Genomic DNA, 40408 nt, shown 5'->3' with positions numbered 1-40408 from the left:
AGGGCGACCACCACGGGCCGTCACCCCGGCTCTCACCGGCATCTAACCACGGGCACCTTCTCAAGTCCCGTAGAGAGGAGGGTCCACCAGTGACCACCGTGACCACCGCGCCGAAGAGAGGAACAACGCCATGCCACGGGTAGCCGTGATCGGCGGGCGGCTGCACGCCGTCAAGTACGCCCGCGAACTGGACGTCGACGTCGTGCTCGTCCACGAGCCGGACAAGTACGAGCCGGAGTTCGCCGACCACTGTGAGCGGATCGTGCACGCGCCGGTGACCGACGCGGCCGCCGTGCTCGAGGCGTTGACGCCGCTCCACCGCGACCGACCGTTCGACCGGGTGCTGTGCACCACGGACCTCGGCACCGTTCCCGCCGCCGAGGTGGCCGCCGCGCTTGGCGTCCCGCACACGCCGGTGTCCGCTGCCCGCACCATCAAGAACAAGGCCGAGGTCCGCCGGATCCTGGCCGAGCAGGGCATCGATCCGGTACGAGCCCGGCTGGTGCGCAGCCGCACGGACGCCGCCGAGTTCGCCGCCGAGCTCGGACGCATCGTGCTCAAGCCCGTGGACGGCTCCGGCAGCGCCGACGTGCACATCGTCTCCGGTGCGCACGAGGCCGAGCTGGCGTGGAAGGCGATGGAGTCGGCCGGTTACCGCGAGGCGGTCGCCGAGGAGTTCCTCGAAGGTCCGCTGGCCACGGTCGAGGCGTTCTCGGTGGACGGCCGGCATCTGACCCTGGGCCTGACCGACGAGACCATCAACGACCATCTCGTCGAGGTGGGGATCACCGCCCCGCCCCGGGTGATCGGGCCGTACGAGGCGACACTGCGGGACCTGACCGTGCGGCTACTGGACGCGATCGGGGTGACAGACGGGCCCTCGCACACCGAATACGTGATCACCGACGCGGGTCCGCGGTTGATGGAGACGCACAACCGGATGGCCGGCCTCGGCATCCCCGAGGTGGTACGCCGGGCGTACGGCCTCGACGCCAACCGACTGTTCCTCGGGGCAGCGCTGGGACTCACCGAGTTCCCGACCGAACCGCCGGCGTTGCAGGGCGGGGCCGCGCTGCGGGTGTTCGCCCCGCCGCCCGGCACCCTCACCGCGCTTGGCGGGCTGGACGAGCTGACCCGGATGGGTGCCGTGGTGCGCCGGGTGCCGCCGGGCACTCGGGCGTTCGGCTTCCCGGGTCTGTTCGAGGAGCTGGCCGAGGCCGAGATCGGCGTCCTGTTGCCGCTGAACCCGGGCGACCCGGTGGTGCCGATCCGCACCGGCTGGGACATCCGCATGGGCATGGTCATCGCTTCCGGGGCCGACGCGAGTCAGGCCATCGAGCGATGCGAGCAGGTCCTCGACACCGTGGAGTGGCACACCGCATGACAGTGACCAGCACCCGCGACGAGGAGCAGAAGGCGTCCAAGAAGCTCTGGAGCAACCAGGGCTTCCGCCGCCTCTTCGCCGCGGCGACGTTCAGCCACATGGGCTCGGAGATCACCTTCGTGGCCATGCCGCTGGTGGCGGTGATCGTCCTCGACGCCTCCGCGGCCGAGGTCGGTGCTCTGTGGATGCTCAAGTTCGTCGCGTTCCTCACCGTCGGCCTGCCCGCCGGCGCCCTCCTCGACCGCACCCGCAAACGCTGGGTGATGGTGTCGGCGGACGTGGGCCGGGCGATCGCGCTCGGTTCAGTCCCGCTCACCTGGGCCTTCGGCGTGCTGACCATCGAGCAGCTGTACGTCGTGGCGCTGCTGGTCGGCGTCGGCGACGTGTTCTTCGACGTCGCGTCGCGCAGCTACCTGCCGTCGCTGGTAGGCCGGGACAATCTGCTACCAGCCAACTCGAGGCTGAGCAGCGTGGAGGCCACCAGTTCGTTGGCCGGTCCCAGCGTCGCCGGCTACGTCGTGCAGTTCCTGTCCGCGCCGATTGCCCTGCTCATCGACGCGGTGAGCTTCGCATGGTCGGCTCTGTTCCTCTCCGGGGTGAAGCACCGGGAGCCGCGCCCGGAGCGGCCCGAGAATTCCCGACTGTTCCCCGAGATCGGCGAGGGGATCAAGTTCGTGTGGCGGCATCCGCTGCTGCGGCCGATCGTCACCGCCGGGGCGCTGACCAATCTCTTCCTGACCTTCGCCATCGTGGGTGCGCCGTTGCTGCTCGTCCGGGAGCTCGAGCTGGGCGCCGGTTCGGTGGGCATCTTCTTCACCTTCGGCGGCCTCGGAGTGCTGCTCGGCGTCTCCACCGCCACGAAGGTGTGCGACCGGTTGGGCGCGGGTCAGTCCCTGTGGATCCTCGGCCTGATCGGGATCCCGTTCGGCTTCCTCGTGCCGATGATGGACGTCGGCCCCTGGCAGTGGATCGGCTCGGCCGCCTGGGCGGTCATCATCTTCCGGGTCGGCCACAACAACGTCGTCCTGGTCAGCTTCCGTCAGCGGGTGACGCCGAACCACCTGCTCAGCAGGATGAACGCGACCATGCGGTTCGTCATGAACGGCATGGAGGCGATCGCCGCCGCCCTGGCCGGCGTCCTGATCACCTTCCTCGGTGTCCGGACGGTGATGTGGATTGCCGCCGTCGGGCTCGCGGTGGCGTGGCTGCCCATCGTGTTCTCGCCCCTGCGCTCCATGAGGACCTTCGACAGCACCTATGAGGGCGCGCCCGCGCCGGAGGAGACGCAACGAGCATGACCGACACCGCTACCAGGACCGACCGGGTCACGGATGACTATCTCCAGCGGTGCCTCGGGGGCGACCGGGGCCTGCTGGAGGCGATCGCGAAGGCGCCGTTCGGTGCTGCCTTCCTCGCCGCCAACGAGGGTCACCTGCTTCCGCGCCCGTTGTTTGTCGACGAGGACGTCATCGGCGGGTTCAGCGCCGACCTGGGGGGCTTCTTCGACCTGTTGACCTCGGTGCCGCAGCGCATTTTCGACGGTGACGTGGCCGCGTACTGCGCGACGCTGGGCATGGAGCCGCAACGGGCGGCGATCCTCAGCCGCTACCCGGGCAAGCCCACCAAGTACGGCCGGGCCGACGCCTACCACGACGGCGAGCGGTTACGCCTGCTCGAGGTCAACGTCGGCAGCGCGCAGGGCGGCATCGACTATTCCGAGATCGGTCGCATGCTGCTGAAGGTCGACGCGTTCGCCGACTTCGCTGCCGAGCACGGCCTGGTTCATGTGCACATGGGTGAGAACATCGCCAACCTGTACCGGGAGGCCGCCCAGGGAGTCACCGGGGGAGCGGACCCGGTGCTCGGCCTGGTCGAGTCCGACTCCGGCTTCGGCTCGTACGTCACTCAGGCGCAGTCGTACGTGGAGATGATGGCTGCCCAGGGCCTCGAGGTGGTGATGGGCACGATCGGTGAGATCACCGAGCGCGACGGCCGCCTGTGGCTGCACGGCAAGCGGATCGACCTGATCCAGCGCCATTTCACCGAGAACGAAATGGTGACCGAGCCCGGTGTGGCCGAGACCGCTGAGCGGGTGTTCCGCGCTCACGACGAGGGCCGGGTCGTTCTGTGGACGTCGTTGCGCAGCTCGCTTTACCACAACAAGGCGGCGCTGACCTTGATGTCGGACTCCCGCCTCCGGTCGGCGTTCAGCCCGGACGAGGCCGCCCTGATCGACCGGGTGCTGCCCTGGACGCGGTTGCTGGCGAACACCACCACGGACGCCGACTCACAGACCGTCGACCTGATCGACTACTGCCGCGAGCACCGGGACGACCTGATCATCAAGCAGCAGCGCAGTTTCCGAGCCATGGGGATCGTGCCGGGCTGGGACACGTCTGACGCCGATTGGGCCGCGGCGCTTGCTGAGGGCGTCACCGAGGGCGCGTTGGTGCAGCGTCGGGTGATCCGCCGGTCCGAGCGGGTCGTGCACCCCGAAACCGGTGTGGTCGACGAGTACGCCGCCACCTGGGGCGTCTTCTTCACGCCGCACGGCTACGCCGGTTCCAGCCTGCGGGCCATGCCGATCGACGACGAGATTCCGCGCTACCGCCCCGGTCGGCGCAACGCTGCGGTGTTCCAGTTCCCGACGAGCCCCCCGGCGGCCCAGCCGTGACCGGCACACCGCGGGACCCGGTCACCGCCGAGTACCTCCGGCGCTGCGCGAACGGCGACCGGGGTCTCCTCGACGCGATGGCGGCGGCAAAGCTGCCTCCCGCACTGGTCGAATCCATGCGGGGGCGGTTCCTGCCGCGGCCGATGTTCATGAGCGATGTGGCGATCCACGGTTTCGCCCAGCGGATGAGCGCACTGTTCGACCTGCTGGTGTCGCTACCGGACCGGTTCTTCGGCGGCGACCGGGAACGTTACGGCCGCGCGGTCGGCATGGACGCCGCGCGTGCCGGCTACCTCGCCCGGTTCACCGATCGGCCGCAACAGTACGGGCGGGCCGACCTCTATCACGACGGGCAAGCGTTCCGGCTGCTGGAGTTCAACATCGGCAGCGCACTCGGCGGGATGGACCGGGCGCAGATCTCTGCCGCCCTGCTCGAGGTGCCCGCGTTCAAGGACTTCGCCGCCGAGTACGGCCTGGACTTCGTGGACACCGGTGCCCGCGTGGACCGGGCTCTGCGCGCCGCGGCACGGCCGGTATGCGGTACGGCTGCGCCGGTTGTCGCCTTTGTGGACGGCAATGGGGCGATGGCGCCGTACCTGCACCTGGCGACGTCGTTCCAGGAAATGCTGGCCCGGTTCGGGGTGGAGGTCGTGCTCGGGGAGTTGTCCGACATTGGCTTTGCGGGCGGCCGGGTCACCCTGCACGACCGGCCGGTGGATGTCGTCCTGCGCTATTTCAGCGTGGGTGACTTCCTCGACGACCCGGATGGTCTGCGCGTGGTGGAGGACCTGCTGCGTGCCGACGCTGACGGGTCCGTGGCGCTGTACACCTCGCTGTCGGGCGAGCTCTTCAACAACAAGACGTCGCTGGCGCTGCTCGCTGATCTGGCCGCTCGGGGTGAGTTGACCCCTCAGGAGGCCGGTCTGGTGGGCGAGGTGCTGCCCTGGACCCGCACGATGACCCCCGAGTTGATCGACGAGTGCGCGGGGCGCCGCGGCGAGCTGATGCTGAAGCCGGGCGCCGACTTCGGCGGGGCGGGCATCACGGCGGGCTGGCTGGTGGACGACGAGCATTGGCGACAGGCGTTGCGAGTCGGTGCTGAGCAGGGCGCCATCGTGCAACACCGGGTCGTTCCCCGGCCCGAGCCGGTGATCGACCCGGCAACGGGCGAGCACCAGGAGTGGAACGCGGTGTGGGACTGCTTCCTGACGCCGGAGGGCTACGCGGGATCACACATCCGTGCCCTGCCTGCCGGGCAGGGCGCGGTTATCGGCATGGGCGTGACCATGGCGGCACAGACTTCCGGGATCTTCTACTACCCCGGCTGACGCCGCGCAGCTCCGATGCGGACGGTTCTGGCGTCCTAACGGATGAATTGGTGGAAGGCGCAACAATGTATCGGAGGTGACCGATCTCTCTTTGCGGAAAACAGAAGTGCCGGCTGACCACTGGAAACGGCGCGAGCTGCTGCCTGATCGGACATCTCGCCCGCAATAGAGCCCGTCAGGGCTGTGCAGATTTCGCTTCGAATGGCATGCTGTTGGTCGAGGGTCGGTCATATGACCGAGCCGCACGAGGGGGACTGGAAGAAATGCAGGTCGTTGGCGTGCGTGCCTATGGCGCGACGTTTGTCGGACAGGCAGTCCAGGGTGCGTCGGCCATTCTGCCGCCGGCGCCGACCGCCGAGTCGGTGGGCGTTTCGGGCTGTTCTGCTGCCCACTCCGCCCGCCTGGACAGCTGTGGTGCCGAGGCGGCGGGAAAGCACCCCGTGCACTGCTGAACGCACCGGTCGTCGCCCTGCTCGCCAGGGCCGGGCGATGGTCGGAACGTCCTGGCGTGCGCGACGCGAGTGGTCCATGCCGAGACGGTCACCGATATCACGGGTCAGTGTGGCCGCCCGGCCGCGCCGATACCGCAGACGGCCATTAACTGCCCATTACCGGTATGGCGATACCGCCATGCCCGAAATATATCCAGGACATTTTCGCCGCGCAGAGAAGGGAAATGACGTTGCGCGAGCTCAGAATTGCCGATTACCGGATAGCTGACGACACGGATGCCTACGTGATCGCGGAAATCGGTCACAATCACGAGGGCAGCCTCGACAAGGCTGAAGAGCTGTTCCGGCAGGCCGCGGCCGCCGGCGCGCACGCTGCGAAACTGCAGAAGCGGGACAACCGTTCGCTGTTCACGAAGGCGATGTACAACGAGCCCTACACCGGCCGCAACAGCTACGGCCCGACCTATGGTGCGCACCGCGAGGCGCTGGAGTTCGGTCGCACCGAGTACGCCCACCTGGTCGCCCTCGCAGCCGATCTGGGCATCCACTTCCTCTCCACCGCGTTCGACCAGCGCAGCGTGGACTTCCTGGTCGACCTGGACCTGCCCGCCATCAAGATCGCGTCGGCGGACGTCACCAACACCCCGCTGTTGGCGTACGCCGCGAAGTCCGGCAAGCCGCTGATCCTCAGCACGGGCGGCGCGACGATGGAGGAGGTGCGGCGGGCCTGCGACACGATCCTGCCGATCCAGCCCGACCTCGCCCTGCTGCAGTGCACGGCGGTCTACCCGGCCTCCCCGTCCGACCTGCACCTGAAGGTGATCGGCACCTACCGCGAGGAGTACCCGGACACGGTGATCGGCTTCTCCGGCCACGACCTCGGCCCGGAGCTCAGCTGGATCGCGTACGCCCAGGGCGCCCGGGTGATCGAGAAGCACTTCACGCTGGACCACTCGCGGCCCGGCAGCGACCACCACTTCTCGCTCGACGGCCCGCAGCTCGCCGAGCTGACCGAGGGTCTGCGGCGGACCCGCGAGGCGCTGGGCGAGCCGGCCAAGCAGCGCAGCGAGACCGAGGCCAAGGCTGTCCGCAAGATGGGCAAGAAGCTGGTCGCCGCGCGGGACCTCCCGGCGGGGCATGTGCTCACCGAGCAGGACGTGCTGTGCAAGTCGCCGGGTGACGGCATGAAGCCGTACCAGCTCGACGAGGTCATCGGCCGGGCGCTGCGCATCGGCATCGGCGAGGACACCGGTTTCGAGCCGGCGATGCTGGCCGAGCCGGTGCGTGCGGGTGCCGCGGCGGGAGCGGACCACGGTGCGGATTGATCTTTCCGGGGAGGTGGCCGTCGTCACGGGTGTCGGCGGCCGCCTCGGCGGGATCTGGGCCACCGCACTGCTCGATGCGGGGGCGGCCGTGGTCGGCCTCGACCTCGGCGACGAGACGCCGGTCGCGGTCAAGGAACACGATGGCGCCGGCCGGTACGTAGGCCTGCGCGGTGACGTGACGGACCGAGACAGCCTCGAGGCTGCGCTGGCGGAGACGGTCCGCCGGTGCGGCACCCCGACGATCCTGGTCAACAACGCCGGCATCGACAAACCACCGTCCGCCGTCGGGGGAAGCTGGCTGTTCGCGGACGTGCCGGAGCAGTTGTCCGGCGCGGTGCTCGACGTCAACGCCCTCGGTGTGCTGCGGGTCTGTCAGGTCTTCGGCACCGCCATGGCCGCGGCCGGTCGTGGCTCGGTCGTCAACATCGGCTCGCTGTACGGCGGCGTCGCGCCCGACCCCCGCTACTACGACCACATCGACCTCGACCCACCGTTCCTCAAGCCACCCGCGTACGGCATGTCGAAGGCCGCGGTGGCTGCACTGACCCGCTATCTCGCCGCGATGTGGGGTCCGGCAGGAGTGCGGGTCAACACGCTGTCGCCGGGCGGCGTCCTGGGCGACCAGGATCCGGCATTCCGGGCGAAGTTCACCGCCCGGGTGCCGCTGCAGCGGATGGCGACCGAGGCCGATCTGACCGGCCCCCTGCTTTTCCTCGCGTCCGGCATGAGCCGGTACGTCACCGGCGGCGAGCTGCTCGTGGACGGCGGCTATGTCGCCTGGTGACACCCCTGACGGTGCTTCGAACTCCGGAGGAAACATGACAACGCCGCTGCGCTGGGTTCCGGTCGCGGAGATCCGCCGGGCCCTCGACGGCATCGACGACCCGGTCACCCGGACCCGCGCGTTCGCAGGCCTGACCCGGATCAACATCCTCTACATGGTGACCCGGGCCGGCTCCGGGCACCTCGGCTCCAGCATGAGCGCCGCCGACGTGGTGAGCTGGCTCTACCTGAACGAGCTGCGGGAGCCCGGCACGGACACCGGCGACCTCTACTTCTCGTCCAAGGGCCACGACGCCCCCGGCCTGTACGCCGCCCTGATCGGCATCGGCCTGCTGGACGAGGACCTGGTGCACCGGCTGCGCCGGATCGATGGGCTGCCCGGCCACCCGGACGTGCACACCCCGCACATGCCGTTCAACACCGGCTCGCTCGGCATGGGCATCGCCAAGGCCAAGGGCGTGATCCTGGCCGACCGGCTGCTCGGCACCCGGCGCCGGGTGTTCGTGCTGACCGGCGACGGCGAGCTGCAGGAGGGCCAGAACTGGGAGTCGCTGGCCTCGGCCGCGCACCGGGACATGGGCGAGCTGACGGTCGTGGTCGACCACAACAAGATCCAGTCCGACACCTGGGTGGCCGACGTCAACGACCTCGGCGACCTGGCGGCGAAGTTCGCGAGCTTCGGCTGGGCCGTGCTGCGCTGCGACGGCAACGACGTCGCGGCTCTGCAGGAGACCTGCCGGGAGCGGGCGGAGTCCTACCCGGACCGACCCGCCGTGATCATCGCCGACACGGTGAAGGGCGCCGGCTGCCGCACCTTCGCCGCGACCTCGATGGGCGCCGACGAGTGGCGTTACCTCTTTCACAGCGGGGCGCCGTCGCCCGCGGACTACGCCAGCGCCCACGCCGAGCTGGTCACCGCGGCCGAGGAAATCCTGCAAGCCGCGGGCCTGGCGCCACTCACCCTCACCGAGGCCGCCCCGGCCGACCCGAAGCCGGCTTCGACCGGACCCCGACTGCCCGAAGTGTACGGCGAAGCGCTCGTCGCCAAGGCCGCCACGGACGACCGGATCGTCGCGTTCGACGCCGACCTGGTCCTCGACACCGGGCTGATCCCGTTCTCGCAGGCGTACCCGGACCGGTTCGTGGAGTGCGGCATCGCCGAGCAGGACATGGTGTCGATGGCCGGTGGGCTCGCCTACCGGGGTCTGCTGCCGTTCGTGCACTCGTTCTCGTGCTTCCTGCACGCCCGGCCCAACGAGCAGATCTACAACAACGCCACCGAGGGCCGCAAGGTCGTCTACGTGGGCTCCCTCGCCGGGCTGCTTCCGGCCGCGCCGGGGCATTCCCACCAGGCCGTCCGGGACGTCAGCGCGCTCGGGGCCGTACCCGACCTGGTCGTGCTGGAACCGGCCAACGCGGCCGAGACCCGCGCCGCGGTGGACTTCTGCGTGGCGACACCGCTCAGCGTCTACCTGCGACTGGTCACCGCGCCTGTCCCGGCATCGGTGGACGCCCTGGGCGCCGAGCCGCTCGAACTCGGCCGCGGCCGGGTGCTGCGCGCCGGTGGGCCGGTCGTGGCGATCGGCTCCGGACCGACCGTCCTGGGTGAGCTGCTGGGCGCCGCCGAGCTGCTGGCCGCGGACGGCGTCGACCTCACCGTGGTCGAGCTGCCCTGGCTCAACCGGGTGGACCCGCAGTGGCTCACCGACCTGGCCGAGCGCGCCGAGCAGCTGATCGTCGTGGAGAACCACTTTGTCCGCGGCGGCCAGGCCGACGTGCTCGCCCGCACGCTCGCCGAGCTGCGGCTGACCGACCCGCCCGCGTTCCGGGGCATCGGCATCACCGAGGTGCCCCGCTGTGGCACCCCCGCCGAGGCGCTGCACGCACACGGCCTGAGCGCGGCGCAGCTGGCCGACGCCGTACGCGCGGAAGTGGCCGGGAAGTCCGAGCCCGGACCGTTCGACGTGACCTTGCGGCACTGATCCCCTTCTTTGATTTAGGAGACCCCTCATGGAGACCATCCACAACGAGCTGCGCCGCCCGCCGCAGGAGATCGTCGACCAGTTCCGCGAGGTGCTGGCCGAATACAGCCCGAGCTGCCTGGTCACCGATGCCCGCCGCCGGGTCGGCGCCATCGGCGGCTTCCAGACGGTCCGGCATGAGCACAAGGTGGCCGGGCCCGCGCTGACCGTCAACCTGTCCATCGACGACCTGGTCGACACCATGCCGGTGCTCGCCACGGCCCAGCCCGGCGACATCATCGTGGTGGCCGCGCACGGCTCGCCGCTGACCGCCATGTGGGGCGGTCTGATGTCGACGCTGTCGCTGAAGGCCGGGGTTGCCGCCGGCATCATCGACGGCTTCGTCCGCGACGTCGACGAGATCCGCGACCTGAACTTCCCACTCTGGTACCGCGGCACCGTTCCGCGCCCGTCGCCCACGGCGGTGCACAACCGCACCGAGCCGGTGCAGGTCAACGTGCCGATCGTGGTTGGCGGCCAGGTGATCAACCCGGGCGACATCATCGTCGCGGACGAGAACGGCCTCGCCGTGGTGCCGCCGGCGCTGGCGGAGGACGTCCTCGAGGGCACCCGGCATCAGATCGGCAAGGAGCGGATCGTTCGCGAGAAGATCCAGTCCGGGGCGTCCGTGAGCGACCTGCTCACCGAGTTCGGGCACCTGTGAGCCGACCCGTGCGTCTCTATCTGACCGGTGCCGACGGCATGCTCGGCACCGCCCTCACCGCCGCCCTGGCCGAGCACCCGGAAACCGCGGACTGGGAGGTCCGCGGTGTCTCGGTGCGCGACTTCGACATCGCGGACGCCGCGGCCGTCCGCGCCTCTGTGGACGCCTTCAAGCCCGACGTCGTGGTCCACACCGCAGCGCACGCCATCGTGGACGACCTGGAGCTCGACCCTAAACTCGCGTTGCGGGTCAACATCGCCGGCGTTCGCAACATCGTCGAGGCCTGCGCGCGCAACGGCAGCCGCCTCGTCTACATCTCCAGCGACTACGTCTTCGACGGCAAGGACACCCCACCCGGTGGTTACCGCGAAGACGACCTACCCAACCCACAAAGCGTGTACGGCCTCACCAAAGTCGCCGGTGAACGGCTGGCCGCCCTGCTCGACGACCACCTGACAGTCCGCACCTCGTGGCTGTTCGGCGGCGTCGACGAACGCCTGGACCAGGTGCTCTCGATCATCGGCCACGCCCGCCGCGGCGAGGTCTCCCGGCTGATCGACGACCAGTTCAGCGCGCCGACGTACACCGTCGATCTGGCGCGTGCATTGGCGTTCCTGCTGGCCCGGGGCGAGGGCGTCACCGGCACGATCCATGTGACAAACCAGGGCTCGGCGAGCTGGCACCAGGTCGGCGAGTACCTCACCGCCCGCCTGCCGGGTGCGCCCACCCCGAAGGCGGTGCCCCTCGCCGAATGGGGTTTTCTCGGCGGGCGGCCGGTGGACTCCACCCTCAACACCGACCGGCTGCGTGAGCTGGGCTGGACCCTGCCGCACTGGCAGGACGCGGTGGACCGGTTCCACCGCTCGGTCCTGCAAGGGGATCGGCGGTGACCGCGCCCGGTGCCGTGCGCTGGCAGACGTGGTCGGGCACGGTCCGGTGCACCCCGGCCAGCCTGGTCACACCGACCTCGGAGGACGAGATCGTGCGGGCGATCCGGGCCGCCGGCGAGCGTGGGCTCCCCGTCCGCGCCGCCGGCTCCGGCCACTCCTTCAACGCCCTGGCCTGCACCGAGGGCATCCTGCTCGACCTCTCCCGATACCGCGGCGTCCACTCGGTGGACGCCGCGGCCGGCGAGGTCACCGTCCGCGGCGGCACGACCGTCGGTGAACTCGCCGAAACGCTGGACCGGCACGGCCTCGCCCTCGCCAACATCGGCACGCTGGCCGAACAGACCGTGGCCGGCGCGGTCTCCACCGGCAACCACGGCTCCGGGCTCGCCCACGCGCCGCTGTCCTCGCAGATCATCCGGCTCCGGCTGATCACGGCCGCCGGCGCGGTGCGTACGCTCGACGCGGAGTCCTCACCCGACGAGTTCCGCTGCGCCCGGACCGCGCTCGGCACCCTCGGGATCCTCAGCACCGTCACGCTGCGCTGCGTACCCCAGTTCCGGTTGCGGGTGAGTCAGCGCACCGAACCGCTGGACGCCGTTCTGGACGGGTTCACCGCGTGGGCCGCCGAGGCCGATCACGTCGCCTTCAGTTGGCTGCCGTGGCAGGACCGGGCCGGGCTGCGCGCCCTGCACGTCACGCCCGCCCTACCCAGCCGCGACGCGGTCCGCCGCCGGTACGCGACCACGATCGACGAGGTGCGCTGCGGCCTCATCGGCCTCGCGGGTCGCGCCGACGCCCGGGCCGTGCCGTGGCTCAAGGGGCGCAGTCTGCTGCCCGCCCGACCGCCGGCGGAATACGTCGACGCCAGCCACCGGGTGTTCACGTTCCCGCAGCCGGTCAAGTTCCTCGCCCTGGAACACGCCCTGCCACTCGACACCACTGCCGACGCGCTGCGCGCCCTGCGCCGCACCCTGCGCCGGACCGGTGCCTACTCGCCCTACTCGGTGTTGGTCCGGGTCGGCGCCGGCGACGATGCACCACTCAGCCCCGCGTACGGGCGCCGCACCGGCTACGTCAACCTGACCGTTCCGCGTACGGCCGGACAGGTCGAGCTGTTACGCGCCATCGAACCGGTCCTGCGCGACCACGGCGGACGCCCGCACTGGGGCAAGGCGCACACGGCCACCGCGGAGGTCCTCGCGCCGCGCTACCCCGAGTGGGAGTTGTTCCAGCAGGTCCGTGCAGCTCTCGACCCGACCGGAATGTTCGCCAGCGACTACACCGACCGCGTCCTCGGCCCGGTCCGCATCCCGGCGGAGTTGTCCACGCTGACCCTCGCCGCGCCCATCCGGGATGGTGGCTGAACCGATGGCGTTGCGCCTGCTGCTGTTCGACTTCGATGGCCTGATCTGTGACACCGAGCGAGCTGCCCACCGTTCCTGGGACGAGGTGTATCAAGGGCTCCTGGGCCACGGTCTACCCGCCGAGGTGTGGGCCGCGATGGCCGGCCGCTCGGACGGTGAGCAGGTGGCCGTCGCCGACCTGGCTACGCGGCTCGGCCGGCCGGTAGCCGAGTCGCTGCGGGTCGCTCGCCTGCGCCGCAAGCGCGAGCTGTGTGCCACCGAACCAGCCCGTCCCGGTGTGGAGGCGTTGCTGGCGGCCGGCCATGCCGCCGGGCTGCAGCTCGGGCTGGTGTCCAGCTCGCGGCGGGACTGGGTGGGTCCCCACCTGGACCGACTCGGCCTGCGGCACTGGTTCGACTCGGTGGTCACCGGCGACGACACGCCCCGGCACAAGCCCGCCCCGGATCTGTACGAGCTGGCCCTGCTGCGTCACGAGGTGGCGGCCGCAGACACCGTGGCCTTCGAAGATTCTGAGTCCGGTGTCCGTGCCGCGACCACCGCCGGCATCTACTGCGTAGCCGTCCGCAACGCGGTGGGTACGCACGCCGACCTCTCCCGCGCGGATGAGATCCGCGCCAGCCTGCGGGATTTCCCGCTCGACGCCCGCCTGGGCAGATTCGCAGGAACGGTGATCTGATGAACGTCCCCGCCGCGGTGCCCACCGTTGCCCCCGCAGGTCCCGCCATGCTCGGCGGACCCGACCGCGAGCACCTCGACCCTCCGGCGGCGACCGCAGCACTGGACTCGCTCGCCAGCCCGGCCGCCGAACATCCGGAGTGGATCTGGCGCAGCGGGGAGCTGGTGCCCTGGGAGCAGGCTCGCATCCATGTCAACGCTGTGGGGCACGCGTCCACCGCCGCGATCTTCGAGGGGATCAAGGCGTACCGCGCGGACGACGGGGAGCGGCTGCTGCTGTTTCGACTGGACGAGCATCTGCGTCGGCTGTTCGACTCTGCCCGGATCTGCCGGCTCGCACTGCCGTACGACTTTGCGCAGCTCAAAGCCGCGGTGCTGGACCTGCTGCGGGTCAACCGTTACATCGAGGACGCGTACGTCCGGCCCTGGGCGTTTCCCAGCGGGCTGATCCGTGAGCAGATGGTGCCGGCCGGCTCGGCCTGCGAGGTGGTCGTCGACAGTTGGCCGTTCCGCGCCCGGTTGGACACGGGTGGCGGCTGCCGGGCCGGGGTGAGCTCCTGGCAGCGGGTCAGCGACGCCTCGATGCCGCCCCGGGTGAAGGCGTTCTCGAACTACCACAACGGCCGGCTGGCGATGATGGAGGCGCGGGAGAACGGCCACGACTGGCCGATCCTGCTCAACGAACGGCACAAGGTCAGCGAAGGCCCGGGCGCCTGCATCGCGTTGGTCCGCAACGGCACGGTGATCACCCCGTCGCTGACCAGCGGCGTCCTGGAGAGCATCACCCGTGACACCGCGATCACCCTGCTCGGTGAACTGGGGGAGACGGTGGTGGAGCGGGAGGTGGACCGCAGCGAGCTTTACCTCGCCGACGAGCTGTTCTTCATGGGCACCGCCTGGGAGATCCTGCCGATCACCGTGGTGGATGGCCTGACCGTCGGTGCCGGCACCCCCGGCCCGGTGACCCGGCGCTTGACCGCCGAATACACCCGCCTCGTCCGTGGCAGCTCCGACCGGCACCAGGGCTGGCTGACCGAGGTGCCCCGATGAGCGCCCGGGTGCGCGGCGTCGTCCGATCTGAGGATGTCACGATGAGCGTCGTGGGTCGTAAACCCCAAGTGCGGGAGGTGGCGCGATGAGCAAGGCGATCGTGGTGTCGGAGCCGGGTGGGCCGGAGGTCCTGCGGCTGGCCGAGGTGCCGACTCCCGAGCCCGGTTCGGGGCAGGTGACGGTCGATGTGGCGGCCTGCGGCGTGAACTTCATCGACATCTACCAGCGTTCCGGCGTCTATCCGGTGGCGCTGCCCTTCGTGCCGGGCCTCGAAGGGGCCGGAACAGTGGTGGCGGCAGGCCCGGACGTGACCGGCGTGGCGGTCGGTGACCGGGTGGCCTGGGTCAACCAGCCCGGTGGGTACGCCCAGCGTGTCGCCATCCCCGCTGCCGCCGCGGTGCCGGTCCCGGACGGTGTCGACGCCGCAACGGCCGCTGCGGCGATGCTGCAGGGGATGACCGCGCACTACCTCGTCCACGACACGTACCCGGTGCGGCCGGGCGACACCGTTCTGGTGCATGCGGCCGCAGGTGGCATGGGTCAACTCCTCACTCAGTGGTGCCGGCTGCGCGGCGCCCGGGTCATCGGCACGGTGTCGAGCGCGGCGAAGGAAGAGCTCGCCCGGGCGGCGGGTGCGGACGAGGTCATCCGCTACGACAACACCGATGTGGTGGCCGCCGTGCGTGCCCTGACCGGCGGTGAAGGCGTCGCCGCCGTCTACGACGGCGTGGGCGCCCCGACCTTTGATGCCAGCCTGGCGTCGTTGCGCCCGCGCGGCACCCTCGCCCTGTACGGCCAGGCCGGCGGCGCGGTTCCCCCGGTCGACCCGCAGCGCCTCAACGCCGCGGGTTCGGTCCTGCTGGCCCGGCCCAGCCTGACCCATCACGTCGCCACGCGACATGAGCTGCTGACCCGGGCCGGTGCGGTGCTCGACCTGCTCGCCACCGGCCGCCTGCGGATTCACGTCGGCAAGGTGTACCCCCTCGAGGAGGCCGCTGCCGCCCACGCCGACCTGGCCGGCCGCCGCTCGGTCGGCAAACTCCTGCTCCAACCGTCCGACTCGCCCCACTGAGGCCGCCGGGCCGGGCCCGCTCGTCCTTGTGGGTGGTGGGCTCCGGCCGGGTAAGGTCGGGCACCCGGAGGTGGATGTGAAGAGTGGGACCCGGCGGTTTGCCCTCTGGCGGGCTGACCTCGACGGCGGCGTCTGCGCGGCCCCGGAGGAGTGTGTCGAGGCGCTGCGCGACAGCGCCGCGGTCACCGTCGTGCTCGAGCATCGCGACCGTGGTGTCACGCCCACGCGGCAGGTCTTCCGCAGTGAGCTGCGTCAGGACGTCGAATGGCAGTTCGGCGAGCTGACCTGGCCGGCGGACCTGCAGCCGGGCGTGCTGGTGACCGTGTCGTGGCGCGCCGCGAAAGACGACGTGGTCGTGCGCACCGAGGCGCTCGCCGAGCCACTGCGGGTCGACGGCGTCACCTACTTCCACGAGTACGATCCCAAGGTCGTGACCCGGGAGTACGACGCGGACGATTCCAACCGGGCCAAAGTGCTGGCGGCGGTGCGCCGGCGTGGGCGCGTACTCGAGGACGGGAGCGCGGTGCTCGCCGAGGCTGACCTCGCCGCACATTGCGGTCTCGGCCGCGGCGCCCGCGGTGCTTTCCTGCTCCGCAACGCGATCGATCAGCTGATCCGCGAGGGGTTTCTGACCCGGTTGACCGGTGGCATCGACTCGTCCGGTTATCCGGCCTATCCCGCCGTCGAGGGGCAGAAGACCGCGGAGATGGTGTTCTACGCGCCGATGGTCGAGCCGGCTCCGCGGGAGCAGGACGACCGCCAGGACCACTGGGTCAACGGCTTCGTCCGGAAGTTGCCGCCCGGTGCGCAGGCCTCCGAAAAGCAGGTCACCCTGCACGAGCGGGTCGTCGAGGACGAGCCGCTGGCACCCGGCTTCACCTTCGTCCGTCGGCACCACCGCAGCGGCTGACCTGGCTGCTGCTCCCGGCCTGCAGCCGAAGGGTGACCGCTCGGCTGCCGGGGTGGGCCAGGCTGGGATGCATGGTGCCGATCAGCCGGTGGACCGTCGATGACAAGCCGCAGACCCGCCGCGAGGTGGCTCGTGAGCTGGTCACGGTGTGGGTGGTGCACATCCACCGTTCGTTTCGCCTGATCCGCGGCACCCGGTAGGCGTGCGCAAACCTGCCCGACCCGCTTGACATCCGATGCTCGCGGCGTAGTCTCAACCTATCGGTTGATAAACCGAGTGGTTGATAAATCAGGTGGTTGAGAGCAATGACAGCGGATCCCATCAGCGGCGTCTTCGCCGCCCTCGCCGACCCGACCCGGCGGGCGATTCTCGCCCGGCTGGCGCAGGGCGACGCGACGGTCGCTGAGCTGGGTGCCCCGTTCCCGATCAGCGCCCAGGCGATCTCCAAGCACCTCAACGTGTTGGAGCGCGCCGGTCTGATCGTGCGGACCCGCGAAGCCCAGTGGCGGCGGGTGCGGATCGAGCCCGCCCCGCTGCGGGAAATCTCGGGCTGGGTCGCGCAATACCGGCGACTCTGGGAGCAACGCTACGACGCTCTGGGTGACTACCTTGACGATCTGCAGAAGGAGACGAAGCCGTGAGCACCATCGCCATCAGCACTCCGTCCGACACCGAACTCGTCATGAGCCGCTCGTTCGACGCGCCCAAAGATCTGGTCTTTGCTGCGCACACCCAGGCCGAGCACATTGCGCACTGGTGGGGCCGGGGCAACCCGCTCGACGTGACCATCGACTTCCGGGTCGGCGGGACCTGGCGCTTCGTGGAGACCGCAGACGGCCAGCAGCACGCGTTCCGGGGCGAGTTCCGGGCCATCGAGGCGCCGGACACGTTCACCTGGACCTTCGAATACGAGCCGATGGCCGGCCACGTCGCCGTCGAGCGGTACGTGTTCACCGAGCAGGACGGCAAGACCACGGTGACCAGCACGACGACGTTCTCGAACCAGGCTGACCGGGACGGCATGATCGAGTCGGGCATGGAGTCCGGCGCCGAGCAGAGCTACGCCGCGCTGGACGCCTACCTCGCCAAGCTCACCCGCTGAGACTGGACTAGAGTCGATCTCATGGGTGTCCGTACCTGGATCCGGGACTGGCCGGTCTACCGCCAGCTCACCGGGCCCGACCCGCTGGGCCGCGGCGCCGCGGCCCAGTCCGGCCGGTCCAGGAGTCTCACGGCACGCACCGAGACCGCCGATTCCACGGCTCGATCCGTCTGCCCGTACTGCGCGGTGGGGTGCGGGCAGCGGGTCTCCGTCAAGGACGGCAAAGTCGTCCAGATCGAAGGCGACCCGGACAGCCCGATCTCGAAGGGCCGCCTGTGTCCGAAGGGCTCGGCGAGCAAGAGCCTGGTCACCAGTGACCGCCGCCAGCGCACGGTCCGCTACCGGCGGCCGTACGGCACCGAGTGGGAAGAGCTGGACCTACCGACGGCGATGAGCATGATCGCCGACCGGGTTCTGGCTGCCCGCGAGCAGACCTGGCAGGACAGCGACGATGAGGGTCGGCCGCTGCACCGCACGACGGGCATCTCCAGCCTCGGCGGCGCCACGCTGGACAACGAAGAGAACTACCTCATCAAGAAGCTGTTCACCGCGCTGGGCGCCATGCAGATCGAGAACCAGGCGCGGATTTGACACTCCGCCACCGTTCCCGGTCTGGGGACCAGCTTCGGCCGTGGCGGGGCCACCGGATTTCTCCAGGATCTGGCTAACGCCGACTGCATCATCATCCAGGGTTCCAACATGGCGGAAGCCCACCCCGTGGGTTTCCAATACGTGGTGGAGGCCAAGAACCGCGGCGCCAAGGTTATCCACATCGACCCGCGGTTCACCCGGACCAGCGCGCTGGCGCACACCTTCGTGCCCGTGCGCGCCGGGGCTGACATCGCGTTCCTGGGTGGAGTGATCAACTACATCCTGACGAACGAGAAGGACTTCCGGGAGTACGTGCTCGCGTACACCAACGCGTCCATGCTCGTCAGTGAGGACTTCCAGGACACCGAGGACCTGGGCGGCCTGTTCTCCGGCTACGACCCCGAGACCCGCACGTACGACCAGAGCAGCTGGCAGTACGCGGGCCAGCAGCAGCACGGTCAGAGCCGGGACGAGTCGCACGCCGACCGGGAGACCGCGGCCGGGCAGGAACACGAGTCGCACGGTGCGCCGGTCCCCGCCGACGTGCTCCGCGACCCGACGCTGCAGGATCCGCGCTGCGTCTATCAGGTGCTGAAGCGGCACTACGCGCGCTACACCCCGGAGGCCGTCGAGCGGCTGTGCGGTGTGCCGCAGGACAAGTTTCTCGAGGTCTGCGAGGCGTGGACGGCGAACTCCGGCCGCGAGCGCACCACGGCACTGGTCTATTCGGTGGGCTGGACCCAGCACAGCGTCGGCGTGCAGTACATCCGCAGCGGCGCGATCATCCAGCTGCTCCTGGGCAACATGGGTCGCCCGGGCGGTGGCGTGATGGCGCTGCGCGGGCACGCCAGCATCCAGGGTTCGACGGACATCCCGACCCTGTTCAACCTGCTACCTGGCTACCTGCCGATGCCACACCACACCAAGCACGAGACGTTCCGGCAGTGGGTCGACGAGATTCGACACCCGGAGCAGAAAGGCTTCTGGGCCAACGCCGAGGCGTACGCGGTCAGCCTCCTCAAGGCCTACTTCGGCGACGCCGCCACCGCCGAGAACGACTTCGGCTACGACTGGCTGCCCCGACTCACCGGCGACCACGGCACCTACCAGCAGGTGCTCGACATGATCGACGGCAAGATCAAGGGCTACTTCCTGCTGGGCCAGAACCCCGCGGTCGGCTCCGCGCACGGTCGCGCCCAACGACTCGGCATGGCCAACCTGGACTGGCTGGTCGTGCGCGACCTGTTCATGATCGAGAGTGCGACGTTCTGGAAGGACGGCCCCGAGGTCGCCACCGGCGAGATCGTGCCCGAGCAGTGCAAGACCGAGATCTTCTTCCTGCCCGCCGCCTCGCACGTCGAAAAGGAAGGCACGTTCACGCAGACCCAGCGGATGCTGCAGTGGCGCGAGAAAGCCGTCGAACCGCCGGGCGACTGCCGCTCCGAGCTGTGGTTCTTCTACCACCTGGGCAACCTCCTGCGGGAGCGACTGTCCGGCTCCACCGCCGCCCGCGACCAGGGGCTGCTCAACCTCACCTGGGACTACCCGGTCCACGGCCCCCGTGGCGACGAACCCGACGCTGAGGCTGTACTCAAAGAAATCAACGGTTTTGAGGTCGCCACCGGGCGGCTGCTGTCGGGGTTTGCCGAACTGAAGCCGGACGGGTCTACCGCCGGCGGCTGCTGGATCTACACCGGAGTGTTCGCGGACGGCGTCAACCAGGCGGCCCGCCGCAAACCGCGCACCGAGCAGGACTGGGTGGCCCGGGAGTGGGGCTGGGTGTGGCCCGCCAACCGCCGCACCCTCTACAACCGCGCGTCCGCCGACCCGGACGGCCAGCCCTGGTCCGAGCGCAAGAAATACGTGTGGTGGGACCCGGAGGCGGGGGAGTGGACCGGCTACGACGTCCCCGACTTCGAGAAGACCAAGCCGCCGTCCTACCGACCGCCCGCGGACGCGACCGGAGTGGCCGCGCTCGCCGGCGACGACCCATTCATCATGCAGGGCGACGGAAAGGGCTGGCTCTATGTGCCCACCGGCCTCATCGACGGTCCGCTGCCCACCCACTACGAGCCGGCCGAATCGGGCGTGCGCAACCCGCTCTACCCCGAGCAGCAGGCCAACCCGACCCGCAAGGTCTACGACCGGTCCGACAACCTGACCAACCCGAGCGCCCCGGGCCGCCAAGCCGAGGTCTATCCGTACGTCTTCAGCACCAGCCGCCTCACCGAACACCACACCGCCGGGGCGATGAGCCGCCAACTCGCGTACCTGTCGGAGCTGCAGCCGGAGATGTTCGTCGAGGTGTCCCCGACGCTTGCAGCAGAACGCGGACTTGACCACCTCGGCTGGGCGCACATCGTCACCGCACGGGCTGCCATCGAGGCCCGGGTCCTGGTGACCGAGCGCCTGCGGCCACTGCGCATCGAAGACCGGGTCGTGCACCAGCTCTGGCTGCCGTACCACTGGGGCGGCGAGGGCCTCGTCACCGGCGACTCCGCCAACGACCTGATCGGCATCACCCTCGACCCGAACGTCCTCATCCAGGAGAGCAAGGTCGGCACCTGCGACATCCAGCCGGGCCGTCGACCCACCGGCCCCGACCTTCTCACGTACGTGCGAAGCTACCGCGAGCGCGCAGGCCTGCAAGGGGGTGACTGAGATGGCCGGACCGAACAGCCTCTACGGGCCGCTGGACCCGGCACCCGACGCCGGCCACGTGGACGCCCCACCGCGGATGGGCTTCTTCACCGACACCAGCGTCTGCATCGGCTGCAAGGCGTGCGAGGTGGCCTGCAAGGAATGGAACCTCGTCCCCGACGACGGCTTCAACCTGCTCGGCACCTCCTACGACAACACCGGCGGCCTCACCGCCAACTCCTGGCGCCACGTCGCCTTCATCGAGCAGCCCGCCGCCGGCTGCGGCACCCCGCCCGCCGACCGACCCGCCCCGCCCGCGCCCGATGTCCCGGCCGCTCTGGCCGCGCCCGATCTGCTGGCGGATCCTGTCGGCGCTGGCAAGCACTTCCTGGGGATGCCGATGTCGGACCTGCCCGGTCGCACCATCGACGCTCCGCGCACCGATTTCCGGTGGCTGATGATGTCCAACGTCTGCAAGCACTGCACCCATGCCGGCTGCCTCGACGTGTGCCCCACCGGCTCCCTGTTCCGCACCGAGTTCGGCACGGTGGTGGTGCAGGAGGACATCTGCAACGGCTGCGGCTACTGCATCCCCGCCTGCCCGTACGGCGTCATCGACCAGCGCAAGGACGACGGCCGGGCCTGGAAATGCACGCTCTGCTACGACCGGATCGGCGACGGCCTGACCCCGGCCTGCGCCCAGGCGTGCCCCACCGCTTCCATTCAGTACGGCGAACTGGACGAGCTCCGCGACCGCGCCCGGCACCGCCTCGAGAACCTGCACGGTCAGGGCGTCGCCGAAGCCCGTCTCTACGGGCACGATCCGAACGACGGCGTCGGTGGTGACGGCGCTTTCTTCCTGCTGCTGGACGAGCCTGAGGTCTACGGCCTGCCCCCGGACCCGGTCGTCGGAACCCGCGACCTCAAAGCTATGTGGAAACGCGCAGGCCTCGCCGCGCTCACCATGGCCGCCGCCGCGGTCGTGTCCTTCGCGGGACGGCGCCCATGACACCCCACGAGCACCCACCACACCCCGCACAGGATCCCCGTCCCGGTGGCGGGCTGGGCCGACAGCCCGGCGGTCGGGGTGATCGGAAACGCCGGGGTGGTGGGGGCCGGGGAGATCGCGCGATGGTGCCGCCCGCGGAGTTCCAGTCCTACTACGGGCGGCCGATCGTCAAGCCGCCGGTGTGGCATCACGACATCGCCGCGTACCTGTTCACCGGTGGTCTCGCGGCCGGTTCCGCCCTCCTGGCCGCCGGTGGCGACGCCACCCGCCGGCCCGCGCTGCGCCGCGCCGGCCGGCTGACCACGCTGGGTGCGCTGGGTGCGAGCACCTATTTCCTGATCCACGATCTTGGCCGTCCCGAGCGCTTCGCGAACATGCTGCGGGTCGCGAAACCCACCTCTCCCATGTCGATGGGTACGTGGATCCTCAGCGCTTTCGGAGCCGCGGCTGGTGTGGCGGCCGCCGCGGAAGCCACGCCGTTGTTGCCCGCCACCGGCCCGTTGGGTCTGGCACGCCGCGCCTTACCTGCGCTGGGCCGGGTCGGTCAGACCGGGGCGGCTGCCCTCGCGCCCGCGCTGGCTACGTACACGGCGGTGTTGCTTGCGGATACTGCGACGCCCAGCTGGCATGAGGCGTACCCGGAGCTGCCTTTTGTCTTTGCGGGCAGCGCGCTTGCCAGCGGCGCCGCAGTGGGCCTGCTTGCCGCACCGACCGCTCAGGCCGGCCCGGCCCGTCGCATGGCGGTGTGCGGCGCGGCCCTCGAGCTGTATGCCATGCACCGCATCGAGACCACCAAGGGCATCCTGAGCGAGCCCTATCGGGCGGGCAAGGCCGGCAAACTGTTGCGCGCCGCCCGGGTGCTGTCCACGGTTGGAGCTGTCGGCGCGCTGCTGGGCCGTCGCAGCCGGGTCGTATCCGCGGCGGCGGGTCTGTCCCTGCTAGGGGCATCCCTCGCCACCCGGTTCGGCGTCTTCGACGGCGGCGTGGCCTCGGCCAAGGATCCGAAGTACACCGTCGTTCCGCAGCGCGAGCGCCTCGCCCGCCGCGCTCTCGACGGGGCCGGACCACCGCCGTCCGGTTCTGCCGCCGCTCAGCAGACGGACCCGTTCGAATCCTGACGCTGCCGAGCAAGCGGACGCTCTAGCTCAGCGGATTTCGAGCGTCGCGCCGTCGGCTCGCCCCGCGATCAGCTCACCCACCACCGGATAGCCGGGGACCTCGCCGGCAACCAGCAGACCGCCCGAGGTCTGCGCGTCCGCGAGCAGCAGCAAATCGTCTTCCGAGCCGCTGCCGACGTCGGCGTGCGGGCGCACCCAGTCAAGGTTGCGCCGCGTCCCGCCACTGACAAACCCGGCAGCCAGCGCCTCCCGTGCCCCGTCCAACAACGGTACGGCGGCGGCATTGATGCGGGCCGTCACGCCGCTGGCCCGAGCGAGTTTGTGCAGGTGGCCCAGCAGCCCGAAGCCCGTGACATCCGTGGCGCACACCGCCCCCGCAGCGAGGGCAGCCTCGGACGCTGCCCGATTGAGCTGCGTCATCGCCGCAACGGCCTGCGGAAACGATTCACCGGTCGCCTTGTGCCGGGTGTTGAGCACGCCGATGCCCAGCGGCTTGGTCAGCGTCAACGGCACTCCGGCCACCCCGGCGTCGTTGCGCAGCAGCCGGTCCGGGTCGGCGGCCCCGGTGACGGCCATACCGTATTTGGGTTCCGGATCGTCCACACTGTGCCCGCCCGCCACGTGGCAACCGGCTTCCCGCGCCACGTCCAAGCCGCCCCGCAGCACCTCGGCGGCGAGTTCCATGCCCAGCACGTCGCGGGGCCACGCGAGCAGGTTGACGGCGACGATCGGGGCGCCGCCCATCGCGTACACGTCGGACAGGGCGTTGGCGGCGGCGATCCGGCCCCAGTCGTAGGGGTCGTCCACCACCGGCGTGAAGAAGTCGGCTGTGGCGACCACCGCCATCCCGCCGGACAGCCGTACCACCGCGGCGTCGTCCCCGTCGTCGAGCCCGACCAGCAGCTCACCGGGCCCTTGTGGCGCTGCCGGCCCGGTCAGCCCCGCGACCACCGCCTCAAGCTCGCCGGGCGGGATCTTGCAGGCACAGCCGCCGCCGTGCGCGTACTGGGTCAGGCGCTTCGTTGTCACTGCCGCACCTTCGCACGCCGCTGGAAGTGCTCGACCACCTGGGCCACTCCACCCAGGACGAGCATCGTGCCGAGTCCCGCGGCCACCAGCGCCGACGTTGCCTCGGCCACCCGGTCGAACAGGACGAACCCCGTCGCGACGGTGCCCCCGACGACGGCCAGCGCGCCGGGCAAGATCTGCGGACGGCGGACCAGGTCGATCAGGACCAGAACGGCAGTGCCGACGACCATTCCGAAGGTGTACGCCCGGACATCCGCCGGCACATCCGACTCGGCGAGCCGGAAAGCCACCAGCAGCACCGCCGCCATGAGCAGCGCGGACACCAGGCCGCCCGCAGCGAGTTGCCACCACACCGGCACCGGCCGCCCCCGGTCCTGGCGCTTGCGGGGGATGAACGCCCAGGCCGCCTCCTCGTGGTGCCGAGCGGCCAGCGCCCCGAAGACGATGATGGCGGCTGCGGCGATGACCGGGCCCACATACGCCCGGGTGACGAACTCCAGCGCGCCTGCCGCGAGGACGGCAACGGTCGGGCTGGTGCAGGTCCTGATCAGATAGTGCGTGCGGAACGCCCGCCGGGCAGCGGGCACGTCGAGCGGGTGCACGAGCGGCTGCACCTGCGGATCGGGCAGATCGACGAGTTCGGTGACACCGGTCATGGCTGCCTCCAGGGCACCTGGCGAATGAAGTCGGCGCCGAGATTGCCCCGGCAGATGTCGTACACCTTCTGCCGGGACACGCCGAGTCGGGCGGCCACGGTCACGGCGCTGAACTCGTCGAGCAGCTCCTCCACCGCAGCGGCCCGTACGGCGGATGCCCGAGAATTGAGGTGCGCAGCCAGCGCACTGATTTCCGCAGCAAGCAGCGCGACCGCGAGGGGCCCGCCGAACTGGACGGCCCACCCGTCTTGGTTGCTGGAGGCGGCGGCATAGAGCGCGTCACCGCCGTCGTCCAGGACGGCCTTCACCGTCTCGGGCGCCAGGCCACTCTCCGTGAAGCGCAGCTCGGCAGCGGCCCGTTGATCGTCCGGCCGGTGGGCGAGAACCGCGCCCCACTCGGCTGTCACCCCCGGGTTGACAGTTGGCATGTGGTGAGTCTGACCGACGCCGCCGCATTGTGTCAACCCCGGGGTGACAGCGGCCCGCACCGCGGCGCTGGTTAGGGTGATCGGCGGAAGCGTTCAGGTGGCTGGTGCCCCTCCCGATCTTCAACATCGGCGTGACGCGGTATCCGGGTCAGGCGGGTTCGATTCCCGTCCGCTTCCGCCAACCAGCGCCTCACCAGCGGATGTGGCCGTGCGGGGATCGACACCTGTCGTCCTGCGACGTGATCGCCTCCCCTCGCTTGCAGGGAGCGACCGGCTCATCCGGGTGTAGCTGGCTTTTCCCGGGTATACGGCCCAGAAGACCGCCGTCCCCGAGGGAGTTCCGCCATGCTTTTCGCACTGATCCGCCGCTACGTGCTGATGGCGGTAGCTGTGCCGCTGGCCGCTGCCGGAGCCCGGAAGCTCAGCGACGTTCTCGAGGCCCGACACGGGCCGACCCGCGGCACCCGGCTGCTGCGGCGAGGCGCCGACACGGTGCAGGGACACTTCGGGCGGCACAAGAAGCGCGCAGTCAGCCACTGACGGGAGAGCACGATGGCGCAGCGCACGGTGGCAGACCTGCTCGTGCAGCGGCTTGCGGAATGGGGTGTCGAGCGGGTCTTCGGCTATTCCGGGGACGGCATCGACCCGGTGCTCGGCGCGCTGCGGCAGGCTGGCCGCCCCGAGTTCGTGCAGGCCCGGCACGAGGAAGCGGCGGCGTTCATGGCCGTCGCGCAGGCGAAGTATTCCGACGGGCCAGGAGTGTGTCTCGCCACGCAGGGGCCGGGCGGGGTGCACCTGCTCAATGGCCTCTACGACGCGAAGCTCGACAGCCAGCCGGTGGTCGCCATCGTCGGGCAGCAGACATCGTCGGTGCTGGGCAGCGCCTATCAGCAGGAAATCGATCTGGGTCGGCTCTTCGCCGACGTGTGTGCGCAGTTTGTGCAGGTAGCAGCCGTTCCGGAGCAGCTGCCGATGCTCATTGACCGGGCGTTTCGGACAGCGCTTGCCACCCGCAGCCCGACCTATGTGATCCTGCCGCACGACGTGCAGACCGCTCCGGCGCCGGACCCGACAGCGCACGAGCACGGGATCATGATCACGAGTCCGGGCCTGCGGCCCGCCCGGGTGCTGCCCTGCGCCGAGGACATCCGCGCAGCCGCCGACGTGCTCGAAGCCGGTCAGCGGGTGGCGATCATGATCGGCCAGGGCGCGTACGGCGCCGCCGCGGAAATCGTGGAACTCGCCGACCGGCTCGGTGCCGGCGTGACCGCTTCCCTGCTGGGCAAGCCGGTGCTCGACGAACGGTTGCCGTACCACACCGGGGTGATGGGGCATCTGGGCACGACGGCCAGCGCCGACCTGCTCAAGGAGTGCGACACGCTGCTGCTGGTCGGCACGAACGACCCGTGGACCGAGTTCTATCCGGCGCCCGGGCAGGCCCGGGCCGTTCAGATCGACATCGATGGCCGGCGGCTGGGTGTCCGGTATCCCATTGAGGTGCCGTTGCTCGGTGACGCCGCGGAGACCGTACGCGCGCTGCTGGCCGAAGTGCGGCCCACCACCAACCGCACGTGGCGGGCGCGGGTCGAGGAACGGGTGCGGGACTGGCACGAGATCGCCGGGGCCCGGGCCGCCGCGTCGGCCGAACCCCTCAACCCGCAGTACGTGGTGCGCGCGCTGGCCGGGCGGCTGCCAGGCAACGCGCAGGTCGCTGTGGACGTGGGCTCGGTCGTCTACTGGTACGCCCGGCACTTGCGGCTGCCGCCCGGCGTACCCGCGCACCTGTCCAGCACGCTGGCGTCCATGGGGTGTGGCATCCCGTACGGTATCGCCGCGAAACTGGCCGCCCCCGACCGGCCGGTGGTAGTGCTCACCGGGGACGGCGCCATGCAGATGAGCGGGCTGGCCGAGCTGGTGACGGTGGCCGCCCGTTGGCGAGACTGGGCTGATCCGCGGTTTGTGGTGTGTGTGCTCGACAACCGGGATCTCGCCGAGGTCAGCTGGGAGCAGCGGGAGACTGAGGGCGAGCCGCGCTTTGCCGCTTCGCAGCGCCTACCGGGGGTGCCGTACGCGCATTACGCCGAGCTGCTCGGCCTGCGCGGCATCCGGGTCACGACACCCCGCGACCTGGACGCCGCGTGGGAGACCGCTCTGTCGGCCGATCGCCCGGTCGTCGTCGATGCGGTGGTTGACCCGGCGATTCCTCTCGTGCCGCCAGGCCAGCAGTCCGGCACGGTCGCCGCCATGTATGCCGGACTCGCCGCTGAGGACGGCCCTCTTGCCCGCCGCGCTGAAGCGTATCTGCGCCGCGAACGCACCAACGAGGGATATCACGACCCGTCCGCGCCGCCGGATTGATGTCCGGTTCGGTGCGGCGTGGTGAGGTCGATGCGCCAGCTGTGCCGGCCGTTGCTGTCGACGAGTTCGACGTGGCTGATCTCGACCGGCCCGCGTTGCCGGGGCAGGCCGTGCCCGCCGGGTGCACTGTCGTCGCGGGTGATCGTGGTGATCTCGTCCCAGGCGGGCGGGCCGAGTCCGGGCGTACCCGGCAAAGCGGTGTCCCATTCCGCAGGGAGGTCGCGCAGCACCGCCTGGAACGCCCCGTCCGCGTCATCGACAGGGTCGAGGGGGCAGAGGTGCCGGGCCACGTCAGCGGCCAGCCCGTCCCGCCGACGGAGCACGTCCGCACAGGCCGGCGTGGTGGCGATCCGGTGCAGGGTGCTGTCTTCGTCGCAGAAGAGCACGAGCCGGCCGAGAAAACCTCGGGCGGGCTGGCCGGGTGTGAGCGGCAGCGGCTCCGGTCGCAGCAACCACCCGTGCTCCTGCACCACGGCCTCCACCATGCGCCGGGGATCCGCCGCTGTGGGATCGGCCAGCAGCCCGGCAACGGCCCGCCGGACCGGCTCCCGGGCGAGCACTTCGCCGAGACCCGCAGGGGAGGACTCGGGCGGGTACGGGCTGGCAGCGAACCGATGCACCAGCACCGGACCGGTCGAGTCTGCGATTCCCGCCGGCGGCAGCCGGGCGGCGACCGCGGCGAGCAGCGCTTCGCGCCGGCCTTCGGGGCCGAGTGGGGCGACGGACCAGCCCTCGCCGAGTTCCAGGTTGGCCGGGTCCGGGCCGAACGGATCGTGGGCGAGCGCGAGGCGGGGCGCCGTGGCGCCGCCGGCCGCACCGTCCACCTCGGCGCTGATCTCGGCGATGGGGCGAATCAGCGACCGGACGATCTGCTCGTGCACTGTGGGCAGCTCCCGGTCGGTCACTGCGGCGAGGAAGAACGGCCAGAGCAGGAACGGCACCGGCGCCCCGGTGACCAGCCGGCGCCATTCGGGTGCGGAGTCCGGCAGGGTGCCGGAGAGTGTCACGCCGGGGGGGATCCGTTCGGACCGCCAGAACTCGTCGGTGTCGAGGCCGTGACCTTGCACCGTACGGTGCAGCAGCAGCCAGCCCGCGGCAGAGCCGTGCGGCAACCAGACGAACCTCGTCGTGACGGTTCTTGACTCGCTGTCCCGGCTCATTCGGCCTCCCAGTCAGGAGTGCGACACCGAAAGCAACTTAGCGCCGCAGCGCGGCGCCGTCACCGGGCGCGCGGGATCGGTCTTTTCCGATCTTCGCCGGCCGGAGTCTCGGCCGCGGACCGGTTTCCGTTCTAGGCTGTTAGGGGCCAGCAGTTTCCTTGCGGACCCTGGAGGGCCGATGCGCATCAGCGACATCCTGCGTGACAAGGGCGACGGAGTCGTCACCGTGACCCCCGACCTCACCGTTCAGGACCTGCTTGCCACCCTCGCGGAGCATCGGATCGGTGCGGCCGTGGTTTCCGCCGACGGTGTCAACGTCGAGGGCATTGTCAGTGAGCGGGACATTGTCCGGAAGCTGGCCGAGCGCGGTGCCGCCGTGCTGGGCGAGCCCGTGTCAGCCATCCACACCGCCCAGGTGCGCACGGTGGCGCCGGACGCCGACGTGGCCGAAGTGGAGCAGCTGATGACCGAGCGTCGGTTTCGGCACGTCCCGGTGGTCGCGGACGGTCGCCTCGCGGGCATTGTCAGCATCGGCGACGTGGTGAAGAAGCGCATTACCGAGCTGGAAGTGCAGACCTCTGCGCTCAGCGATTACATCACCGGCGAACGGGTCTGAACGGCGCCGACCGGCATAGGTTAGGCGGATGGAATATCGTCAGCTCGGCCGTTCCGGCTTGCGCGTCTCCGTCCTGACCATGGGCACCATGACCTTCGGCGGCAAGGGTGGCTTCGCCGCCGTCGGGGCCACCGACGTCGCCGAGGCACGGCGGCAGGTCGACCAGTGTCTCGACGCCGGGGTCAACCTCATCGATACCGCCGATGTCTATTCCGACGGCCTGTCCGAGGAGATTGTCGGCGAGGTGCTGGCGGGTCGTCGCGACGACGTCCTGGTCGCCACCAAAGTGCGGATGCCGATGGGGGCTGGCCCGAACGATGCTGGTCTGTCCCGCCACCACGTCGTCGCCGGGTGTGAGGCCAGCCTGCGCCGGCTGCGGACCGACTGCATCGACCTTTACCAGGTGCACGAGTGGGACGGGCAGACCCCGCTCGAGGAGACCCTGGAAGCGCTTGACCTCCTGGTTCGGCAGGGCAAGGTGCGCTATGTCGGCGCCTCGAACTATGCCGGCTGGCAGCTGATGAAGGCGCTCGGCGTCGCCGACCGCACCGGCACGCCGCGGTTCGTGAGCGAGCAGATCTACTACTCACTGCAGGCCCGCGACGCTGAATATGAGCTGATCCCGGCGGCCGTCGATCAGGGGCTCGGTGTGCTGGTGTGGAGCCCGCTCGCTGGCGGCCTGTTGTCCGGGAAATACCGGCGTTCAGTGGCCGCGCCAGCCGGTTCGCGCCAGCTCACCGATTGGAATGAACCGCCCGTGTACGACCAGGAGCGCCTCTACGACACCGTTGAGCTGCTGGTCGCCATCGGTGCCGACCGGGGAGTCTCCGCAGCCCAGGTAGCGCTGGCCTACCTGCTCGGGCGGCCCGCAGTCACCTCGCTGATCATCGGGGCGCGGACGCGGGAGCAGCTCGCCGACAACCTCGCCGCGGCGGAGTTGCGCCTCAGCGACCAGGAGCGGGCCCGACTCGACGAGGTGAGCGCGCCGGCGTTGCTCTATCCGTACTGGCATCAGGCGAAGACGGCGCGCGATCGGCTTTCCCCGGCGGATCTCACGCTGCTCGGACCACACCTGTAACGCTGCTTCCCGGCCGCGGCTCGGCGTCAGAGCGGGCCGCGGTCCAGGAAGACGAAGGTGGTGGCCCCGGTCGGGGCGTCGCCGGCTTCCTGCACGATGATCTTCTGGTCCTGCTCGGACCAGTGCACCACGCCGTACGCCCGGCTGAGGATGGCGTACGTCGGGTTGCCGTCGGTGTCTTTCGCGCCGGTGGCGCTGACCTCGAACACTGTCGCGTCGGTTTGGTGGCAGGGCGCGGTCACCAGGATCGCGTCGATTCCGGGATTGATGCGGACCCCCAGACAGTGGTCGGGGTGATCCTGGGACAGCCACTTGATCTGGTAGTCGACGCCGAACGGTTCGAGCGCGAACTGGGTCTCGTCCTCGGCGTCGAGCTCGCCGATGGCGCTGGTGACCTCGGCTGACCCGCCGCCGGGGTAGATGTAGATGTTGTCGTCGAGCTCGGACAGGTGGATGACGGCTTTGCGCCCGCCGGCGAAGAAGCCTTGCACCCGCGATGGTCGGGTTGCGGCCTCTTTGGCCGGCGCGGACGGCGTCGCCGAGGGGGCGAGTGCGGCGGTAACCGGCACCTCCGGAGTCACCGCTCGGTCTTCGGCCAGGGCGTTCGCCGTCAGGCCGGCTCCCGCGAGCAGGGCTAGCACCGCGGCGGCCAGCGCGATCCGGCCGATCGGGCGCGCCGGCAGCAGCGCGCGGCGCCGACCGGGGGAGCGGTGGGAATGCTGTGCCGAAGGGGTCGGCACTGTCGGCGGGGGCACAGCGGCGGCGACAGGACCGCCTTCGACCAGGGCGTCGAGGAGTTGGCGGGCGGTCGGCCGGTCGGCCGGGTCCTTGGCGAGGGCGTGTTCCACCAGGTCGCGCAGCGTGCCGGTAACGCCGTCCAGGTCCGGCGGCCGGGTCAGGATGCGCATGGCGGTGGCGGGCGGCGTTTCGCCGGCGAACGGCGTACGCCCGGCGGCGGCGTGTGCGATGAGCACGCCCCAGGCGAAGATGTCCGCCGGGGTGCCGACATCGTTGTCGGACTCGAAGCGTTCCGGCGCCATGTACGCGAGGGTGCCGACCACCTGGTGGGTGGCCGTGTGGTGGCCGGTGACGTCGAGCGGCCGGGCGATGCCGAAGTCGATGACCTTGATGCCGCCGGGTGGGAGCAGCACGTTCGCCGGTTTGAGGTCGCGGTGGATCACGCCGGCGCCGTGGATCGCGGTGAGCGCGGTGGCCGTGCCGATGGCGAGCGTGTGCAGGGCGGCGCCGGCTAGGTTGCCGCTCTCGGCGAGGATGGTGTCGAGGCTGGGCCCGTTGACGTACTCGACCACCAGGTACGGCGGGTCGTGGTCGGGGTCGGCGTCGAGCACCTCGGCGGTGCTGAACGGAGGCACCTGCTGGGCGCGGCTGACCTCGCTGCGGAACCGGCGCCGGAATTCCGGGTCGTGGGCGTACTCGTGGCGGATGACCTTGAGGGCGACGGGGCGACCGTCGGGACCTTCGCCGAGGAAGACGGTGCCCATGCCGCCTTGGCCGAGGCGGGCGAGCAGCTGATATCGACCGAGTTGGCGAGGATCGCCGGGCAGCAACGGCAGGGCCATCCGACTCTCCTTTCCACCAGTGGTACGGCACGCGACCAGGCACCTTACCTCGATTTCACACTGGGCGCCCCGGCTCAACGGTCAGGTGGACCGGGCACCGGGAAGCCCGTCACTTCAGGTGCCCAGCTCGCCACTCACAGGAGCGAGTCGGGTGCGGAGCAACCGTGGTTCTCACACCTGGAGAGGCGGTGCCGATCGGCGATGCACCAAGGGCGAAGAGGGAAGGTGGTGCCCGCTATGTGGCGGCATGCGCTCGTCCTGCTCTTCGGCCTGTCCGCCCTGGTCGCCCTCGCGGTCGCCGTCGAAAGCTGGCGCCGCCGCTCGCAGACCGCCGCTATCCGGGCTGTCGTCCTCATCGGCGGCGGCACAGTGGTGTGGGCAGTCGCTGACCTGTGCGGTGTGCTGACCACCGATCCTGCGCTGACGGTGCTCGCCAAGGCGGCAATCTTTCCCGGCGTGTGTGCGGTCACGGTGGGTGTCTACTGCCTGTGCCGGGCTGTGGTGGATCGTGGTTGGCGGGTGTCGTACCGCGCGGTGGCCCTGCTCTCGATCGAGCCCGCCCTGGTCCTGCTCGCCGTCGGCACGAACCCTTGGCATCACCTGTTCGTGCAGGCAGACGCGCGGGTCGGGGCGATGGACGGCCTGCCGGTGCCGGTCTTCGGCCCCATGTTCTACGTGCACGCCGTCTACTCGAACATTCTGCTTGTCGTCTCGCTGGTCCGCCTGATCGCCGCGCGGCGGCAGGCTCCGCTCGCCCACCGGCGGGTCCTGGGGCTGGTGCTGACCGTCGTCATCCCGCCGGCGTTGATCAACGCGGCCGTGAACCTGTCGCCGGTGCCGATCGTGGATCCGACGGTGGTGGCGTTCTCCTTCTCCGCGGCACTGCTGCTGTGGGGACTGGTCCGGCGCCTCTTCGCTGACCTGGTCCCGGTCGCGCACGCCCGCATCCTGAACACCATCGAGGACGCGGTCACCGTCGTCGACCTGGGTGGCCGAGTGCTGGACTTCAACCCGGCGGCCGAACACCTCGCCCGGCGCCTCGTCACCGAGCTGCCTGACTCGCTGGTCGGCGTTCCGGTGGCGATGCTGCTGGGTCACCTCACCCTGACCGACACCAGCGCCGAGCACGACATCGTCAACGCGCACCACCGCGGCATCGACCTGAACGTCCGGGTCAGCGTGCTCGACGACGGCCGCGGCGGGCACCTGGGCTGGACCCTCGTCGTGCGCGACACCACCGAGGTCAACCGGCAGCGCGCCGCGCTGGAGGCCGCCAACGAGCAGCTCCGCGGCCAACTGCACACCATCGAACTGCTTCGTGCCGACCTTGCCGAGCAGGCGGTCCGGGACACCCTCACCGGCCTGCACAACCGTCGCTACCTGATGGCGGCCCTGCACCGCGAGGTGTCCCTGCAGCACCGGGGGTTCACCCTGGTCCTGATCGACATCGACCACTTCAAGCGGGTCAACGACACCTACGGCCATGCGGTCGGCGACGAGGTGCTCAACCACGTGGCCGGCATGCTGGCCGACGAGATGCGCCACGACGACATCGTGTCGCGGCACGGCGGCGAAGAATTCGTGCTGCTGCTCTTCGGCGCCGACCCGGCCCGCGCCCGTACGCGCATCGAGTCGCTGCGCGAACGGCTCGCGGCTACGCCCGTGCTGGTGGGCGACACCCTGGTGCCGGTGACGTTCAGTGCGGGCCTGACCGGCTTCACCGGCGTGGGCACACCCAACTCCCTGCTCGCCGAGGCCGACGAAGCGCTCTACCGCGCCAAGCACAACGGCCGCAACCGCCTCGAGCTCGCGAGCTCGGCGGCGACGCTGTCTCCGGCCGCTGGCTGAGCGGCTCGCCGGCTAGGGGCGATCGGCGGGTCGGTCCCCGCCGTCGCAGTGGTCGTCGTCGACCGGCGGGCGGTCGCCCAGCAGGTCAAGGAGGTCCGGCCCGGTGTGCCCGACGTCCATCGACTTACCGACGAGACCCAGCTGGGTCGCGCAGTCGCGGCCGTAGCCCTTCACCATGCGGTCGGCGCGGGTCGGATGGCCGCACCGTGGGCACTTGCGCATCGGCGCGGGCGCTCGGCCGGTTGTCATGATCCCCAGTATGGCCGCGGCGTCGGCGTTTCAGGCGGAACCGGCCTGCGTGGATCCGGGCGGCCGTGGCCAGTCGGTGGAGTCCGTCGCCGCGTCGGTCCCGGCTGGCTGCTCTTCGTTCGCTGGCAGTTCTTCGCTGGTGTCCGGCTGCTGCTGGCTGCGGGCTTTCCCGCGGGATCGCAGCCACGCGACGGCGCCGACGATCGCGGCGACCAGGACGAGGGCGGCTTTGAGGCCGGACTTGGTGAATGCCAGGTAGGACAGTCCCCGGACCACGCCGCCGATCCACCACTGCACATCCGTGAGGCGATCCCAGTCGTACCGGGGCTCCCAGCCCACGATCCACCAGCCCAGCGCCAGGATCGCGAGACCGGCGACGCCGGCCAGCAGGCCGGCTGCCGCGAGCTGCCGGGGGCGTGCGTTCTGTGTCGTGCTCATGATCTTCACGGTACGGGCGGTGCGCAGTCCTGCCATCCGGCCACGGGCCGAGACTGCTGTCTATCCAAAGGTGGGCATGCGCCGGGATCACCACGGGTGGGCGATCCCGGCGCACCTGCCAAGGCAGCGGCGGATCAGTGCAGTGGGCGGATCAGTGCAGCGGGCGGATCAGTGCAGCGGGCGCAGCGTGCCGCAAGCCGCCGGTGCGGTGGCCTCCATGGGCAGCTTCGGGTCGAGATCGCTCTTGACGGAGCCGTCGTAGACGCCGCTGCCGTTGCGGTCCACGCCGTGCACGACGATGACCGCGTTGCGGTGCTTGATAGCCATTGCGGTGTGCGCGTCGACCTTGATGGTGCGCTTGTAGACGACAGTGCCGCTCTTCGGAGCGGGGAACCGGTCGATGGCGAGGCCGCTGGCGGGGCTGGTGTCGCCGCGGGTGGTCAGGGAGGCTGCGATGTGACCGTAGAACGGGTGGCCCTCGGTCACGCTGACGAAGCCGTCGTGGTTGGTGTCGGCCTTGGCGGTGGGGCACTTGCCCTTGGTGCCCGCGTGGATGTGCATGGCGTGCGGTGCGCTGCGGAGAAGTCCCTTGACCACCACGGAGACCGTCACCTTCTTGCCGTTCACGCGTGCGGTCGCTACGCCGTACGCATGGGAGCGGTTGAGCTGCCGCAGCTGGGCCGCAGCGACAATTTTGTGGTTGGCGTGGCCGGCGGAGCTGCCGGTGCCGGGGTGGTCGTGGGCGAGTGCGGGCTGACCCCAGCCAGCCGTGCCGGCGGCGGTGATGAGCAGGGCGGTGCCGATCTTGAGTGCTGTTCTCACGATCTTTCCCCCGAAAGACGTAGAGGTAGATGCGGCTTTTGCGCGCATCTGTCCAGTAGTTCGGGGCTGCTGAGAGCGCGGATTGGTCAGGGTTGCGAGCGACTGTTGCGGTGCAGGGTGGTGAGGCTGCGGCCGCGGACCAGGGCCTGCCGCCGGCCGATCTCGCGACCGTCCGAAGTGACTTCGATGCCGTCGACCTCGTACCAGTTGTCGTTGTCGTACTGCACCGGGCGGTTCCAGTCGACGTGCTCGACCCGCATCCGCAGCGGGCCTGCGCCGAAGCGGTAGTCGGATTCGGGGAAGAGGCTGACCGGGCCCGCTGGGCCGCGATTCCTGTCCATCCACCGCTCCTCGGTGTCACCACACCCGCCGTGGGCGCCCCGTTGTCCTGCGTCGCCAGGGAAGGCGACGGTGCCTCGTGGCCCGGGCACGCGCCCAAGCATGACCAGGCGCGAGCGCTGATGCAAGGGCTCCTGCACGTGCATATGCACATTGCGCTGGAAACGGAAGGTTCGGCGGTCGGGCCTACCCCGATCGGCGGACAACCCCTCCGCTGATCAGCGGCCCAGCTCATCGAGCAGGCCGCGCAACACGGCCGGTGTGCGGTCGGGCGGTTCCGCCTGCACGCACGCCCGCTCCATCGTCTCGGCGTAGTGGTCCACGTCGTACGGCTTGTCGAGGTAGAGCGCGCTGGTCAGGTGTTCGAGGTAGACCAGATCGGGCAGCTCCGGCTCACTGAACCGCAGGATCGTGAAGGGCAATCCGGCGGCGGCCTGCGCGGCCGACTGGAACGGCGAGATCTGGATCCGTACGTTGGGCAGATCGGCTGCCTTGATCAACGCCTCGAGTTGTCCTCGCATGATCGCCCGGCCGCCAACCTGTCGGCGCAGCACGGCCTCGTCCAGCACCGTCCACAGTTGCGGCGGCCGCTCCCGCTGGAGCACCCGTTGCCGCCCCAGCCGCAGCGCGACCCGTCGGTCCACCTCGGTGGCGGTCGCTCCGGTGTGCCCGTGGGCGATCACGGCGCGCGCGTAGTCGCCGGTCTGCAGTAGTCCCGGAACCACCTGCGCCTCGTACGACCGGATCAGCGTCGCCGCCTCCTCGAGGCCCAGGTAGGACAGGAACCAGGGTGGGGCGACGTCGGCGAACTCCTGCCACCACCCCGGCGCGCTGGCCTGGTGCACGAGCGCCAGCAGGTCGCCGCGTTCGTGCTCCGGCACGCCGTAGAGGGTGAGCAGGTCAGCGACGTCGCGTTCCTTGAAGGGGACCCGGCCCAGCTCCATCCGGCTGATCTTCGACTCGGAGGCCCGGATTTCCCAGCCGGCCGCTTCGCGGGTGATGTCCTGGCGCTTGCGCAGCCGGCGCAGTCGAGCACCCAGCCGGATGCGTACGGCGACCGGCCCGGTGCCGCCACCCGGTTCCGGTGCGCCCATCCGCTCCACCCCGTTCAGTCGACGGTCCGTTCGCTACGGACTTTAACCGGATGCACGTGCATCCAAACGTGCACCTTCACTGGACGATGCGCAGTCATTCGCACGATCCTAGTGGTCGTCCGCGCCTCAGCCACATCTTTCACCCGATCAACGAGTGCAATAAATTGACGCCCATGGATGAAATGCGGGCGCGGCAAGGCTTCGGCCAAGGGTCGGGGCTGTTCCGGCGGAAGCCGGTCGAGGACATCGGCGACGAGCGGGACACGGATCTCTCCCGGTCGCTCGGCCTGTGGCAACTCACCGCCATCGGCATCGGCGGGATCATCGGTGCCGGAATCTTCGCGCTGGCCGGGGCGGTCGCCAACGAGACGGCCGGGCCGGCGGTCCTGATCTCGTTCCTGCTGGCCGGGGTCGCCAGCGCCGCCGCCGCACTGTCCTACGCCGAGTTCGCCGGCATGATTCCGAAAGCCGGCTCCGCCTATACGTACGGCTATGTCGTGCTGGGCGAGATCGTCGGCTGGTTCATCGGCTGGGATCTGCTCCTCGAATACACCGCCATCGTGTCCGTGGTGGCGATCGGCATCTCCGGCTACTTCTCGTTCCTCATGGCCGAGCTGGGCGTCGACCTGCCGGCCTGGATGCTGGGTGCGCCCGGGACCGGGGACGGGCACGTGGTGGACCTGTTCGCGGTGCTGCTGTGCCTGCTGATCGCGTACCTCCTGAACCGGGGGATTCGCGCCGCGGCGCGCTTCGAGACCGCGGTGGTGGCGCTCAAGATCGCGGTGGTCCTGCTGGTCGTCGCGGTCGGCGTCTTCTACATCCGTACGGAGAACTACCAGCCCTTCTTCCCGTTCGGGGTCAGCGGGGCGATCACGGGTGCCGCCACCGTGTTCTTCGCGGTGTTCGGCTACGACGCCATGAGCACGGCAGCCGAAGAATCCCAAGACGCTCGCCGGCATCTCCCCAAGGCGATCGTCTATTCGCTGCTGGTGTCGATGGTGCTCTACGTGGCAGCGACGCTGGTGCTCACCGGCATGCAGAACTACTCAGACATCGACCCGGAGAGCGGCTTCGCCTCGGCCTTCGCCGCCGTCGGGCTGTCCGGGCTGGCCGACGTCATCGCGGTCGGTGCGATCGTCGGCATCCTCACCGTCATGTTCACGTTCATGCTGGGCGTCACCCGGGTCTGGTACGCCATGAGCCGCGACGGCCTGCTGCCCGGCTGGTTCGCCCGCCTGCACCCGGTGCGCCGGGTCCCGAGCCGGGTGACCTGGATCGTCGGCGCAGCCTCCGCCATCATTGCCGGTTTCCTGCCGATCCGGGAGGCGGCCGAGCTCACCAACATCGGCATCCTGCTGGCCTTCGTCGTGGTCTGCATCGCGGTGATCGTGCTGCGCTACCGACGCCCCGACCTGCCGCGCTCGTTCCGGCTGCCGTGGATGCCGGTCATTCCGGCGCTCGGGGTGTTCTTCTCGCTCTGGTTGATCACCTTCCTCGCGCCGGTCACCTGGCTGCGCTTCGGACTCTGGTTCCTGCTGGGCCTCGTCATCTATCTGGCCTACAGCCGCCGGCACTCACACCTCAACGGCCGGGCGGACTAGTCAGCCCACCCGGCGAGCACCGCGTCCACGTCGACGCGGTCCCGTTCCGGGTCGGGCGCCGGCCGCGGGACAGCGGCCGGCGTCCGGCCGAAGCGCGGCGCCGGAGCGGGCTGCACCTCGCCGCCGACCTCGGTGAAGGTGCCGCGGGCCACGTTGTGCGGGTGCGCGGGTGCTTCCGCGGGGGCCAGCACGGGTGTCACGCACGCGTCCACCTCGTCGAAGATCGCGGTCCACTCGGCCCGGGTCCGCTGGGCGAATCGGTCGGCGAAGATCTGCCGCAACTTCTCGGCATTCGCCGGATCGTTGCGGTCCGGCAACGTGTCGCCGTCCAGGCCCAGACCCAGCACCAGCTGGGCGTAGAAGGCCGGCTCCAGCGCACCCACGGCCATGAACAAACCATCGGCTGTCGCGTACGTGTCGTAGCAGGGCGACCCGCCATCCAGCATGTTCGTCCCGCGAGGCCCGGACCACATTCCCGCGCCACGCATGCCGTGCAGGAAGGCGGTCAGCAGCGCCGAACCGTCCACCATCGCCGCGTCGACCACCTGTCCCGCCCCGGAGCGTTGGCGTTCGAGCAGGGCGGCGAGCACACCCACCGCCAACAGCATGCCGCCGCCAGCGAAGTCGCCGAGCAGATTCAGCGGGGCGTGCGGGGCCTGCCCGGCTCGGCCGAGGGGTTCCAGAGCGCCGGACAACGCGATGTAGTCGATGTCGTGTCCGGCGCGCTGGGCCAGGGGCCCGGACTGACCCCAGCCGGTCATCCGGGCGTACACCAGCCTCGGGTTGCGCGCCAGGCAGACGTCGGGGCCGAAGCCGAGGCGCTCGGCGACGCCCGGCCGGTACGCCTCCACGAGCACGTCGGCGTGCGCGGCCAGCCGTAGCAGCTCGGCGACGCCCGTGGGTGACTTCAGGTCGAGCGCCGTGGTGCGGCGACTGCGCTGCAGCGGGCCGCCGGTCGGCGGGGCCGGTGCGACGCGCGGGCCGGGTCGGTCGACGCGCACGATATCGGCGCCCAGATCGGCGAGCATCATGCACCCGAACGGCGCGGGGGCCAGGCTCGCCAGCTCCACCACCCGGACTCCGGCCAGGGGGCCTTGCGCGGGTCCGGTCACGCCGGGTGGCTCGCGGCCGGCTCCACGTGCGCCTCCGGGCCGGGGAACACCAGGACATCGTGGTCGCTGTCGGCCCACCGTACGCGGTAAGGCGGACTGCCGTCCGGATGCGGCACTTCCACGATCACGCCGACCCGCCGCGGGTCGCCGACGTGGATGCCGGCCAGAACGAGCCGATCGCCAACCGATGCGTTCATCGTTCCTCCTGAATGCGGCCCGGGCGGGCCGGTGACCGATGGGTGGGAGCCCCGCGCGGCGCCGGCACGGGCCGGGCTGGCGCTGCGGGGATGACGACGGCGAGTGGGCAGACAGCGGCCAGCAGCAGGCCTCGGGCGGTCCGTCCGACCGGTTCGGCGGTCTCGCCGGCCCGGCTACGCGCCGCGACGACCAGCAGTGCCGCGCCGGCGCTCAGCGCGGTCAGGGCGCGGACCGGGTCGTCATCATGCAGGATTGCCCGTTCGGCCTCGGCGGCCACGTCGGCGGGCAGGTGGTCGTACAGGGAGCAGGTGAGGAGCCGGTCGGCGTCGGCCATCCTGGCGCCGCCGCGCGCACCCGGTCGGGCGCCCCACACGTGGACGACCCGCAGCGGGAGCGACCGGCGGTGGGCCTCGGCGGCGGCACACCGCAGGATCTGGCCGCAGCGGCCGTCGTCATCCACCGCGGCGACCACGGCGGAACCGGGCCGATCCTGCGGTCCGATCCGGACGATGTCGCCGGGCCGGGCCGCCCGGACCTGGTCAAGGGGTGTCTTGGCGGCGTCGCCGGAGCGCGCGCCTGTCGCGGAGAGGCCAGTGGTCATCGTTCACTCCTCGTGGTCGCGCCCTCACCAGTATCGGCCAGTTCGGGGTACCGAGTCCACTTAAGCCGGTGTGCACGGCGGCTTCACCCCTCGTTCACCTCGACGGGCGACGATCCGCCGATGACGGTACGCACGCCGCTCCTCGCCAC

Annotated in this window: 40 protein-coding genes and 1 tRNA gene (1 of these 41 only partly in view); 28 read left to right on the top strand and 13 right to left on the bottom strand. The window is 70.4% G+C overall.

All coding sequences use genetic code 11. The annotated features are described in order from the left end of the window. The first annotated feature begins 130 nt into the window (after positions 1 to 130). The 20 genes from ACIA1L_RS16835 to nrfD all read left to right on the top strand — a co-directional run bounded on the left by ACIA1L_RS16835 (position 131) and on the right by nrfD (position 23052). The gene (locus ACIA1L_RS16835) at positions 131 to 1384 is read left to right on the top strand and encodes an ATP-grasp domain-containing protein (RefSeq protein ID WP_396073609.1); all 1254 of its coding nucleotides are present in this window, start codon (positions 131 to 133) and stop codon (positions 1382 to 1384) included. Then, on the top strand, positions 1381 to 2682 hold the full coding sequence (locus ACIA1L_RS16830; RefSeq protein WP_396073608.1) for an MFS transporter: 1302 nt from the start codon (positions 1381 to 1383) through the stop codon (positions 2680 to 2682). The genes ACIA1L_RS16835 and ACIA1L_RS16830 overlap by 4 nt, the downstream gene beginning before the upstream one ends. Further along, on the top strand, positions 2679 to 4058 hold the full coding sequence (locus ACIA1L_RS16825) for a hypothetical protein (protein ID WP_396073607.1): 1380 nt from the start codon (positions 2679 to 2681) through the stop codon (positions 4056 to 4058). The genes ACIA1L_RS16830 and ACIA1L_RS16825 overlap by 4 nt, the downstream gene beginning before the upstream one ends. Further along, positions 4055 to 5386 carry a hypothetical protein gene (locus ACIA1L_RS16820; protein WP_396073606.1) on the top strand — a complete coding sequence of 444 codons (1332 nt, stop codon included), beginning with the start codon at positions 4055 to 4057 and terminating at the stop codon, positions 5384 to 5386. Before ACIA1L_RS16825 ends, ACIA1L_RS16820 begins: the two co-directional genes overlap by 4 nt. A gap of 676 nt (positions 5387 to 6062) precedes the next feature. Next, positions 6063 to 7163 (top strand): N-acetylneuraminate synthase family protein, encoded by a 1101-nt coding sequence (locus ACIA1L_RS16815; protein ID WP_396073605.1) that lies wholly within the window; start codon positions 6063 to 6065, stop codon positions 7161 to 7163. Beyond that, entirely contained in the window at positions 7153 to 7947 is a 795-nt protein-coding gene (locus tag ACIA1L_RS16810) for an SDR family oxidoreductase (RefSeq protein WP_396073604.1), read from the top strand. The genes ACIA1L_RS16815 and ACIA1L_RS16810 overlap by 11 nt, the downstream gene beginning before the upstream one ends. A gap of 34 nt (positions 7948 to 7981) precedes the next feature. Then, positions 7982 to 9928, top strand: coding sequence for a transketolase C-terminal domain-containing protein (locus tag ACIA1L_RS16805; RefSeq protein ID WP_396073603.1), 1947 nt, complete (start codon positions 7982 to 7984; stop codon positions 9926 to 9928). Positions 9929 to 9956: 28 nt separating this feature from the next. After that, positions 9957 to 10631, top strand: a complete 675-nt coding sequence (locus ACIA1L_RS16800; RefSeq protein WP_396073602.1) for an RraA family protein — start codon at positions 9957 to 9959, stop codon at positions 10629 to 10631. Positions 10632 to 10639: 8 nt separating this feature from the next. Further along, positions 10640 to 11521: an SDR family oxidoreductase gene (locus ACIA1L_RS16795; protein WP_396073601.1), complete on the top strand. Its 882-nt coding sequence runs from the start codon at positions 10640 to 10642 to the stop codon at positions 11519 to 11521. Beyond that, on the top strand, positions 11518 to 12885 hold the full coding sequence (locus ACIA1L_RS16790) for a D-arabinono-1,4-lactone oxidase (protein ID WP_396073600.1): 1368 nt from the start codon (positions 11518 to 11520) through the stop codon (positions 12883 to 12885). The genes ACIA1L_RS16795 and ACIA1L_RS16790 overlap by 4 nt, the downstream gene beginning before the upstream one ends. Positions 12886 to 12889: 4 nt before the next feature. Further along, a complete protein-coding gene (locus ACIA1L_RS16785; protein WP_396073599.1) occupies positions 12890 to 13561 on the top strand; it encodes an HAD family hydrolase in 672 nt (223 codons plus the stop codon). Next, complete coding sequence (locus ACIA1L_RS16780; protein WP_396073598.1) at positions 13561 to 14610, top strand: branched-chain amino acid transaminase; 1050 nt, start codon at positions 13561 to 13563, stop codon at positions 14608 to 14610. The genes ACIA1L_RS16785 and ACIA1L_RS16780 overlap by 1 nt, the downstream gene beginning before the upstream one ends. An 85-nt stretch (positions 14611 to 14695) precedes the next feature. Then, positions 14696 to 15682, top strand: coding sequence for a quinone oxidoreductase family protein (locus ACIA1L_RS16775; protein ID WP_396073597.1), 987 nt, complete (start codon positions 14696 to 14698; stop codon positions 15680 to 15682). 76 nt (positions 15683 to 15758) lie between these two features. Next, the gene (locus ACIA1L_RS16770) at positions 15759 to 16592 is read left to right on the top strand and encodes a hypothetical protein (protein ID WP_396073596.1); all 834 of its coding nucleotides are present in this window, start codon (positions 15759 to 15761) and stop codon (positions 16590 to 16592) included. Positions 16593 to 16663: 71 nt separating this feature from the next. Then, entirely contained in the window at positions 16664 to 16792 is a 129-nt protein-coding gene (locus ACIA1L_RS16765) for a hypothetical protein (protein WP_396073595.1), read from the top strand. A gap of 105 nt (positions 16793 to 16897) precedes the next feature. Further along, the gene (locus ACIA1L_RS16760; RefSeq protein ID WP_396073594.1) at positions 16898 to 17233 is read left to right on the top strand and encodes an ArsR/SmtB family transcription factor; all 336 of its coding nucleotides are present in this window, start codon (positions 16898 to 16900) and stop codon (positions 17231 to 17233) included. Next, positions 17230 to 17694 (top strand): SRPBCC family protein, encoded by a 465-nt coding sequence (locus tag ACIA1L_RS16755; RefSeq protein WP_396073593.1) that lies wholly within the window; start codon positions 17230 to 17232, stop codon positions 17692 to 17694. Before ACIA1L_RS16760 ends, ACIA1L_RS16755 begins: the two co-directional genes overlap by 4 nt. 21 nt (positions 17695 to 17715) lie before the next feature. After that, complete coding sequence (fdh, locus tag ACIA1L_RS16750; RefSeq protein ID WP_396073592.1) at positions 17716 to 20946, top strand: formate dehydrogenase; 3231 nt, start codon at positions 17716 to 17718, stop codon at positions 20944 to 20946. A gap of 1 nt (position 20947) precedes the next feature. Continuing rightward, positions 20948 to 21934, top strand: coding sequence for a 4Fe-4S dicluster domain-containing protein (locus tag ACIA1L_RS16745; RefSeq protein WP_396073591.1), 987 nt, complete (start codon positions 20948 to 20950; stop codon positions 21932 to 21934). A 122-nt stretch (positions 21935 to 22056) separates the two neighbouring features. Then, complete coding sequence (gene nrfD, locus ACIA1L_RS16740; RefSeq protein WP_396073590.1) at positions 22057 to 23052, top strand: NrfD/PsrC family molybdoenzyme membrane anchor subunit; 996 nt, start codon at positions 22057 to 22059, stop codon at positions 23050 to 23052. A gap of 27 nt (positions 23053 to 23079) precedes the next feature. Here the strand turns inward: nrfD and selD are convergent, their stop codons facing one another. The 3 genes from selD to ACIA1L_RS16725 are packed head-to-tail and all read right to left on the bottom strand — an operon-like array spanning position 23080 to position 25165. Beyond that, positions 23080 to 24081: a selenide, water dikinase SelD gene (selD, locus tag ACIA1L_RS16735; protein WP_396073589.1), complete on the bottom strand. Its 1002-nt coding sequence runs from the start codon at positions 24079 to 24081 to the stop codon at positions 23080 to 23082. Beyond that, a complete protein-coding gene (locus tag ACIA1L_RS16730) occupies positions 24078 to 24737 on the bottom strand; it encodes a hypothetical protein (protein ID WP_396073588.1) in 660 nt (219 codons plus the stop codon). The genes selD and ACIA1L_RS16730 overlap by 4 nt, the downstream gene beginning before the upstream one ends. Continuing rightward, complete coding sequence (locus ACIA1L_RS16725) at positions 24734 to 25165, bottom strand: hypothetical protein (protein ID WP_396073587.1); 432 nt, start codon at positions 25163 to 25165, stop codon at positions 24734 to 24736. The genes ACIA1L_RS16730 and ACIA1L_RS16725 overlap by 4 nt, the downstream gene beginning before the upstream one ends. An 85-nt stretch (positions 25166 to 25250) precedes the next feature. Here ACIA1L_RS16725 and ACIA1L_RS16720 point away from each other — a divergent pair. The 3 genes from ACIA1L_RS16720 to ACIA1L_RS16710 all read left to right on the top strand — a co-directional run bounded on the left by ACIA1L_RS16720 (position 25251) and on the right by ACIA1L_RS16710 (position 27523). Continuing rightward, positions 25251 to 25346: transfer RNA gene (locus tag ACIA1L_RS16720), tRNA-Sec, on the top strand. 164 nt (positions 25347 to 25510) lie between these two features. Next, positions 25511 to 25705 carry a hypothetical protein gene (locus ACIA1L_RS16715; RefSeq protein ID WP_396073586.1) on the top strand — a complete coding sequence of 65 codons (195 nt, stop codon included), beginning with the start codon at positions 25511 to 25513 and terminating at the stop codon, positions 25703 to 25705. 12 nt (positions 25706 to 25717) lie between these two features. Then, the gene (locus tag ACIA1L_RS16710) at positions 25718 to 27523 is read left to right on the top strand and encodes a thiamine pyrophosphate-requiring protein (RefSeq protein ID WP_396073585.1); all 1806 of its coding nucleotides are present in this window, start codon (positions 25718 to 25720) and stop codon (positions 27521 to 27523) included. On the opposite strand, the gene ACIA1L_RS16705 is transcribed toward ACIA1L_RS16710, so the two are convergent. Then, a complete protein-coding gene (locus ACIA1L_RS16705; RefSeq protein WP_396073584.1) occupies positions 27496 to 28683 on the bottom strand; it encodes a hypothetical protein in 1188 nt (395 codons plus the stop codon). The two genes, ACIA1L_RS16710 and ACIA1L_RS16705, sit on opposite strands and share 28 nt — an antisense overlap. 178 nt (positions 28684 to 28861) lie before the next feature. Between ACIA1L_RS16705 and ACIA1L_RS16700 the strand changes: the two genes are divergently transcribed. Both ACIA1L_RS16700 and ACIA1L_RS16695 read left to right on the top strand, forming a co-directional pair. After that, positions 28862 to 29299: a CBS domain-containing protein gene (locus ACIA1L_RS16700; RefSeq protein ID WP_396073583.1), complete on the top strand. Its 438-nt coding sequence runs from the start codon at positions 28862 to 28864 to the stop codon at positions 29297 to 29299. A gap of 28 nt (positions 29300 to 29327) precedes the next feature. Continuing rightward, positions 29328 to 30377 carry an aldo/keto reductase gene (locus tag ACIA1L_RS16695; RefSeq protein ID WP_396073582.1) on the top strand — a complete coding sequence of 350 codons (1050 nt, stop codon included), beginning with the start codon at positions 29328 to 29330 and terminating at the stop codon, positions 30375 to 30377. Between the two features lie 26 nt (positions 30378 to 30403). On the opposite strand, the gene ACIA1L_RS16690 is transcribed toward ACIA1L_RS16695, so the two are convergent. Continuing rightward, positions 30404 to 31957, bottom strand: a complete 1554-nt coding sequence (locus tag ACIA1L_RS16690) for a serine/threonine-protein kinase (RefSeq protein WP_396073581.1) — start codon at positions 31955 to 31957, stop codon at positions 30404 to 30406. Positions 31958 to 32194: 237 nt separating this feature from the next. Between ACIA1L_RS16690 and ACIA1L_RS16685 the strand changes: the two genes are divergently transcribed. Beyond that, complete coding sequence (locus ACIA1L_RS16685) at positions 32195 to 33805, top strand: diguanylate cyclase (RefSeq protein ID WP_396073580.1); 1611 nt, start codon at positions 32195 to 32197, stop codon at positions 33803 to 33805. Between the two features lie 12 nt (positions 33806 to 33817). On the opposite strand, the gene ACIA1L_RS16680 is transcribed toward ACIA1L_RS16685, so the two are convergent. The 5 genes from ACIA1L_RS16680 to ACIA1L_RS16660 all read right to left on the bottom strand — a co-directional run bounded on the left by ACIA1L_RS16680 (position 33818) and on the right by ACIA1L_RS16660 (position 36747). After that, positions 33818 to 34054, bottom strand: coding sequence for a hypothetical protein (locus tag ACIA1L_RS16680; RefSeq protein WP_396073579.1), 237 nt, complete (start codon positions 34052 to 34054; stop codon positions 33818 to 33820). A gap of 30 nt (positions 34055 to 34084) precedes the next feature. Then, on the bottom strand, positions 34085 to 34492 hold the full coding sequence (locus ACIA1L_RS16675; protein ID WP_396073578.1) for a hypothetical protein: 408 nt from the start codon (positions 34490 to 34492) through the stop codon (positions 34085 to 34087). A 168-nt stretch (positions 34493 to 34660) separates the two neighbouring features. Next, positions 34661 to 35314 carry a hypothetical protein gene (locus tag ACIA1L_RS16670; protein ID WP_396073577.1) on the bottom strand — a complete coding sequence of 218 codons (654 nt, stop codon included), beginning with the start codon at positions 35312 to 35314 and terminating at the stop codon, positions 34661 to 34663. Positions 35315 to 35400: 86 nt separating this feature from the next. Then, complete coding sequence (locus ACIA1L_RS16665) at positions 35401 to 35655, bottom strand: hypothetical protein (protein ID WP_396073576.1); 255 nt, start codon at positions 35653 to 35655, stop codon at positions 35401 to 35403. A 216-nt stretch (positions 35656 to 35871) separates the two neighbouring features. Further along, positions 35872 to 36747 carry a helix-turn-helix domain-containing protein gene (locus tag ACIA1L_RS16660; protein ID WP_396073575.1) on the bottom strand — a complete coding sequence of 292 codons (876 nt, stop codon included), beginning with the start codon at positions 36745 to 36747 and terminating at the stop codon, positions 35872 to 35874. A gap of 173 nt (positions 36748 to 36920) precedes the next feature. Between ACIA1L_RS16660 and ACIA1L_RS16655 the strand changes: the two genes are divergently transcribed. Then, complete coding sequence (locus tag ACIA1L_RS16655) at positions 36921 to 38348, top strand: amino acid permease (protein ID WP_396073574.1); 1428 nt, start codon at positions 36921 to 36923, stop codon at positions 38346 to 38348. Here the strand turns inward: ACIA1L_RS16655 and ACIA1L_RS16650 are convergent. From ACIA1L_RS16650 to ACIA1L_RS16640, 3 genes are read right to left on the bottom strand one after another with little or no spacing between them, the layout of a single operon-like run. After that, positions 38345 to 39460, bottom strand: a complete 1116-nt coding sequence (locus ACIA1L_RS16650) for a CaiB/BaiF CoA transferase family protein (RefSeq protein WP_396073573.1) — start codon at positions 39458 to 39460, stop codon at positions 38345 to 38347. The genes ACIA1L_RS16655 and ACIA1L_RS16650 overlap by 4 nt on opposite strands. Continuing rightward, the gene (locus tag ACIA1L_RS16645; protein WP_396073572.1) at positions 39457 to 39657 is read right to left on the bottom strand and encodes a DUF1918 domain-containing protein; all 201 of its coding nucleotides are present in this window, start codon (positions 39655 to 39657) and stop codon (positions 39457 to 39459) included. Before ACIA1L_RS16645 ends, ACIA1L_RS16650 begins: the two co-directional genes overlap by 4 nt. Next, positions 39654 to 40259 carry a universal stress protein gene (locus ACIA1L_RS16640; RefSeq protein WP_396073571.1) on the bottom strand — a complete coding sequence of 202 codons (606 nt, stop codon included), beginning with the start codon at positions 40257 to 40259 and terminating at the stop codon, positions 39654 to 39656. Before ACIA1L_RS16640 ends, ACIA1L_RS16645 begins: the two co-directional genes overlap by 4 nt. A 120-nt stretch (positions 40260 to 40379) precedes the next feature. On the opposite strand from ACIA1L_RS16640, the gene ACIA1L_RS16635 reads away from it, so the two are divergent. Continuing rightward, on the top strand, positions 40380 to 40408 hold the 5' end (the start) of the coding sequence (locus tag ACIA1L_RS16635) for an HDIG domain-containing metalloprotein (protein WP_396073570.1). Its footprint extends 541 nt past the window's final position; only the first 29 of its 570 coding nucleotides appear in the window; it begins with the start codon at positions 40380 to 40382; its stop codon lies beyond the right edge, outside the window.

Origin of the sequence: Actinoplanes sp. NPDC051859, from assembly GCF_044452725.1 — a bacterium.
Classification (GTDB): Bacteria; Actinomycetota; Actinomycetes; order Mycobacteriales; family Micromonosporaceae; genus Actinoplanes.
Note: the sequence above shows the minus strand (reverse complement) of the source record. Positions and strands in the feature narration are given on the sequence as shown.

What these genes read in the sequence shown, in the direction of transcription:
- ACIA1L_RS16760 (WP_396073594.1), top strand. Translation starts at nt 16,898, where the DNA reads ATGACAGCGGATCCCATCAGCGGCGTCTTCGCCGCCCTCGCCGACCCG.
- ACIA1L_RS16665 (WP_396073576.1), bottom strand. Translation starts at nt 35,655, where the DNA reads ATGGACAGGAATCGCGGCCCAGCGGGCCCGGTCAGCCTCTTCCCCGAA.
- ACIA1L_RS16805 (WP_396073603.1), top strand. Translation starts at nt 7,982, where the DNA reads ATGACAACGCCGCTGCGCTGGGTTCCGGTCGCGGAGATCCGCCGGGCC.
- ACIA1L_RS16730 (WP_396073588.1), bottom strand. Translation starts at nt 24,737, where the DNA reads ATGACCGGTGTCACCGAACTCGTCGATCTGCCCGATCCGCAGGTGCAG.
- ACIA1L_RS16830 (WP_396073608.1), top strand. Translation starts at nt 1,381, where the DNA reads ATGACAGTGACCAGCACCCGCGACGAGGAGCAGAAGGCGTCCAAGAAG.
- ACIA1L_RS16785 (WP_396073599.1), top strand. Translation starts at nt 12,890, where the DNA reads ATGGCGTTGCGCCTGCTGCTGTTCGACTTCGATGGCCTGATCTGTGAC.
- nrfD (WP_396073590.1), top strand. Translation starts at nt 22,057, where the DNA reads ATGGTGCCGCCCGCGGAGTTCCAGTCCTACTACGGGCGGCCGATCGTC.
- ACIA1L_RS16705 (WP_396073584.1), bottom strand. Translation starts at nt 28,683, where the DNA reads ATGAGCCGGGACAGCGAGTCAAGAACCGTCACGACGAGGTTCGTCTGG.
- ACIA1L_RS16655 (WP_396073574.1), top strand. Translation starts at nt 36,921, where the DNA reads ATGGATGAAATGCGGGCGCGGCAAGGCTTCGGCCAAGGGTCGGGGCTG.
- ACIA1L_RS16685 (WP_396073580.1), top strand. Translation starts at nt 32,195, where the DNA reads ATGTGGCGGCATGCGCTCGTCCTGCTCTTCGGCCTGTCCGCCCTGGTC.
- ACIA1L_RS16775 (WP_396073597.1), top strand. Translation starts at nt 14,696, where the DNA reads ATGAGCAAGGCGATCGTGGTGTCGGAGCCGGGTGGGCCGGAGGTCCTG.
- ACIA1L_RS16645 (WP_396073572.1), bottom strand. Translation starts at nt 39,657, where the DNA reads ATGAACGCATCGGTTGGCGATCGGCTCGTTCTGGCCGGCATCCACGTC.
- ACIA1L_RS16680 (WP_396073579.1), bottom strand. Translation starts at nt 34,054, where the DNA reads ATGACAACCGGCCGAGCGCCCGCGCCGATGCGCAAGTGCCCACGGTGC.
- ACIA1L_RS16675 (WP_396073578.1), bottom strand. Translation starts at nt 34,492, where the DNA reads ATGAGCACGACACAGAACGCACGCCCCCGGCAGCTCGCGGCAGCCGGC.
- ACIA1L_RS16765 (WP_396073595.1), top strand. Translation starts at nt 16,664, where the DNA reads ATGGTGCCGATCAGCCGGTGGACCGTCGATGACAAGCCGCAGACCCGC.
- ACIA1L_RS16660 (WP_396073575.1), bottom strand. Translation starts at nt 36,747, where the DNA reads ATGGGCGCACCGGAACCGGGTGGCGGCACCGGGCCGGTCGCCGTACGC.
- ACIA1L_RS16710 (WP_396073585.1), top strand. Translation starts at nt 25,718, where the DNA reads ATGGCGCAGCGCACGGTGGCAGACCTGCTCGTGCAGCGGCTTGCGGAA.
- ACIA1L_RS16715 (WP_396073586.1), top strand. Translation starts at nt 25,511, where the DNA reads ATGCTTTTCGCACTGATCCGCCGCTACGTGCTGATGGCGGTAGCTGTG.
- ACIA1L_RS16640 (WP_396073571.1), bottom strand. Translation starts at nt 40,259, where the DNA reads ATGACCACTGGCCTCTCCGCGACAGGCGCGCGCTCCGGCGACGCCGCC.
- ACIA1L_RS16815 (WP_396073605.1), top strand. Translation starts at nt 6,063, where the DNA reads ATGACGTTGCGCGAGCTCAGAATTGCCGATTACCGGATAGCTGACGAC.
- ACIA1L_RS16825 (WP_396073607.1), top strand. Translation starts at nt 2,679, where the DNA reads ATGACCGACACCGCTACCAGGACCGACCGGGTCACGGATGACTATCTC.
- ACIA1L_RS16725 (WP_396073587.1), bottom strand. Translation starts at nt 25,165, where the DNA reads ATGCCAACTGTCAACCCGGGGGTGACAGCCGAGTGGGGCGCGGTTCTC.
- ACIA1L_RS16700 (WP_396073583.1), top strand. Translation starts at nt 28,862, where the DNA reads ATGCGCATCAGCGACATCCTGCGTGACAAGGGCGACGGAGTCGTCACC.
- ACIA1L_RS16780 (WP_396073598.1), top strand. Translation starts at nt 13,561, where the DNA reads ATGAACGTCCCCGCCGCGGTGCCCACCGTTGCCCCCGCAGGTCCCGCC.
- ACIA1L_RS16835 (WP_396073609.1), top strand. Translation starts at nt 131, where the DNA reads ATGCCACGGGTAGCCGTGATCGGCGGGCGGCTGCACGCCGTCAAGTAC.
- ACIA1L_RS16745 (WP_396073591.1), top strand. Translation starts at nt 20,948, where the DNA reads ATGGCCGGACCGAACAGCCTCTACGGGCCGCTGGACCCGGCACCCGAC.
- ACIA1L_RS16690 (WP_396073581.1), bottom strand. Translation starts at nt 31,957, where the DNA reads ATGGCCCTGCCGTTGCTGCCCGGCGATCCTCGCCAACTCGGTCGATAT.
- ACIA1L_RS16695 (WP_396073582.1), top strand. Translation starts at nt 29,328, where the DNA reads ATGGAATATCGTCAGCTCGGCCGTTCCGGCTTGCGCGTCTCCGTCCTG.
- ACIA1L_RS16800 (WP_396073602.1), top strand. Translation starts at nt 9,957, where the DNA reads ATGGAGACCATCCACAACGAGCTGCGCCGCCCGCCGCAGGAGATCGTC.